Source organism: Streptomyces sp. NPDC052701 (assembly GCF_040678355.1).
GTDB lineage: Bacteria > Actinomycetota > Actinomycetes > Streptomycetales > Streptomycetaceae > Streptomyces.
Genome location: NZ_JBFATO010000002.1, coordinates 181,565 through 238,704 on the forward strand (window position 1 = coordinate 181,565; position 57,140 = coordinate 238,704).

Consider the following 57,140-nt stretch of genomic DNA (forward strand, 5'->3'; position numbering starts at 1 on the left):
TGGCCGGGTCGGCGACGAACGGGTTCGCGAACTTCACGTCCTCGGCCCAGCCGTACAGCGTCCGCGCGGAGGTCGCCGTCCGGCGCACCGCCCAGTCGAGACCGCCCTGGCCGTTGAGCCACTCCAGCTGCTCGTTGAGCAGGAACAGGGTGGCCAGGCCCGGGGTGTTGTACGTCTGGTTCTTGCGGGAGTTGTCGATCGCCGTGGGCAGCGAGAAGAACTCCGGGACGTGGCGGCCGCTCGCGTGGATCCGCTCGGCGCGCTCGATCGCGGCCGGGGAGAAGACGCCGATCCACAGGCCGCCGTCGGAGGCGAAGGACTTCTGCGGGGCGAAGTAGTAGACGTCCGTCTCGGCGATGTCGACGGGCAGGCCGCCCGCGCCGGAGGTGGCGTCGACCAGCACCAGCGCGCCCTCGTCGGCACCGGCCACGCGTTTGATGGGCATGGCGACGCCGGTGGAGGTCTCGTTGTGGGTGAAGGCGTAGACGTCCACGCCCGCCCGGGCGGCCGGCTCGGGGTGCGTGCCCGGGTCGGCGGAGATGACGTCCGGCTCGGCCAGCCACGGGGCGAGCTTGGCCGCCTTGGCGAACTTGGAGGAGAACTCGCCGAAGCTGAGGTGCTGCGACCTGTTCTCGATCAGGCCGTGGGTCGCGATGTCCCAGAACGCGGTGGAGCCGCCGTTGCCGAGGATCACCTCGTAGCCGTCGGGGAGCTGGAACAGCTCGCGGACGCCCTCGCGCACCCGGCCGACCAGGTTCTTGACGGGGGCCTGGCGGTGGGAGGTGCCCAGCAGGGACGTGCCGGTCGCGGCCAGCGCGTCCAGCGCTTCCGTCCGCACCTTGGAGGGGCCCGCGCCGAAACGACCGTCGGCGGGCTTGATGTCAGCGGGAATCTGGATCTCAGCCACGGGGGGAGCGTAGCCGTTCCGGGAAACCGGGGCGAAACGTCGTCCGTCGGGTGAGACGGTGTCGCGGCGGGCGCCTCCCGCCCGGCCGCGGGGGAGACCGGGGGCGGCCGCGACGGTGGCCCCGCCGGCGCGCGCGGGCATGCTGGACGCATGACGGATCTGGAGGAGGCGCTGCGGCGGGCGGTGCGGGGCGAGGTGGGGTTCGACGTCACCGCACGGGCGCTGGTCACCATGGACGCCTCCAACTACCGGCGGGTGCCGCTGGGCGTCGTGGCGCCGCGCGACGCCGACGACGTGGCGGCCGTCCTCGAGGTGTGCCGGGCCCGCGGGGTGCCGGTCGTGGCGCGCGGGGGCGGGACCTCGACCGCGGGCCAGGCGACCGGCACCGGCGTGGTGCTGGACTTCACGCGGCACATGAACCGGGTGCTGTCCCTGGACCCCGGGACGCGCACGGCCGTCGTCCAGCCGGGGCTGGTCCTCGACCGGCTGCAGGAGGCCGCCGCCCCGCACGGGCTGCGCTTCGGGCCCGACCCCTCCACCCACGGCCGGTGCACGCTCGGCGGCATGATCGGCAACAACGCGTGCGGCTCGCACTCGGTGGCCTGGGGGACCACCGCGGACAGCGTGCGGGAGCTGTCGGTGGTCACCGCGCGCGGGGAGCGGCTGCGGCCCGGGCGGGACTGGGCGGGGGCGCCGCGGGGCCTGCGGGAACTGGTCGAGGGCGAGCTGGCCCGGCTGCGCACCGGCTTCCCCGACCTGCCCCGCCGTATCTCCGGGTACGCCGTGGACGCCCTGCTGCCCGAGAAGGGCGCCGACGTGGCCCGCTCCTTCTGCGGTTCGGAGGGCACGCTGGGGGTGCTGACGGAGGCGGTCGTACGGCTGGTGCGGGCGCCGCGCGCGCGTGCGCTGGCGGTGCTGGCGTACGCCGACGAGAGCGCCGCCGCCGAGGCCGCGGCCGGGCTGCTGGAGCACCGGCCGCTGACGGTGGAGGGCATGGCGGCCGACCTGGTGCCGTCCTCGGCGGGACTGCCGCGGGGCGGGGCCTGGCTGTTCGTGGAGACGGGCGGGGAGTCCGCCGGAGAGGCACGCGCACGGGCGGAGGCCATCGTGCGGGCGGCCGACGCGGCGGACCGCCTGGTGGTGACGGACGAGGGGGAGCAGCGGGCGCTGTGGCGGATCCGGGAGGACGCGAGCGGTACGGCCACCCGGACGCCGGACGGCAGCGAGGCCTGGCCGGGCTGGGAGGACTGCGCGGTGCCGCCCGCCCGGCTCGGCGCCTACCTGCGGGAGTTCCGGGCGCTGCTGGCCGCGCACGGGCTGCGCGGCACGCCGTACGGGCACTTCGGGGACGGCTGCGTCCACGTCCGCATCGACTTCGACCTGCTGACGGAGCGGGGCGTCGCCCGCTTCCGGCGCTTCTCGCAGGAGGTCGCCGAACTGGTGGTGGCGCACGGCGGATCGCTGTCCGGGGAGCACGGGGACGGGCAGGCGCGGGCCGAGCTGCTGCCGGCGATGTACGGCGCCGGGACGGTCGCCCTGTTCGAGCGGGTGAAGGGCGTCTGGGACCCGGACGACCTGCTCAACCCCGGCATGCTGGTGCGCCCGGCCCCGCTCGACGCGAACCTGCGCTTCGCGGTGCTGCCCCGCGAGCGGGTCGAGGTGGCCTTCGGCTACCCGTCGGACGGCGGCGACTTCTCGGCGGCGGTACGGCGCTGCGTGGGCGTCGCCAAGTGCCGTACGACGTCGGTGTCCGGCCCCGCCGTCATGTGCCCGTCCTTCCGGGTGACCGGCGCGGAGGAGCACTCCACGCGCGGGCGGGCCCGCCTGCTGCACGAGATGCTGGCGGGCGAGCTGGTGGCCGACGGCTGGCGCTCCCCGCAGGTGCGGGACGCGCTCGACCTGTGCCTGGGCTGCAAGGGCTGCCGGTCGGACTGCCCGGTCGGGGTCGACATGGCCACGTACAAGGCGGAGTTCCTGCACCACCACTACGCCGGGCGCCGCCGTCCGGCCGCCCACCACGCGATGGGCCGGCTGCCGCTGTGGCTGGGGTGGGTGGCGCGGACGCGCACGGCGGGCGCGGTCAACGCGCTCGCCTCCGTCGGGCCGGTGGCGCGTGCCGTGAAGCGGCTGGTCGGCATCGCGGCGGAGCGGGAGATCCCGCGGCTGGCGGGGGAGACGTTCACGCGGTGGTGGGGCGGGCGCCGGTCCGGGGCCGCCACCGGTGACGGCCGGCCCGGCGACGGCGGCCTGGTCGTCCTGTGGCCCGACACCTTCACCGAGCACTTCTCGCCCTCCGTGGGACGGGCGGCCGTCCGGGTCCTGGAGGCGGCCGGCCTGCGCGTGGCGCTGCCGCCGGGCCTGCGCATGCCCGGGCGCCCGGTCGGCGACGGCAGGTCACGGGCGGCGTTCGCGCTCCTCGCCGCCCGCCCGGGCCGGGTGTGCTGCGGGCTGACGTACGTCTCGACGGGCCAGCTGGACCGCGCCCGCGCGGTGCTGCGCCGCACGCTCGACCTGATGGAGCCGGTCCTGGCCACCGGCGCGCCGGTCGTGGTCCTGGAGCCGAGCTGTGCCGCGGCCCTGCGCGCGGACGTCCCCGGGCTGCTGCACGACGACCCGCGCGCGGCCCGCCTCGCCGCCCGGGTCCTGACCTTCGCGGAGACGCTGGAACGCCACGCTCCCGGCTGGCGGCCGCCCCGCGTGGACCGTCCGGTGGCCGGCCAGACCCACTGCCACCAGCACGCCGTCCTCGGCGACGCCCCCGACCGCCGGCTGCGCGCCGCCGCGGGCCTCACCGGTGAACCGAGCGGCGGCTGCTGCGGCCTGGCGGGCCACTTCGGCTTCGAGAAGGGCCACTACGAGGTGTCGGTGGCCTGCGCGCAGGAGCACCTGCTCCCCGCGGTCCGCGACGCCCCGGACGGGAGCGTGATCCTGGCGGACGGCTTCTCCTGCCGGACCCAGCTGGAGCAGCTGGCCGGGGTGCGGGGCAGGCACCTGGCGGAGGTGCTGGCGGACGGGCTGCCGGACGGACGGGACGAGCGGCGGGGGTGACGGGAGCGGGCGTACGCGCGGGGCGGACGTCCGGACGCCGGGGAGCGGGCCGCGGGCCGGGTGCTTCCCGGCCGCCCGGGCGGCGGGCGCGCGGGTGCCGGAACTGTTCGGGCCACCGGACGGGCGGGGGCGAGTGTTCGGGCGGCGGGACGGGGCGAAAGGTGCCTAATCTGGCGAAAACCCCCGCCTCAAGGAGTCCCGCGCATGGCCTGTCGCGTCCAGCCCCTCACCCGTGACGAGCACCTGGCGTTCGTCGCGGACCGCCCCTCGGCCAGCCCCCTGCAGCTCCCGTCCTGGGGCGAGGTGAAACCCGACTGGCGGGCGGAGAGCCTGGGCTGGCGTGACGAGGACGGGCGGCTGGTCGGCGCGGGCCTGGTCCTGCTGCGCCCGCTGCCCGGGCTGAAGCGGTACCTCGCCTACCTCCCGGAGGGCCCGCTGATCGACTGGTACGCCCCCGACCCCGCGGCCTGGCTCGACCCGATGCTCGCGCACCTGAGGCGGCGGGGCGCCTTCTCGGTCCGGATGGGGCCGCCCGTCGAGGTGCGCCGCTGGAGTGCCGAGGCGGTCAAGGCGGCGATCGCGGACCCGGCCGCGCGCCGGCTGGGCGACGTGCGGGCGACGTCGTACGACGAGCGCGCCGCCGCTCTCGCCGGCCGGCTGCGCCGCATGGGCTGGCGGCGGACCGGACCCGGCGGCGAGGGCGGCTTCGCCGCCGGGCAGCCGCGGTACGTCGTCCGGGTGCCGTTGGCCGGACGGTCGCTGGAGGACGTCCGCGCGGGGCTGAACCAGCAGTGGCGGCGCAACGTCAGGAAGGCGGAGCAGGCCGGCGTGAAGGTGGTCCGCGGCGACTTCGAGGACCTGCCGGTCTTCTACGAGCTGTACGCCGAGACGGCCCGGCGGGACCGTTTCGTCCCGCGCCCGCTGCCCTACTTCCAGCGCATGTGGACCGCGCTCGGCGCCGAGCACCCCGACCGCGTGCGGCTCTACCTCGCCCACCACGACGGCGAGGTCCTCGCCGCGGCCGTCATGCTGACCGTCGGCGTCCACGTCTGGTACTCCTACGGCGCCTCCTCCGGCCGCCGGCGCGAGGTCCGGCCCGGCAACGCCCTGCAGTGGCGCATGCTGTGCGACGCCCACGCGCTCGGCGCCGCCGTCTACGACCTGCGGGGCGTCACCGGCACACTGGAGGAGTCGGACCCCCTGCTCGGCCTGCTGCGGTTCAAGGTCGGCACGGGCGGCGAGACCGTCGAGTACCTCGGCGAGTGGGAGTTCCCGCTCAACCGGCTGCTGCACAAGGCGCTGGGGATGTACCTGGCGCGCCGGTGACGGCGGCGGCCCCGTCCGCCGCGAGGGCGGGCGCGCGAGGAGCGGGCGCGCCAGGAGCGGGTGCCCGGAAGGAGGATGCGCGAAGGACAGGAACATAAAGGGTTTACGCCCCTGTCGCAGTCCATTAGCCTGGACCGGGTAGTGCATTGCGATGAACGGAAGAACCCGAGCCTAGTTCCCTGGAAGGCCCCGTGACCACCCCCACCCCCGCCACCCCGTCCGCCCCGCCCGCCGCCACGGCCGGCCCGGAGCCCGGGCAGGCGCCCGTACCGGACGGTGCCGCGCGCCGGCGGGGTTCCCTGGGCCCCGTCGGCCTGGTCCTCGCCGGGGGCGTCTCGGTCCAGTTCGGCGGAGCCCTGGCCGTCGGCCTGATGCCGCGGGCCGGCGCCCTGGGCGTGGTCACGCTGCGGCTGCTGGTGGCCGCGGTCGTCCTGCTGGTGCTCTGCCGGCCCCGGCTGCGCGGGCACTCGCGCGGCGACTGGGGCACGGTGATCGTCTTCGGTGTCGCCATGGCCGCCATGAACGGCCTGTTCTACCAGGCCATCGCCCGCATCCCGCTGGGCCCGGCGGTCACCCTCGAAGTCCTCGGCCCGCTGGCGCTGTCGGTCCTGGCGTCCCGCCGCGCGATCAACCTCCTGTGGGCCGCGCTCGCCCTCGCGGGCGTGTTCCTCCTCGGCGGCGGAGGCTTCGACAGCCTCGACCCCGCGGGTGCGGCCTTCGCCCTGGGCGCCGGCGCCATGTGGGCGGCGTACATCGTCTTCAGCGCCCGTACGGGCCGCCGCTTCCCGCAGGCCGACGGGCTCGCCCTCGCCATGGCCGTCGCGGCGCTGCTGTTCCTTCCCCTGGGCGTCCTCGAGTCGGGCACGCGGCTCGTGGACCCGACGACGCTCGCCCTCGGCGCCGCGGTCGCACTGCTCTCCTCCGTCCTGCCCTACACCCTCGAACTCCTCGCCCTGCGCCGCCTGCCCGCCCCCACCTTCGCCGTCATGATGAGCCTCGAACCCGCCCTCGCGGCGACGGCCGGCTTCCTCGTCCTGGACCAGGCCCTGTCCGCCCCCGAGGCCGCCGCGATCGCCCTGGTCGTCGCGGCCAGCATGGGAGCGGTGCGGACGCAGGCGGGGCGGGGGAGGACCGTGGCGGACGACCGGTCCGGGTGACACCCGTCCCGGCCCGGCCACGCCGGCCGGCCGGTCCCGTGGTGTGGAACGCCTGATCGCGGATACCAGCAGGTCATGGGAGCGACTGCCGGATTGCGCCGAGCCGATCACCGTCTGGCCCGGTGGGTGGCCTGCCGCGTCCCTCCCACGGCCGGCCGGGTGCTGTCGGCCGTCGAGGAGGCCGCGGAGAGCACGAAACTGTGGTGCGGCGCCGCCGTGGTGATGGCCGCGGCCGGCGGATGGCGCGGCCGGACGGCCGCCGCCACGGGCCTGACGGCGCTGGCCGTGGCACAGCTCGTCTCCAACGGCCTGGGCAAACAGCTCATCGACCGGCCCCGGCCGCCCGAGGAGTGGTTCCCGCACGACGAGGTCGACGACCGGCCGGATTCCTCCTCCATGCCCTCCGGACACACCGCGGCCGCGGTCGCCTTCACCGCCGCGGTCGCCCCCTCGTGGCCGCTGGCCGGTGTCCTGTGCGCCGTACCGGCCGCCATGGTGGCCGTCGAGCGCGTGCAGAGCGGCGCCCACTACCCCTCCGACGTGGCCGTCGGCCTCACCGTCGGCCTGGCCGGCGCCTGGCTCACCCGCCGCGCCCCGCGCCTGCTGCTGCAGTGGTACCGGCCGTAGCGGCGCGGCGATCCCGGTGCGGCACCACCTGCCGGCCCTGAACCACGCCGATCGGGGTACTCGCGCTCAGCACGACGGCCGTGGACCGCCACGGCACGCCCGGGGCCGTGGACCACCACGGCACCCGACACGGACGGAACGGACGGGAGGTGATCGTCGTGTCGAGTATGCAGCCGCCATCCACCGCGTCGGAGCACAGCGCACGCCACGCCGGCCAGGAGCCGGTGAGCGAGCTGGTCCAGCGGGCTTCGCAGCAGCTGACCGAGCTGGTGCGCGGCGAGCTGAGGCTGGCGCAGGCGGAGATGAAGGAGAAGGGCAAGCGGTACGGCAAGGGCGGGGGCCTGTTCGGCGGCGCGGGAGTGGTCGGCTTCCTGATGCTGCAGGCGCTGGTCGCCACCGCCATCGCGGCACTCGCGGTGCCGCTGCCGGTGTGGGCCGCGGCGCTGATCGTCACCGCCGTCCTGGGGGTGATCGCCGCGGTCCTGGCGCTGACCGGGAAGAAGCAGGTCAGCCAGGCCGCGCCGCCGATGCCGGAGCAGACGATCGAGAACGTGAAGGCCGACGTGGCCCAGATCAAGGGGAGCGCACACCGATGAGCAAGCCGACCCACGAGGAGAAGAGCGCCTCCAGCCCGGAGGAGCTGCGGGAGCAGGTCGAGCAGACCCGCCAGGAGCTCGGGCAGACGGTGGAGGCCCTCGCGGGCAAGGCCGACGTCAAGGCCCAGGCCCAGGAGAAGGCGGCCGAGGTGAAGGAACAGGCCGCCGTGAAGGCCCGGGAACTGAAGGAACAGGCCGCGGCCAAGGCCGGGGAGCTGAAGGGACAGGCCACGGTCAAGGCCGGGGAGCTGAAGGGACAGGCCACGGTCAAGGCCGGGGAGCTGAAGGGACAGGCCACGGTCAAGGCCGGGGAGCTGAAGGAGCAGACCGCGGTCAAGGCCGACGAGTTGAGGACCAAGGTCACCGAAGTCGCGTCGCGGGTGCAGGACAAGCTGCCCGACCCGGTCAGGGACAAGGCCGCCCAGGCCGCCGGCCAGGCCCGCGCCAAGGCGGCGCAGGCCGGCCACCTGTGGGAGGAGAAGGCGCCCGAACCCGTGCGGCGCGGGGCGGCCCAGGGGGCACGGGCCGCCCGGGAGAACCGCGGTCTGCTGCTGGCGGCCGCCGGCGTCGCCGCCGTGGTGTGGCTGGTGTGCCGCCGCGGCAAGGAGTGACCTGATGGGGACGGTGAGGACGGTGGGACGATGAGGGCGTCGAAGAGCGTCCACGGGCCGGCCGGAAGGGCTCCGGGAGCCGCCGGCGGGCCCGCCGCCCGTCGCCCGATCGGGACCCGGCCCGGCTGAGCACGCGCGAGGGGTGCCGGTACGACACGGACCGGCACCCCTCGTCCGTCTCCCGCGCCGGCCCGCCCGCGCGCCACCCGCCATCCCCGCGCGGCACCTCGCGGCCGGCCGGCCGCGAGGCCGCCCGGATCCGGCGCGCCCGCCCGTGCCTGCCGTGCCCTCCCAGATCCGCCGCCCCGCCCGTCCGCGCCCGCCCGTCCGCGCCCGTGCGCGACGAATCCATGCAAGCACGCTTGATTGTTTCCTCCTCCGCTGCCATGCTCCTCAGCACGCCGCACCGCACCGCACCGTCTCGCACCGCACGCCGCCGTGCCCCGAGGGGAGCGCCCCGTGTCCGATCCGACGGCCGTCATCGACGATCTGCGTGAGGAGAGCGAGGAGCTCGACCGGCTCGTGGCCGCTGCGGAGCCCGGCCGGTGGGCGCTCGCGACCCCCGCGCCGCGGTGGACCGTGGCCCACCAGATCGCCCACCTCGCCTGGACCGACCGCTCGGCTCTGCTGGCCGTGACCGACGCGGACGCCTTCCGGGCCCTGGCCGAAGAGGCCCTCGCCGCACCCGGGTCGTTCGTCGACGACGGCGCCGAGGAGGGCGCCCGGCTGCCGCCCGCCGAGCTGCTGGCACGGTGGCGGGACGGCCGTACGGCCCTGGAGAAGGCGCTGCGGGCCGCCCCGCCCGGGGCGCGCTTCCCCTGGTACGGCCCGCCCATGTCGGCCGCCTCCATGGCAACGGCCCGTCTCATGGAGACCTGGGCCCACGGCCTGGACGTGGCGGACGCACTGGGCGTGGTGCGCACACCCACCGACCGGCTGCGTCATGTGGCCCGGCTCGGGGTGCGCACCCGCGACTTCGCCCACACCGTCCACGGACTCCCGGCGCCCGCCGAGCCGTTCCGCGTCGAACTCACCGCGCCCTCCGGCGAGGTGTGGACGTACGGGCCCCGGGACGCCCCGCAACGCGTCACCGGCCCCGCCCTCGACTTCTGCCTCCTGGTCACCCAGCGGATCCACCGCGCCGACACCGCCCTGCGCGCCCACGGCCCGGACGCCGGCCGCTGGCTCGACATCGCCCAGGCCTTCGCGGGCCCGCCCGGCGGCGGGCGCCCGCGGACGGGAACGGCCCGGTGAGCGCGGCGGACGGGAACGGCCCGGTGAGCGCGGCGCGCACCGCGCCCCTGCGCGTCGGCAACGCCTCCGGCTTCTACGGCGACCGCTTCGACGCCATGCGCGAGATGCTCACCGGCGGTGAACTCGACGTCCTCACCGGCGACTACCTCGCCGAGCTGACCATGCTCATCCTGGGCCGGGACCGCCTCGAGGACCCCTTCGCCGGGTACGCCCGCACCTTCCTGCGCCAGGTGGAGGAGTGCCTGGGGCTCGCGCACGAGCGGGGCGTCCGGATCGTCACCAACGCCGGCGGGCTCAACCCCGCCGGACTCGCCGACGCCGTACGGGAGCTGGCGGACCGGCTAGGCGTTCCCGCGCGGGTCGCGCACGTCGAGGGCGACGACCTCACCGCCGCCCACCCCGGCAGCCTCGCCGCCCACGCCTACCTCGGCGGCTTCGGCATCGCGGCCTGTCTGCGCGCGGGCGCCGACGTCGTGGTCACCGGGCGGGTCACCGACGCGGCCCTGGTCACCGGGCCCGCCGCCGCCCACTTCGGCTGGACGCCGCGGGACCACGACCGGCTCGCGGGCGCGGTCGTCGCCGGGCACGTGCTGGAGTGCGGCGCGCAGGCCACCGGCGGCAACTACGCCTTCTTCGGCGAGGGCGACGTGCGCCGCCCCGGCTTCCCGCTCGCCGAGATCCACGAGGACGGCAGCAGCGTCATCACCAAACACCCCGGCACCGGCGGCTTCGTCGACGTCGGCACGGTCACCGCCCAGCTGCTGTACGAGACGGCCGGCGCCCGGTACGCGGGCCCGGACGTCACCGCCCGCCTGGACACCGTACGGCTCAGCCCGCAGGGGCCCGACCGGGTGCGCGTCGACGGCGTCCGGGGGGAGGCCCCGCCGCCGGCGCTCAAGGTCGGCCTCAACCGGATCGGCGGCTTCCGCAACGAGGTCGTCTTCGTGCTCACCGGACTCGACGTCGAGGACAAGGCCGCCCTGGTGCGGGAGCAGATGGCGGACGCGCTGGCCGGGTCCCCGCCCGCCGAGGCGCGGTGGGAGCTGGTGCGGACCGACCGGCCCGACGCCGACAGCGAGGAGACCGCGAGCGCGCTGCTGCGGCTGGTCGTGCGGGACCCGGAGCAGGAGGCCGTCGGGCGGGCGCTGGGCGGGGCCGCCGTCGAGCTGGCGCTGGCCAGCTACCCCGGCTTCCATGTGCTGGCACCCCCGGGAAAAGGGGCGCCCTATGGGGTCTTCGAGGATGTGTACGTCCCCCAAGGCGCCGTCGACCATGTGGCCGTCCTCCACGACGGTCGTCGTGTCCCCGTGCCGGCACCCCACGACACCGCCGTCCTCGACGCCGTACCGGAACCGCCGCTCCCCGCGCGGCTGCCGCCCGGGCGGACGAGGAGGGCTCCCCTGGGCCTGGTCGCCGGGGCGCGCAGCGGCGACAAGGGCGGGAACGCCAACGTCGGGGTGTGGGCCCGGACCGACGAGGCCTGGCGGTGGCTCGCGCACGAGCTGACGGCCGACCGGTTCCGGCAGCTGCTCCCCGAGAGCCGCGACCTGCCCGTCACCCGGCACGTCCTCCCCAACCTGCGCGCCCTCGACTTCGTCGTCGAGGGCATCCTCGGCGAGGGCGCCGCCGCCCGGCACCGCTTCGACCCGCAGGCCAAGGCGCTCGGCGAGTGGCTGCGCTCCCGCCGCCTGGACATCCCGGAGGTCCTGCTGTGACGGTCATCGACTCCGCCCTGGACACCTCGGGCGCCGAGTACCGGGCCCACCGCGAGGCCATGCTCGCCAAACTCGCCGATCTCGACGCCGAGCACGCCAAGGCCCTCGCGGGCGGCGGCGAGAAGTACGTCGCGCGGCACCGGGGGCGCGGCAAGCTCCTGGCCCGCGAGCGCGTCGAACTCCTCCTCGACCCCGACACGCCCTTCCTGGAGCTGTCGCCGCTGGCCGCCTGGGGCAGCGACCACCCCGTCGGCGCCTCCCTCGTCACCGGCATCGGCGTCGTCGAGGGCGTCGAATGCCTGATCACCGCCAACGATCCGACCGTGCGGGGCGGTGCCAGCAACCCCTGGAGCCTGAAGAAGGTCCTGCGGGCGCACGAGATCGCGTACGCCAACCGCCTCCCGGTCGTCTCCCTCGTCGAGTCCGGCGGCGCCGACCTGCCCTCCCAGAAGGAGATCTTCATCCCCGGGGGCGCCGTCTTCCGGGACCTGACGAGGCTCTCGGCGGCCGGGATCCCGACCGTCGCCGTCGTCTTCGGCAACTCCACCGCCGGAGGCGCCTACGTCCCCGGCATGTCCGACCACGTGATCATGGTCAAGGAGCGGGCGAAGGTGTTCCTCGGCGGGCCCCCGCTGGTGAGGATGGCCACCGGGGAGGAGAGCGACGACGAGTCCCTGGGCGGCGCCGGGATGCACGCGCGGGTGTCCGGCCTCGCCGACCACTTCGCCGTCGACGAGCGGGACGCCCTCCGGCAGGCCCGGCGGATCGTGGCCCGGCTCAACCACCGCAAGGCGTACCCCGACCCGGGGCCCGCCGCGCCCCCCGCCTACGACGAGGACGAACTGCTGGGCATCGTCCCCGGCGACCTCAAGACCCCCTTCGACCCGCGCGAGGTCGTCGCCCGGATCGTCGACGCCTCCGACTTCGACGAGTTCAAGCCGCTGTACGGCGCCGGCCTGGTGACCGGCTGGGCGACGCTGCACGGCTACCCCCTGGGGGTGCTGGCGAACGCCCGGGGGGTCCTGTTCAGCCAGGAGTCGCAGAAGGCCGCCCAGTTCGTCCAGCTCGCCAACCAGCGCGACATCCCGCTGCTGTTCCTGCACAACACCACCGGCTACATGGTCGGCAGGGAGTACGAGCAGGGCGGCATCATCAAGCACGGCGCGATGATGATCAACGCCGTCAGCAACTCCACGGTGCCCCACCTGTCCGTCCTCATGGGCGCGTCCTACGGCGCCGGGCACTACGGCATGTGCGGGCGCGCCTACGACCCGCGCTTCCTGTTCGCCTGGCCGAGCGCCAAGTCGGCCGTCATGGGACCGCGGCAGCTCGCGGGCGTGCTGTCGATCGTCGCCCGGCAGTCGGCCGCCGCGAAGGGGCAGCCCTACGACGAGGAGGCCGACGCCGCCCTGCGCGCCGTGGTGGAGCGGCAGATCGAGTCCGAGTCGCTGGCGACGTTCCTGTCCGGGCGGCTGTACGACGACGGCGTCATCGACCCGCGCGACACCCGCACCGTCCTCGGCCTGTGCCTGTCCGCCGTGCACACCGCGCCCTACCGGGGCGTGCGCGGCGGCTTCGGCGTCTTCCGGATGTGAGGGACCCCCTGTGATCACTTCTGTGCTCGTCGCCAACCGGGGCGAGATCGCCTGCCGCATCGTCCGCACCTGCCGGGAGCTGGGCATCGGCACGGTCGCCGTGCACTCGGACGCCGACGCCGGCGCCCTGCACACGCGCGTGGCCGACGCGACGGTACGGCTGCCGGGGGCGGCGCCCGCCGAGACCTACCTGCGCGGCGAGGCGATCGTGCGGGCGGCCCTCGCGGCCGGCGCCGACGCCGTGCACCCCGGCTACGGCTTCCTCTCCGAGAACGCCGGCTTCGCCCGCGCCGTCCTCGGCGCGGGCCTGGTGTGGATCGGACCGTCCCCGGAGGCGATCGAGGCGATGGCGTCCAAGACGCGCGCCAAGGAGCTGATGGGCCTCGCGCCCCTGCGCGAGGTCACGGAGGCCGACCTGCCGGTGCTGGTGAAGGCGGCGGCGGGCGGCGGCGGGCGCGGCATGCGGGTCGTACGGCGCCTCGACGAGCTGGAGGCCGCCCTGCGGGGCGCGCGCGCCGAGGCCGCGAGCGCCTTCGGGGACGGGACGGTCTTCGTCGAGCCGTACGTGGAAGGGGCACGCCACGTCGAGGTGCAGGTCCTCGCCGACGCGCACGGCACCGTCCGCACACTCGGCACCCGCGACTGCTCCCTGCAGAGGCGCCACCAGAAGGTGATCGAGGAGGCGCCCGCCCCCGGGCTCTCCGAACGCCTCACGAGCGAGCTGCACGCCCTGGCGGTGCGGGCCGCCCGCGCCGTCGGCTACGCCGGCGCCGGCACCGTCGAGTTCCTCGTCGCCGGCGAGCGGGTGCACTTCCTGGAGATGAACACCCGCCTCCAGGTCGAACACCCCGTCACCGAGGCGGTGTTCGGCGTCGACCTGGTGGCCGAGCAGATCCGCATCGCCGAGGGCCAGGCCCTGACCGCCGACCCGCCGGTGGCGCGCGGCCACGCCGTCGAGGCCCGCCTGTACGCCGAGGACCCGGGCCGCGGCTGGGCCCCCCGGACCGGCCGCCTGCACCGCTTCGCCGTGCCCGACGGCGTCCGCCTGGACACCGGCTACACGGACGGCGACGACATCGGCGTGCACTACGACCCCCTCCTCGCCAAGGCCGTCGCCCACGCCCCCACCCGCGCGGAGGCGATCCGCAAGCTCGCGACCGCCCTGGAGCGGGCCGTGATCCACGGCCCCGTCACCAACCGGGACCTGCTCGTGCGCTCCCTGCGCCACCAGGAGTTCACGGCCGCGCGCATGGACACCTCCTTCTACGACCGCCACCTGCCCGAGCTGACCGAGCCGGCCCCCGACCCGTACGCCCCGCTGGCCGCCGCCCTCGCCGACGCCCACGGCCGCTCCCGCTTCGGCGGCTGGCGCAACGTGCCCTCCCAGCCGCAGGTCAAGCGGTACGCCGTGGCCGGCGAGGAGCACGAGGTCCGCTACCGGCACACCCGCACCGGTCCGGTCGCCGACGGCGTACGGGTGGTGCGCGCCGACGCCCGCCTCGTCGTCCTCGACGTGGCCGGCGTCCAGCGCAGGTTCGAGGTGAGCTCCTACGGCGACCAGGTGTACGTGAACACCACCGTCCTCACCGCCCTGCCGCGTTTCCCCGACCCCGCCGTCCAGCGCGCGCCGGGCTCCCTCCTGGCCCCCATGCCGGGCACGGTGGTGCGCATCGCCGACGGCCTGACCGCGGGGGCCGCCGTACGCGCCGGTGAGCCCCTGCTGTGGCTGGAGGCGATGAAGATGCAGCACAGGATCGCGGCGCCCGTCACGGGAACGCTGACCGCCCTGCACGCCGCGCCCGGGCAGCAGGTGGAGCCGGGCACCCTGCTGGCCGTGGTGCGGGAGACCTCCTAGGCGCGACCAGCCACGACGAGCCCGCACGTGGAAGGAGCCCCATGCCCCCCAGCACGGAGTCCAGCACGCAATCCGAGGAACACGGCGCCCTGCGGTCCGCCGTGGCCGCCCTCGGCGAACGCTACGGCCGCGCCTACCTCACGCGCGTGGTCGACGAGGGCCGCCACCCCGACGAACTCTGGTCCGAGGCGGCCGGGCTCGGCTACCTCGGCGTCAATCTCCCCCAGGAGTACGGCGGCGGAGGCGCCGGCATCACCGAACTCTCCATCGTCCTGGAGGAACTCGGCGCCGCGGGCTGCCCGCTGCTCATGCTCGTCGTCTCCCCGGCCATCTGCGGCACCGTCATCGCCCGCTTCGGCACCGAGGAGCAGAAACGCCAGTGGCTCCCCGCCCTGGCGGACGGCACCCGCACCATGGCCTTCGGCATCACCGAACCCGACGCCGGCTCCAACAGCCACCGCATCACCACCACCGCCCGCAAGGACGGCACCGACTGGCTGCTCACCGGCCGCAAGGTGTTCGTCTCCGGCGTCGACCGCGCCGACGCCACCCTCGTCGTCGGCCGCACCGAGGACGCCCGCACCGGCCGCCTCAAGCCCTGCCTGTTCATCGTCCCGCGCGACGCCGACGGCTTTCGGCGCCACCCCATCGACATGGAGCTCACGGCCGCCGAGAAACAGTTCGAACTGGTCCTGGACGACGTGCGGCTGCCCGCCGGCGCGCTCGTCGGCGACGAGGACGCCGGCCTGCTCCAGCTGTTCGCCGGACTCAACCCCGAGCGCGTCATGACGGCCGCGTTCGCGATCGGCATGGGCAGGTACGCGCTGTCCAGGGCCGTCGCGTACGCGCGCGAACGCACCGTCTGGGACGCCCCCATCGGCGCCCACCAGGCCATCGCCCACCCCCTCGCCCAGGCCCACATCGAACTCGAACTCGCCCGCCTGATGACGCAGAAGGCGGCCCGCCTGTACGACGCCGGCGACGACGCGGGCGCCGGAGAGGCCGCCAACATGGCCAAGTACGCGGCCGGGGAGGCCTGCGTGAAGGCGGTCGACCAGGCGGTGCACACCCTCGGCGGCAACGGCCTCACCCGCGAGTTCGGCCTCGCCTCGCTGATCACGGCCGCGCGGGTGTCCCGTATCGCCCCCGTGAGCCGGGAGATGATCCTCAACTACGTCTCCCACCAGACCCTCGGCCTGCCCAAGTCGTACTGACACCCGCCGGCTCCCCCGGCGCGGGAGGAGGAATCGTGTTCCGCAGCGAGTACGCGGACGTCCCACCCGTCGGACCCCCCGTCCACGAGGCCGTCCGGGGCCGGGCCGCCGGGTACGGCGGGACGCCCGCCCCGGCCGGCGGCACCGAAGGCACCGCCCTCGCCCACGGGCGGGCGGACCGGTTCCACCGGCGGACCGCCGCCGCCCCCGCCGAAGCCGGGGCGCGCGGGGGCGACGCCGGACACGCCGACGCCGGCGGCGGCGGGATCCCGCACGCGCACGCCGTGCGCCGGGCCCCGGCCCCGGACCCGGCCCTGGCCCCGGCCGAAGGGAAGGTCATGGGGTACGTCGCCGGACGCGTCGCCCCCCGCGGGCGGATCCGCCGCGCCACCACCGGAGGCGGCGCCCCGCGCGCCGCCTCCGGCAGGATCCCGCGCCGCCGGCTGCGGGAGGGCACGTGACACTCGTCGGCCGCACGCGCGCGCGGGGCGTCGAGACGCTCAGCCTCGACGCGCCGCACCACCGCAACGCCCTGTCCGCCGCGCTCGTCGGGGAACTGGCGGACGCGCTGGCCGACTGCGCCGGGGACGGCGGCGTCCGCGCGGTCGTCCTCACCCACACCGGCACCGCCTTCAGCGCCGGCGCCGACCTGCGCGACCCGCCGGCCCCCGAGGCGCTGGCCGCCCTGCTCCGGCAGATCGTCGCGCTCGGCAAACCGGTCGTGGCCCGGGTCACCGGGCACGTCCGCGCCGGCGGCCTCGGCCTGCTCGCCGCGTGCGACATCGCCGCCGCGTCGCACGACGCCACCTTCGCCTTCACCGAGGTCCGCATCGGCGTGGCCCCCGCGGTGATCTCCCTGCCGCTGCTCCCGCGCGCCGACCCGCGCGCCCTCGCCCGCTACTGCCTCACCGGCGAGCGCTTCGGCGCCGCCGAAGCGGCCCGCATCGGCCTGCTGACGGCGGCCGGCGACGACGTCGACACCGTGCTCGAACCCGTCCTCGACGGCCTGCGCCGAGCCGCCCCGCACGCCCTGGCCGAGACGAAACGGCTGCTCACGGCTAAGGTGCTGCAGACCTTCGACCTGGAGGCGGGCGACCTGACCGGACTGTCCGCCCGGCTGTTCGCCTCCGCCGACGCCCGCGAGGGAATGACGGCCTTCCTCGAACGACGGGATCCCGCATGGGTGCTGTGAACACGGCCGACCGCGTCGACCGACTCCCCAAGCAGGACCGCAGCCGGGCCACCCGGCAGCGGCTCCTGGAAGCCGCCGTGGCCTGCCTCGCCGAGCACGGCTGGGCGGGCTCCACGGTCTCCGTCGTCGCCGAACGCGCCGGCGTCTCCCGCGGCGCCGCCCAGCACCACTTCCCGACCCGCGAGGACCTGTTCACGGCCGCCGTCGAGTACGTCGCCGAGGAACGCTCCACGGCGCTCAGGGCCCTGTTCCCCGAGGGCCCGGCGGGCGACCGGCGCGCCGTCGTCGCGGCGCTCGTCGACCTCTACACCGGCCCCCTGTTCCGCGCCGCCCTCCACCTGTGGGTCGCCGCCTCCTCCGAGGACCAGCTGCGCCCCCGCGTCACCGAGCTGGAGGCCCGCGTCGGCCGCGAGACCCACCGCATCGCGGTGGACCTGCTCGGCGCCGACGAGTCCCGCCCCGGCGTCCGGGAGACCGTCCAGGGCCTGCTGGACATGGCCCGCGGCCTGGGCCTGGCCAACCTCCTCACCGACGACGGGCCGCGCCGCGAGCGGGTGGTGGGGCAGTGGGCGGCGCTGCTGGACGCGGCGCTCGGCTGACCGCCGGGGCGGACCCGGCGCTCCTCACGGGCTGAGCCGCTCCACCCGCCAGCTCCCGTCCTCCCGCGCCACGTACCGCAACCGGTCGTGCAGCCGGTTCTCCCGGCCCTGCCAGAACTCCACCGTCCGCGGGGCGACCCGGAAACCGCCCCAGTGCGGCGGCACCGGCACCTGCTCGCCCTGCGGGTAGCGCGCCGCCAGCTCGGCGTACGCGGTGTCGACGTCCGCGCGCGTGGCGATCACCGACGACTGGGCGCTGGCCCACGCGCCGAGCTGGGAGCCGTGCGGGCGGGTGCGGAAGTACGCGGCGGTCTCGTCCCGCCCGGTGCGCCGCGCGACCCCGGAGACGATCACCTGCCGGGCCATCGGGTGCCACGGGAACAGCAGCGAGACGTGGGGGTTCTCCGCCAGGTCGCGGGCCTTGCGGGAGTCGTAGTTGGTGTAGAACACGAACCCCTGCTCGTCGAAGTGCTTCAGCAGCACCGTGCGGGAGCTGGGCCGGCCGCCGGCGTCGGCCGTGGAGACCACCATGGCGTTCGGCTCGAACATCCCGCCCTCCGTCGCGGCCTGCCTGAACCAGCGCGCGAACTGTTCCACGGGGGTGGCGGCCAGGTCGGTCTCGGAGAGCCCCTCGGTCCGGTACTGCTTGCGCATCGAGGCCAGGTCGAAGGGGACGGGGTCGCGGTCGGTCACGCGGTCATCTTGCCGCATCGACGGTGGTCTTCGTCACTGCGTGGCACTGAGTGCCGCGACCCCTCCCCAACGGTGGCACCCGGGGATATCGTGCTGATGCCGTCGCGGTGGGGTGACCGCCCTCCGCACGGGGCATCACAGGGGGACCGGACCGTCCAGGACCGCGAGTCGCCGGCAACGACCGTGGATCCACCGGGCGGCACCGCCCGCGTCCGCGGACCGGCCCAGGGCCGTCCACCGGCCGCCCGTCCGGTCGTCCGGTCGTCCACGGGGCCGTCCCGCCCACAACACCATCTGCCGCACACCTCACGAGGAGCCGCCTGATGTCCGACTTCGTACCCGGGCTCGAAGGAGTCATCGCGTTCGAGACGGAGATCGCCGAACCCGACAAGGAGGGCGGCGCCCTGCGGTACCGGGGCGTCGACATCGAGGACCTCGTCGGGCACGTCTCCTTCGGCAACGTCTGGGGCCTGCTCGTCGACGGCGCCTTCAACCCCGGCCTGCCGCCCGCCGAGCCCTTCCCGATCCCCGTGCACTCCGGCGACATCCGCGTCGACGTCCAGTCCGCGCTGGCCATGCTGGCGCCCGTCTGGGGCCTGAAACCCCTCCTGGACATCGACGCCGAGCAGGCCCGCGAGGACCTGGCCCGGGCCGCCGTCATGGCGCTGTCCTACGTCGCCCAGTCGGCCCGCGGCCAGGGCCTGCCCATGGTCCCGCAGCGCGAGATAGACAAGGCCCGGTCCGTCGTCGAACGCTTCATGATCCGCTGGCGCGGCGAGCCGGACCCCAAGCACGTCGCGGCGGTCGACGCGTACTGGACGTCGGCGGCCGAGCACGGCATGAACGCCTCCACCTTCACGGCGAGGGTCATCGCCTCCACGGGCGCGGACGTGGCCGCGGCCCTGTCCGGCGCGGTGGGAGCCATGTCCGGCCCCCTGCACGGCGGCGCCCCCTCCCGCGTCCTGCACATGATCGAGGAGATCGAGCGCACGGGGGACGCCGAGGCCTACGTGAAGAGGACGCTGGACAAGGGCGAACGCCTCATGGGCTTCGGCCACCGCGTCTACCGCGCCGAGGACCCCCGCGCCCGCGTCCTGCGCCGCACCGCCCGCGAACTCGGCGCCCCCCGCTTCGAGGTCGCCGAGGCCCTGGAGAAGGCGGCCCTGGCCGAGCTCCACGCCCGCCGCCCCGACCGCGTCCTGGCCACGAACGTCGAGTTCTGGGCGGCGATCGTCCTCGACTTCGCCGAGGTCCCCGCCCACATGTTCACCTCGATGTTCACCTGCGCCCGCACGGCCGGCTGGTCCGCCCACATCCTGGAGCAGAAGCGCACCGGCCGCCTGGTCCGCCCCTCGGCCCGCTACGTCGGCCCGGGCCCCCGCGACCCGCGCGAGATCGAGGGCTACGAGGACATCGCCCACTGACCCCCGGGGACACGGCCGCGGCCGTCACCCGGGGCGACACGGCTCCGCGTGGCGGCCGCCCGTCCTCGCCGGCCGGCCGGACGACTAGACGCCTGGACGGCTGCCGCGGCCGGGCGGGAACGCAGACGACCCGCGAGTCTGGTCCTCCGGTGGAGGAGCCGGCCGGACGTACCGGCGACTCGCGGGTCGGGTGACTGCCTGGGATTGGGCCGGCTGCACGCATCCGTCGCGTGCGGGTCCGGCACCGCACTGGTGTGGTGACGGGCCGCTAGCCCGCAGCCACCTCACGCGTCCGGTTTCCATACATCTGCCGAACCACCTCCCTTCTCGTGTACCAGGAACCTTAAGAACCGGTCGGCCTCCGGGCAACCGGTTTTCCGGGATGCGGACCGGGCGGACCGGCCGGCGCCGCGGGCGGGGTGTCCCGGCGTAAAGGGGGTATTGCCCCAGTACGACGATTCCTTCAATCTTGTGGGAACTCGATGTGCGCTGCGTCACGTTCAAGTTGAATGATTGCAAGGAGCGAACCGCCGTGCCGTACGTGCGGACGCGGCCTGCAGGGGGTCCAGGTGAGTGCTTCCCGGCGTAGTGGGACCACCGACGAGCTGGGGCCGGACGAGCCCGGGCGGGACGGCTCGGACGGTTCCGATCTGCTCGCCGCGCTGCTGGACGGGATGGACGCGGCCCTGTGCGCGTTCGACGCGGACGGGGTCGTGACCCACTGGAACCGCGAGGCGGAGCGGATCCTCGGGTGGAGCGCGGCCGAGGCCGTGGGGCGGCACGGGCTGGCCGGGTGGGCCGTGCGCAGCGCGGACGCCGAGGAGGTCGAGGCGCGGCTGATGTCCGCCATGCACGCCCCGGGGCGGCAGGTCCACGAGTTCGCGCTGCTGACCAAGGACGGCGGGCGGGTGCTGGTGCGGACCCAGTCGGCCGCCGTGCGCGGGCCGGACGGGAAGCCCGCGGGCGTGTACTGCGCGTTCAGCGAGGTGCACGTGCAGATCGACCTGGAGCGGTCGATCGCGCTGAGCGAGGCCCTGTTCGAGGACGCGAGCTGGGGTGTCGTCCTCGTCGACGCCGACCTGCGGCCGGCGGTGGTGAACGGGTACGCGGCCCGGGCGCTGGGCACCGGGCGCACGTCGGTCCTCGGGCGGCCGCTGGGCGAGCTGCTGTCACAGGGCGTGGAGGAGCTGGAGAGCGCGCTCACGCACGTGCTGGCGGAGGGGGCGCCGCCCGCGCCCGCCGAGATGTGGGTGGGCGTGCGCACGCCGGAGGGCGAGAAGCGGCGGTGCTGGCGCAGCGGCTTCCTGCGGCTGGCGTCCCCGCTGGCGGAGGAGCCGGTGCCGCTCGGGGTCGGCTGGCTGTTCCAGGACGTGACCGAGGCCAAGCAGGGCGAGCAGGAGGCGTCGCTGCTGCGGTTTCGCGCGCAGCAGCTGCACCGGGCGGCGCGGGCCGCCGCCGAGTGCGAGGACCCGGCGGAGGCGGCCACCGTCCACCTGGACTTCGCGCTCGCCGGGTTCGCCGACCACGCGCTGATCGACCGGGTGGCCGGCGGCGCGCTGAGCGACGTGGAGACCCTGGGGCCGGTCCGGCTGGTCCGGATCGCCGCCACGCCGTCCGGGGCGCCGGGACCCAGCCGGATCGCCGGCCGGGCGGGGCTGCCCGTGCGCTACGACACGGGGCATCCGGCGCTGCAGTGCGTGGAGCGGGCCGGGTCGGTGCGGGCCAGTGCCGGGGCCGCGCCGGCGCAGGAGGCGCGCGCGTGGGCGCTGGCCCGGCAGTGGCCGGCGGACACGGTGCACGCGCTGTGCGCGGTGCTGCGCAGCCGGGGGCGGACGCTGGGCGTCGTGACGTTCCTGCGGGGTGCGGGGCGCAGCGCGTTCGAGCGGTCCGACGCGATGTACGCGGAGGACGTGGCGGTGCGGATCGCGATGGCGCTGGACCTGGCGGGCTCGGCGGGCCCGGCGGGGGAGGGCTGACCGCCGCCCGGACCGGCGGGCCGCCCCGGATCCGCCGGCCGGACGTACCGGCCGGCCGGCGGGCTCCGAACCGCCGGCCCCGGAGGCGCCGGCCCCGGAACCGTCGCGCTCAGAACCGGTAGAAGATCCGGTCCCGGTACTTCTCCATGACGCGGCGGTTCCACTCGTGGCCGCCGTCGACGTTCCCGGAGCGCAGGAGCGGGGGCTCGATGCCCCGGTCGGCGAGGGTGGCGGCGGTGGTGGCCATGACGGCCTGGAGGAGGGCCGCGGTGACCACCGTCGAGGCGGGGGCGAAGGGCGCGGAGACGTTGTCGAGCGTGAGCTCCGCGTCACCGACGGCGATCTTCGAGTCGAGGACGAGGTCGCAGTGGTCCTTCAGGAACGTCCCCGAGACGTGCCGGGACTCCGTCTGCGAGGCGTACGCCACCGACGTCACGCCGATCACCCGCACGCCCAGGGCGCGGGCGTTCACGGCCATCTCCACGGGCAGGGCGTTGCGGCCCGAGAGGGAGATGATCACCAGGGCGTCGCCCTCGCGCAGCGGGGAGCTGTCCAGGACGGCGCCGGCCAGGCCGTCGACGCGTTCCAGGGCGGAGCCGAGGGGGGCCGGCATGACGTCGACGCCCACGACGCCGGGGACGGCGAGCAGGTTCATCAGGGCGAGACCGCCGGCGCGGTAGACGACGTCCTGCGCGGCGAGGGAGGAGTGGCCGGCGCCGAAGGCGAAGAGGCGGCCGCCGGAGGCGACGGTGTCGGCGAGGAGCGTCCCGGCGGCGGCGATGGAGTCGGCCTCCTCGTCGCGGAGCCGTTGCAGCAGGCCGATCGCGGCGTCGAGGAACTGGCCGGCCGGCCGGCGGTCGCTCATGCGGGATCCCTTCGGGGGGTGGGTGTGCCGCGGATCACGGTGCGGTCTGGACCACTGCGGTGTCAATACGGCCGCGCCCGCGGCCCGTCCGCACCCCGGCACCCCGGCAACTCCCCGTTCCCACGCCGCGGCACGGTTGTCGGCCCCATGCGTCAGAATTGAGTTCAGGGCCAGCGCACGCGCCGGTGAGGCGGCCAGCCTCCCGGCAGAGCTAATCGAGGGGCACGTATGTCCGGACTGATCGACACCACGGAGATGTATCTCCGCACCATCCTCGAGCTGGAGGAAGAGGGTGTGGTCCCGATGCGCGCCCGGATCGCCGAACGGCTCGACCAGAGCGGGCCGACGGTCAGCCAGACGGTGGCGCGGATGGAGCGCGACGGCCTGGTCTCGGTCGCCAGCGACCGGCACCTGGAGCTCACCGAGGAGGGCCGCCGCCTGGCCACGCGCGTGATGCGCAAGCACCGGCTCGCGGAGTGCCTGCTCGTCGACGTGATCGGCCTGGAGTGGGAACAGGTGCACGCCGAGGCCTGCCGCTGGGAGCACGTGATGAGCGAGGCCGTGGAGCGCCGCGTCCTGGAGCTGCTGCGGCACCCGACCGAGTCGCCGTACGGCAACCCGATCCCGGGTCTGGAGGAGCTCGGCGAGAAGGACGGCCCCGAGCCGTTCCTCGACGAGGGCATGGTGTCGCTGGCCGAGCTGGACCCGGGTCTGGAGGGCAAGACCGTGGTCGTCCGGCGCATCGGCGAGCCCATCCAGACCGACGCGCAGCTGATGTACACGCTGCGCCGCGCGGGCGTGCAGCCCGGTTCGGTGGTGAGCGTGACCGAGTCGGCGGGCGGGGTGCTGGTCGGCAGCGGCGGCGAGGCGGCGGAGCTGGAGTCGGACGTCGCCTCCCACGTCTTCGTCGCCAAGCCGTGATCCGGCGCCGGATCACCGGGCCACCGGCCCGTCCGGCCGCCCCTTCCCAGGCCTCCGCCTGACCCGGCCTCCGGCCGGTCCGGCCCCGGCCCCGTCCGCCCGGCCCCGGCCCCGTCCGCCCCGCCCCGGCCTCCGCCGGGGACGAGACGGGGTGCGACGAGGGCGCGATCCCGTCGAATCCGAGATTCAGTACGCCGAACCGCAGCGCGCGCCCGCTGCGCGTGCGAGGCTGTCGCATGAGGCATATGACCTGAGGAGCTCTTGGCCGGGTCCTGACAGCGATGTCACCCGGCCGGGGAGGGGCGGGAGGATGTGCCGTGAAGACGTGGAGGGCCCCGGCGCCGTGTGGCGCCGGGGCCTGTCCTCCCCTGTGTTGACCTGGAGCCCCGAGCTCTCAAGGTCATCCCCCTCGGACCGGTTTCCCCGAGCGGTCCGCCTCCCGCTGAAGATCTCCCCTGAGCGGCGGCGATCAATCCTCGAGAGGTGTCACTCGAACGAGGGGTGTTGTCCGCCCAGACCCCATTCTCGAATGCGTATTCGATAGTCTCGGGTGACGGGTGCGGCGGTATCTGCGCTCCAGGGATGTGGCGGCAGCCGCACCGGACGCACCAGGCACACCGGCGGCACACGGCGACACACGACGACACGACAACAGCAGGCACGGCCAGCACGGCAGGTGGAACACGGTTCACAGGACCGGCCGACTCGAGCGGGAGCGCGCTGGTCCGAGCGGAGCTTGGGGGTGCCAGGACCAATGGTGCGACGCATCGACGTGACCGGGGCGGGCGGCGTACGTCTCGCCGCATGGGAGTTCGGCGACCCGCCCAAGACCGACCCGGCGGCGGATCCGGCGGAACGCGCACCGGGCGTGCTGTTACTGCACGGACTGATGGGCCGCGCCTCGCACTGGGCCTCCACCGCCCGCTGGCTCTCCGAGCGCCATCGCGCCGTCGCCCTGGACCAGCGCGGCCACGGCCGGAGCGAGAAACCCCCGGAGGGCTCCTTCACCCGGGACGCCTACGTCGAGGACGCCGAGGCCGCCGTCGAGCAGCTCGGCCTCGCCCCGGTCGTCCTCATCGGCCACGCGATGGGCGCGCTGACCGCCTGGCAGCTCGCCGCCAAACGCCCCGACCTGGTCCGCGGCGTGATCATCTGCGACATGCGGGCCTCGGCGCTCGGCGCCGCCTCGCAGCGCGAGTGGGCCGAGTGGTTCACGTCCTGGCCGGTCCCGTTCGCCACGCTCGCCGACGTCCGCAAGTGGTTCGGCGAGGACGACCCCTGGGTGGAGCGGCCGAACCCGGCGCGCGGCGAGTTCTACGCCGAGGTGATGGCCGAGTCCCCGGACGGCTGGCGGCCCGTGTTCGAACCGGAGCAGATGCTCCGCTCCCGTGAGACGTGGGTGTACGACGCGCACTGGGAGGAGCTGGCCCAGGTCAGGTGCCCCGCCCTGGTCGTCCGCGGCCTGGACGGCGAGCTGGGCCGCGCCGAGGCCCAGGAGATGGTCCGCGTGCTGCCCCGGGGCCAGTACGCGGAGGTCGCCGAGGCCGGCCACCTGGTGCACTACGACCAGCCGGAGGCCTGGCGGGCCGCGGTCGAACCGTTCCTGGTCTCGCTCGGCGAGGGCTGACGGCGGGCGGCCGGCGGCGGCCGTCCGCCCTCGCCGGTCGCCGGCCCGCCGCTCCTCGCCGGCGGCTCACCCCTTGCTGACCGCCGTCAGGATCTCCGGCAGCCGCCGGGCCGTCCGCGGCGCGGCCAGCCGCAGGCCCAGCACCGACAGCACCGCCCCGTACGCCGTGCCCACCGGCAGCAGGACCCAGCTCCACGCCTCGCCGTCCGCGCTGACGTTCGCCCAGACCGCCAGCGCGATGACGGGCGCGCACAGCAGCGCGGCGGAGACCATCCCGCCGAGGATCGAGATCCAGGCGAGCCCCGCCTGCCCGGGGGCGACGTTCTTGTGGCCCTCCTGCGGGATGGAGTAGGGGAAGCGGGCCGAGGTCCACGCCCCGGTCGCGAGCATCGCGCCGAGCAGCGCGAAGGACAGCCCGAGCGCCTCCGGCAGCGCGGGCCAGTCGCCGAGCATGGCGGTCGTCACGACCGTCACGAGCGTGGCGTACGGCAGCGTGATCAGCAGCAGGGCCAGCGCCCGGGCGCGCAGTTCGACGTAGGCGTCCCGGGCCGAGGAGATGGTCATCGCGACCATCCAGAACGCGGAGGTGTCCTGGCCGAACTGGTTGTACATCTGGATGCCGAGCATCCCGGCGGCGAAGCAGGCGAAGTACACCGACCCGGTGCCCTGCCAGGCGTTGAACACCGGCACGAGCAGGCCGATGGCCAGCGACGTCACCCAGGCCGCCTTGGTCTTGGGGTCACGCCACACGTAGCGCAGGCTGCGCTCCATGACCGTGCCGGTGCGGCCCGCCGGCAGCAGCCGCGAGAGCCCGGTCGAGGTCCGCTCGCGGGCGGCCGTCCGCGCGGCCGGGAGCGTCGACCCGTCGGGCGCGGTCATCAGCCGCGTCAGGTGCCGCGACCACACGCCCAGCAGCGCCACCAGAGCGGCCGCGCTCACGGCGAGCCGGGCGGCGGCGATCCCGTACGACCCCTCGCTCACCGCGTGCACGGCACCGACCGCCGACGCCGGCGGCACCCACTGCAGCACGCCGGCCGCCGGGTCGAGCTGCGCCAGCCCCGACGAACCCAGCCGTTGCGCCGCGAAGTTGACCACCTGCGCCCCGATCGCGACGACCAGCCCGCTCAGCACCGCCAGGTCCCGCCCCTTGCGGCTGGTGAGCAGCCGTACGTTGGCGGCGGCGACGGCCCGCGCCAGGGCCACGCACACCAGCAGCGCCAGGGGGACGGCGACGGCCCCGGCCGCGAACGCCGCCCCGCCGTGCGCGACCGCGATCACCGAACCGGCCAGCAGGCACAGGGTGAACAGCGGCCCGATGCCGACCAGCGAGGCCACCAGCAGCGCCCGCACCAGCGGACGGGGCCGCAGCGGCAGCATCACCAGCCGCGTCGGATCGAGCGTCTCGTCGCCGCCGGGGAAGAACAGCGGCATCACCGCCCAGCCCAGTCCCAGCACCGCCACGAGCAGCACGACCAGGGACTCGACGTGCGCGGTCCCGCGCAGCGCGATCAGGCCGACGAGCTGGAGGGCGGCGAACAGCAGGGCGACGGCGGCGGAGGCGGCGTAGGCGGCCCGCCGCCCGCCGGACTGCCGCAGCCCGTTGCGCAGCAGCGACAGCTTCAGCCGGACGACGACCGGGGTGATCGTGGGCGCGCTCACCGGTTCCCGCCGCCCAGCCAGTCCAGGTCGGCCCCGGCGTCGCGGCCCTGGGCGCCGACCAGTTCGAGGAACGCCCGCTGGAGCGAGGGCGCGTCCCCGCGCACCTCGGCGAGCGTCCCGTGCGCGCGGATGCGCCCGGCCGCCATCACGGCGACCCAGTCGCACAGCGACTCGACGAGCTCCATGACGTGGGAGGAGAACACGACCGTGGCGCCCGACGCCGTGTACCGCTCCAGGACGCCCCGGATGGTCTGGGCGGACACCGGGTCGACGCCCTCGAACGGCTCGTCGAGGAAGAGGACTTCGGGATTGTGCAGGAGGGCGGCCGCGAGGCCGATCTTCTTGCGCATGCCGGTCGAGTAGTCGACGACGAGCTTGTGCTGCGCCCCGGCCAGGTCGAGGACGTCGAGGAGCTGGGTGGCCCGCTTGTCGACCTCGGCGCCGGGCAGCCCGCGCAACCGGCCCGAGTAGGCCAGCAGTTCCCGCCCCGACAGCCGCTCGAACAGCCGCAGCCCCTCCGGCAGCACCCCGATCCGGGCCTTGACCCCGGCCGGGTCCCGCCACACGTCGTGCCCGGCGATCTCGACGCTCCCCTGATCGGGCCGCAGCAGCCCGGTCACCATCGACAGCGTGGTGGTCTTCCCGGCCCCGTTCGGCCCGACCAGCCCGATGAACCTGCCCGCGGGCAGCTCCAGGTCGATCCCGGCGACAGCGACCTGCTGCCCGAACCGCTTCCAGAGGTTCCGTACGCGTACGGCGCTAGCACCCACCTGATCTCCCTCCGTCACGGGAAACCCTACGGGGGGACAACGCCCTCGGGGGGCGCGGGAATTGCGCGATCCATCCGCACGGCCCGCACCCGCCGGCCCACCGGCCCGCCGGCGCCCGGCGGACGGGAGGGCGAACGGCTACCGGTCCCGCCCGCACGCGTAGACCAGCGGCGGGATCAGCTCCTCCGCGTCCGGCAGCCACCGGTTCGCCGGCGTCGGCCGGCGGGCCCACTGCACGGCCCCCCGCGACCCGAACCGCGTGGGCGGCGCGGCCACGTACGCCCCCTCACCCAGCACGGCCAGGTCCAGCGAGGAGACGGACCAGCCGAGCCTGCGCACCAGCTCCGGCAGCTTCACCGAGGCACCGGGCAGCACGAAGAACTCCACGCGCCGGTCCGGCCTCAGCGTCACCGGCCCCAGCGTCAGCCCCATCCGCTCCATGCGCGCCAGCGCGAGGAACCCGGCCGTCTCCGGCACCGAGATCGCGTCGAACGTACGGCCGGTGGGCAACAGGACCGACGCCGTCGGCCGCGCCTGCCACATCCGGCGGACGACGGTCGCGCTGCCGGTGGCCTGGGTCTGCCAGTCCGGACGGGCCGGGTGCGCGCCGGGCGCGGGGCACGCCGCGTCACCGCAGGAGCAGCGCTGCGTCCCGTCGGCGGCTTCCAGCCAGGTGCCCGGGAACACGTCCCAGTGCCGCTCCTCGGCGTAGCGGACGGCGGTGTCCAGCAGCGATTCCCCGCGCTGCTTCGGGATCTGAGCGGCTTCGGTACCCGGGATCGTCTCTTCCACGATGAACACAACTACGGCTGTCACCAGGGGTTACGCACACGCGCATGCGCGGGGGAGGAGCACCGGTTCCGCGTCCGGGCGCATGGGTGCATGGGCAGGGGCGCGCAGGAGGAACCACAGCCGGAGCTGGGTAGCCACGAGAGGGGCGACACCCGTCTTACCCCGGTAATCCTCACATGCCTCGCATTACCGGCATGTCGGTGGGGCATCGATCTTCACGGCCGGATCGTTTCGCTGGGACGCGGAGGGGTCCGGTCACGGAAGACACGTCAACTCGGTGCGTGGGCAGGCACCGCAGCCACAGGGGGTAGTGCCATGGCCGCAAGGCCTCTCGTCGCGCGGCAGCCGAACGAACGGCTGCAGGCGCTCATCCAGGAAGCCGGATGCTCCAACGCCGGGCTCGCCCGGCGGGTCAACATGTGCGGCGCCGAACACGGGCTCGACCTGCGCTACGACAAGACCTCGGTGGCGCGCTGGCTGCGCGGCCAGCAGCCACGGGGGCGGGCGCCGGCGATCATCGCGGAGGCGCTCGGCCGCAAGCTCGGCCGTACGGTCACGATCGACGAGATCGGCATGGCCAACGGCAAGAACCTCGCCTCGGGCGTCGGCCTCCAGTTCTCACCGACCGTGCTGGGGGCCATCGAGCAGGTGTGTGAGCTGTGGCGCAGTGACGTGGGCCGCCGGGACTTCCTGTCCGGCTCCTCCGTCGCCGCCTCCGCGCTCGTCGAGCCGAGCCGCGACTGGCTGATCTCCGCGCCGGACGCGCAGGTGGCGCGCTCGGCCGGGCCGCGCGTGGGGCACTCCGACGTCGCGGCCGTCCGGGACATGACCCAGGCGCTCGTGGACCTCGACCACCAGTACGGCAGCGGGCACGTGCGCCCGGTCGTCGTGCACTACCTCAACAGCGTCGTCTCCGGCCTGCTGGCCGGGTCGTACCGGGAGGCGGTGGGGCGCGAACTCTTCGCGGCCGTGGCGCGGTTGACGGAGCTCGCCGGGTACATGGCCGTCGACACCGGACAACCGGGGCTGGCCCAGCGGTACTACATCCAGGCGCTGCGCCTGGCGCAGGCGGCGGGGGACCGGGGGTACGGCGGGTACGTCCTCGCCGCGTCCATGAGCCACCTGGCCGCGCAGCTCGGGAACCCGCGCGAGATCGCGCAGTTGGCGCGGGCGGCGCAGGAGGGGGCGCGGGGGCGGGTGACCCCGCGCGCGGAGGCGATGTTCCACGCGGCGGAGGCGCGCGGACACGCCCTGCTGGGCGACGCGCGCGCCGCCCAGGCGGCGGCCGGACGCGCGGTGAGCGCCCTGGAGGCCGCCGACGCGGACTCCGGGGACGACCCGGCGTGGATCGCGCACTTCGACGAGGCCTACCTCGCCGACGAGTTGGCGCACTGCCACCGCGACCTCGGGCACGCCGAGGCGGCGGCGCGGCACGCGCGGGAGTCCCTGGCCGGGCACCCCGAGACACGGGCCAGGCGGCGGGCCATCGGCTATGTGCTGCTGGCCACGGCGCTGGTGCAGCAGCGGGAGATCGAACAGGCCTGCAGCACGGGCATGAAGGCCGTGGAGCTGCTCGACGGCCTGCGCTCCGACCGGGGCGCCGAGTACCTGGAGGACTTCCAGCAGCGGCTGGAGCCGTACCGGGACGAGCCGGTGGTGCGGGAGTTCGGGGCGCGGCTGGGTCTTCAGGCGGCGGCCTGAACCACCCTTCGGCGGCCGGACCGCGCACGGTCCGGCCGCCGGCGCGTGAACACGAGGGAAACGCCCGGTCGACGTGCGGGAGGTGGTGCGGGCGGCGCGCGAGGACGGGAGCGCCGCGGCGCCCACCGGGCGGGAGGTGACGCCCCGTGCTGCGTGGCACCGGGCTCCGGGGACCCGGTAGCGTGAGCCGACGATTCACAAGGTCCCCCATTAGTAGGAGTCCCGGTGACGCAGAGTGGACAGGGCGAGGAGCCCTCGGCGCGCCCCGCGCGCGAAGGCATCGTGCTGCCCTCCGACGGTGGTGAGCCCCTGTTGCCGGGCATGACGGACGGACCGGCCGGCGGATCCGGGGGCTGGGCCCCCGGCCCGCAGCCGGCCGGCCAGGCCCCGGCGGGCGGTCAGACCTGGGACCGGCCGTGGGGCCCGGACCAGCAGCAGACCCCGGCGCCGGGCCAGGGCTGGCAGTCCCCGCCGCCCCAGCAGTGGGACGGGCAGGCCGGATGGGGCTCGCAGGAGCAGGCCGGCGCCCTCCCGCCCCAGCCGGGCCCCGGCCCGCTGCCGCCCGAGGGCGCCCCGCGCCAGGCCCACGGCGGCCACCCGTCGCCGCAGCAGGCCGCGCCGGGCGGGGCCGACGCGTACGGCGCCGCGGGCACGCCGCTGCCGCCCGAGGGCGCCGGCGCCTACCGCCCCGCCCCCGCGGGCGGCCCCCTGCCGCCGGCCGGTGCCACCGGGTACGGGGCCGGTCCCCTGCCGACGCCGTCCGACGAGGGCGCGACCCAGTACCTCCCGCCGGTCACGGACGGGGCCGCGGGCGCCCACGGCGGCCAGGAGGCGGCCACGCAGTACCTGCCGCCCGTCACCGCGGCCCCCGACGAAGGCGCGACGCAGTACATACCCCCGGTGGGAGCGGGCGCGCTGCCGCCCGAGACGCCCGCCGAGGCGGACCCCGAGGCGACGCGGTTCCTGGGACGGGTGCCCGGGGGAGGGACCGGCGCACACCCGGACGCCGAGGCCACGCAGTACATCGCGCCGGTGACCGGCCAGGCCGCCGGGGCGCCGTACGGCGCGCGGCCCGGCGGCGGGGACCGGCAGCCGCCCGCCGAGTTCGACAACCTCTTCCGCGGCGAGCCGGGTGGCGAGGGCCGGGCCGCCGCCACGCAGCAGCTCCCCCGCGTCGAGCCGGGGCAGCCCCCGCACCACGGCCGGCAGCCCTCCTACGCGCCGCCCGGCCGGGGCGACGGCGGCGGCCGGGGCGGCCGCGGCGGCCGTACCCGGTCGCGGGTGCCGGTGATCGCGGCCGTGGGCATCGGCATCGCCGTCCTCGGCGTCGGCGCCGGCGCGCTGCTCGGCAGCGGCGAGGGCGACGACGCCGACGCCGAGGACGGCGGCCGGACCGTCTCCGCCACGGCCCCCGCGACCGGCGGGTCGGCCTCGCCGTCCGCCGACCCGGCCCGGCAGCAGGCGGTGGAGCTGGACAAGCTGCTGGCCGACAGCGGCGACAGCCGGACCACCGTGATCAACGCGGTGGCCGACGTGAGGGCCTGCAGGAACCTGGCCCAGGCGGCCGAGGACCTGCGGGACGCGGCCGGCCAGCGCAACCGGCTGGTCACCAGCCTGTCCGGCCTGCAGGTGGACGAGCTGCCCGACCACGCGGCGCTGACCAGCGCCCTCACCAAGGCGTGGCAGGCCTCGGAGTCGGCCGACAACCACTACGCGGCGTGGGCCGACCAGGTCGCCGCCAAGAAGGGCAACCTCTGCAAGAAGGGCCAGGCCCGCGCCACCGGCCAGACCCAGGCCGGGAACCGGGCCAGCGGCACCGCGAGCGCCGAGAAGGCCAGGGCCGCCCGGTTGTGGAACGCGATCGCGAAGCGGTACGGGCTCACCCAGCGGCAGCCGACCCAGCTGTGAGACGCGGGGGCGTGCGCCGGGCGCGGTCCGCACCCGGCGCACGCCCCCGGCGTCACGTCACCCCACGTCGTGCCGGCGTCTCACGACACGTCCGCGGCCTGCAGCGTCCGCGTCACGTCCACGAAGCCCCTGCGGGCCGAGACCAGCCGCCCCTGCCGCACCACCTGCAGGGTGACGTTGGCGTTGACCAGGCGCGGGAAGCCGACGGTGGCGAGCTTGTCCTGGAACGACCAGCGCAGGTCCGGCGTGAGACCGCCCGTGGTGGCCTCGAAGCCGTCGTCGAGGGCCCGCCGTACCGTGCCCGCGGTCACCTCGCCGCCGCCGAGCGACTCGACGACCTTCCGGAACACCGTGTAGGCGATCCACGTCGTCTGCACCCCGGCGTCCGCGGGGTCGATGCGGTTGTCGCCGAAGGCCTCCTGCCCGATCACCTTCTTCATCTCGTCCCAGCGCGGGTCGCCCGCCACCGGGTACCAGCCGGTGATGTACGAGCCCTCGTACGGCCCCGACGCCCCGCCGGTCGCGTCGATCGCCGTCTGGTCCACGCTGCCGAGCACGGTGGCCGTGCGCACCGGGGGGAACTCCTCGCGGGCGCGCCGGAAGGAGTCCATGAAGGTGCCCGTGCGGTCCCCGAGCGCGGGCACCACGCACCCCCTCTTCACCGGGTCCGTGGTCGTCGCCCGCAGCGCCCGCCGCGCCTGGCCCTCGTACTCGGTGGCGTCCTCCGCCGCCCGCTGGTCGTCGGCCGCCGCGTGCCCGCCCGACTCCAGGCCGGAGTCGAGCAGCGCGGGCAGCTCGTCGCCGGCGATGGTGTCGGGCCGGACCAGCGTGACCGGGCCGCAGCCGCGGGCGAGCGCGCTGCCCAGGCCCGCCAGCAGCGCGGGCTGCCCGCCGTTGACGGGGTAGGACAGCGGGCTGGTGAACTCCTCGTTGGTGATGCCGTAGCCGCCGATGTACGGGATGCCCTCGCCCTCCAGCGGCGGGAAGAACGCGTCGGCGTACTGGCTGTAGGATCCGACGACCGCGACGACCCGCTCCTTGGCGGCGCGGCGCGCGCACTTCGCGGCGGTCACGCGGTCGTTGCGGTCGTTGCAGGTCAGCACGTTGAGCTGCCGGCCGTTGAGGCCGCCCCGGGAGTTGATCCAGCGGGCGTAGGCGCGCGCGAAGGCGGGCATGCCCGGCTTGTTGGTCGCCTTGGTGTCCTGCGGCGCCCACGTCATGACGGTGATCGGGCCGTCCCCGGAGCCCTCCGTGACGCCGGGGACGACCCCGCAGCCGGTGACGAGCGACGCACATGCCACCAGCGCGCCCGCGGTGAGGGCGCCGGTTCTGAGGTGACGGGTGAGGGGGTGGAGGAGGCGGGGGAGGAAGGTGCTGCGGGTACGTCGCCTGCCGGTCATGCGCACACACGATTCCGTCACACGGCTAACCCGGAAGTGACCTGCGGTCAATGGCCGGTGACACAGAGGTGAATTGCGGGGGCCGCTGGGGCTCCCGAGGAGGGGAACGTACGATCGATGACCGTGCAAGGTGCGGAGAACTCTTCACGTCGTGGCCGTCGCTCATCCACCATGGGCGGCATGCCCTTGAACGACATGCCGTGGTGGCGCTGGCGCAGCAATGTGCGCTCCGCGCTGCACATGCTCTCCGACCCCGTGTTCCAGCGGGACGTCTGGCTGGCCGGCGTGGACGGCTACGGCGACGTGACCGACGCGGTGTACCGGCTGGTCGAGGACACCTGGCTCGACAACTGGTCCGCCGAGAAGTACGTCGGCACGATCTTCCGCGACTCGCAGGAGGCGGCCCTGGTCGACACCGCCGTCCTGCGCGTGCTGCGGATCATGCACCAGGTGGGTCCGGACGCCCCGGTGGCCACCTACCTCGAACACCCCGCGTGGCCGGACGCGGTGCGGGCGGCCCGTGACGCGCACGTACGCCTGGCGGCCAGTGACGGGGAGGACCCGGACGCCCCGCCGCGCAGCCTGGAGGTCCTGCGGATACTGACGCGCTCCGCCTAGCGGGAGCCGACGGGAGCCGACGGGAGCCGGCGGGAGCCCGCGGGAACGCGGTCCGGGTGGCGGACGGCAGCCCGGTGGGCCGCCCGGATATGCGACCCTGTCCAGCATGAACGAGCAGTCCACCCGAGCCGCGGCCCCGGCCGACCAGTACGTCCTCACCCTGTCCTGCCCCGACAAGCAGGGCATCGTGCACGCCGTGTCGAGCTACCTGTTCATGACCGGCTGCAACATCGAGGACAGCCAGCAGTTCGGGGACCACGACACGGGCCTGTTCTTCATGCGCGTCCACTTCTCCGCCGACGCCCCGGTGACGGTGGACAAGCTGCGGGCCAGCTTCGCGGCCATCGGCGACTCCTTCCAGATGGACTGGCAGATCAACCGGGCCGACGAGAAGATGCGCATCGTCCTCATGGTCAGCAGGTTCGGGCACTGCCTGAACGACCTGCTGTTCCGGGCGCGGACCGGGGCGCTGCCCGTGGAGATCGCCGCGGTGGTCTCCAACCACACCGACTTCGCCGAGCTCGTGGCGTCGTACAACATTCCCTTCCACCACATTCCGGTGACGAAGGACAGCAAGCCCGAGGCCGAGGCGCGGCTGCTGCAGATCGTGCGCGAGGAGAACGTCGAACTCGTCGTCCTCGCCCGCTACATGCAGGTGCTCTCGGACGACCTGTGCAAGCAGCTCGCCGGGCGGATCATCAACATCCACCACTCCTTCCTGCCGAGCTTCAAGGGCGCCAAGCCCTACCACCAGGCGCACGCGCGCGGTGTGAAGCTGATCGGCGCGACCGCGCACTACGTCACCGCCGACCTCGACGAGGGCCCGATCATCGAGCAGGAGGTCGAGCGGGTGGGGCACGACGTGTCGCCCGAGGGACTGGTCGCCATCGGGCGGGACGTGGAGTGCCAGGCGCTGGCCCGGGCCGTGAAGTGGCACGCCGAGCGCAGGATCCTGCTGAACGGGCGGCGGACGGTGGTGTTCGCCTAGGTGTGCTGTTCCGGGCGCGGCCCCGTCCGGCGCGGTCCTACATCCGGCTCAGCGACGCGGCCGCCAGCAGCACGTCCCTGATCGCCTCCCGGTCCCCGACCTGCCCGGCCGCCGCCTCCTGCGGGGGCACGTGGCCCGCCGCCAGGCGGCAGAACTCCGCACCGTCCAGGGCGATGTGGGCCACCTCGTGCTCGGCGGAGCCCCTGGCCGCGGGGGAGTCCAGCGGGATCAGCCACTCGCCGCCGCCGGAGCCCTCGATCTCCAGCCGGAGGGTGCGGCCCGGTTCGCCGGCCGCGACGAGGCGGCGCCGCCGGGCGGGCGCGGCCAGCCCGGCGGCGCGGCGCACGTCCAGGACCCGGGGCAGCATGCGGGCGGCGAGGTCGACGATGAGGTTCAGGTGGCGCCCGGAGGGCGGGTCGTACGGGTAGTCCACCGCGTCCGCGATGTCCTCCGCGTGCACCCAGCACTCGAAGGCCCGGTCCAGCATCGCGTCGTGCAGCGGCAGTTCGAAGGTGCCGTAGGAGACCGGCGTCCTCCCCGAGCCGCCGCCGGCGAAGGACGCCGTCCGGACGAGGGTGTGGCTCTGCTCCCGCCACGGCGTCCGTACCGAGCGGGTGGCCGGGAGGCGCGAGGCGCGCCAGTACGCCTCGGTGCGGGCCGCCGGGGTCGCGGCCCCGGCGGTGACGTCGCCCAGCGGATCGTCGAGACCGAGCGCGGTGGCGACCAGCCCGTCGACCGACAGCAGGTGGGCGATGACCCCGGCGACGGTGGTCCGGCGGTCGGCCGCCTCGTCGGACTCGTACCAGCGCAGCCGTACGGGCGCGTGCCACTCGGCGTCCCCGAAGTCCTGCAGCAGCGCGTCCAGGCGGGCGGTCTCCGCGTCGTACGCGGCGGCCCAGTCCGGCACGGGGACGCGCGGCGGGCGGCGTGCCAGGCAGGAGCCCAGGACACGGGAGCGCAGCGCCGGGTCCAGATCGAGGCTCTCGGAGCGCTGCAGCAGGCCGACCGCCTCGCGCAGCCGCCTCGCCTCGTCCGCGCAGGCGCCGCACGCGCCGAGGTGCTCCTCGACGGCCGCCGCCTCCCGGGCCGAGCAGGCGGCCAGCGCCCAGGCGCCCAGCAGGGACTTCAGCACGCGGTGCCCGAGCACGGGCGGCGCCGCGTCGGCGCGCCCGGCCGGGGCGGGCGGCGGCGGCCCGCCGTCCCCGGACGCGTCGTACGCCTCGAACCGCTCCGCCGGGCCGTTCACACCGCACCTCCCTGTCCGGGCGGAGCCCCCGGCGTCTCGGTGTCGTGGGCGGTGGACAGCAGCTGGAGGCCGAGGCGGAGCCGACGGCGGGCCTCGTCCTCGGTGATGCCCAGGTCGGCGGCGGTCTGGCGGTAGTCGCGGCGCTGGAAGTAGGCCCGCTCCAGGGCCGAGCGCAGCGGGACCGGCATGGACTGGACGATGTAGTCGGCGCGGGCGGCGACCGAGGCGTGGCGGACCCTGTGCTCCAGTTCCTCCGTGGTGCCGGGGCCGCCGCGGGCGAGGGCGGCGGCCCCGTCGGCGCGCAGCCGCTGCACGGCCAGCCGGTGCGTCAGCGCGGCGACCCAGGTGCGCAGGGGGCCCTCTTCGGGGTCGTAGGCGTCCGGGTGCTCCCAGACGTGCGCGAAGACCTCCCGGGTGATGCCGTCGGCGGCGCGCTCGTCGCCGAGCACCCGGTGGGCGAGGCCGTGCACGAGGGAGGCGAACCGGTCGTAGAGCTCACCGAGGGCGGCCGCCTCCCCGCGTGCGAGCCGCTGCTGCATCCTGCGGTCCCAACGGGGCGGTACGTCCTTTTTCGCCATGCGGCCCCCTCGTCCCCCGCCTGTCTCCCGTGTCCGTGCCATCTCCAGCCTGCGCCCGCCGTCTCGTCGAATGTAGTCGGCACGTCCGACGACGCACGCCCCTTTGTGGCGATGTGCGCCCCTCGGCGAGCCGCAGGTGGTAAAGGGGGTCGGGCACGCCGGGACATTCCGGTGGAGCCTGCCCGCCGATCCTGCGGTCACGCTTGATCGAACAGGATCGAAGCCGACTGGAACAAGCCTTTTCCGCAAGGGATCCGTTTTCCCGTCCGCGTTTCGGGGAAACGCCCGCTGGGCAGCGGCGCTGCAAGGAAGCGTAGGGACTGCTTCCGTCCGGCGAGCGAAGGGCGTGGTGGTGACCCTCCAGGTGAGCGACGACGAGCAGGGCCGCTGGACGGTGCTCCGGGTGTCGGGCGAACTGGACCTGGTGACGTCGCCGGTGCTGCGGCAGCGGGTGCACGACGTCGTGGCCGACGGCCGCCACCGTCTCGTCCTGGACCTCTCGCAGGTCCGGTTCTGCGACTCCAGCGGTGTCGGCGTCCTGGTCGCCGCCCGTCGCCTGCTGCGCTCCTGCCAGGGCGGTCTGCGCCTGATCCTGCCCGCCCAGGGAGCCGTCGAGGGCAGCCACGTCAACCGGGTCCTCGGCGCGCTCGGCGTCCGCCGCCTCTTCGACGTCCACCCGGACCTGCCCTCGGCCGTGGACGAGGAGTCGCGCCCCCTGCCGGCGTGAGACCGGCGTGTGACGCGGGCCACCCGCCCGTGACACGCCGTTGTCGCGGAATTCCCCCGGTCTTGGCACAAGCGCAGTTTTCGCGCTCCCGGACGGCTCCCCCGTCGTACGCTCCGAGCGAGACACACCCCACCGACGTAAGGCGGCCCGAAACAGACATGGTCAGCAGCGAGTACGAGCGCAGGATCGCCGCCCGGTTCGCCACCTTCGACCAGGACGGCAACGGCTACATCGACCGCGAGGACTTCAGCGGGGCGGCCAAGGCCCTGCTCGCCGAGTTCGGCACCGCGGCCCGGTCCGACAAGGGGCAGGCCCTGTACGGCGGCGCCGAGGCGTTCTGGCAGGGCATGGCGGGAATAGCGGATCGCGACGGCGACCAGCGCATCACCCGCCAGGAGTTCGTCGACGGCGCGGTCAAGCGCCTGCGCGACACCCCGGACCGGTTCGCCGAGATCGCCCGCCCCTTCCTGCACGCGGCCCTCGACGTCGCGGACACCGACGGCGACGGCGCGGCCGCCGTCACGGACGTCGCCCGCGCGCTGACCGCGCTCGGCGCGCCCGAGGACGTCGCGCGGACGGCCGCCGCCGCCCTGGACGCGGACGGCGACGGGAAGGTGGGCGAGGCGGAGGTGGTGTCCGCCTTCGCCCGCTACTTCACCGTCCCCGAGTAGCGTCCGCGCCGCCCGTGCTTCCCGCCCGCGGGTGCGGCGCCACCGTCCGCGGCGCCAACGGCCCGGACCTGGCCGGGTGTTCGGCCACCGCGCGCGTCCGCTCCCGCGCCCGGTGTCCGGCCGGTCCTCGGACTTCCCGTCCGCCGGGGCCTGGTGGCGTCCCCGGCGGGCCGCGGCGGGAGCCGGACCGGGCCGCGCAACACGCCCGGACGGCTGAGCAGTTACGGCGGCCGGCCGGGGGCCCTGTGAGCGCCGGCGCATCCGCGCGGGGACGGCCGGCGCCCGTGGACGCGGTCCGTGCCGCGGCGCGGCCGGCCGCCGGTCCGGGCCGGCACCGCCCCGGCCCGGCCGCTCGCCGGCGAGGGCGCGGTGCGCGGCGCCCGCGACCGTCTCGGGGTGCCCGGCGGCACGGGCCTCACCTGCGCATCCGGCGCCCGCCGGCTCCCGGAGCGGTCCCGGGGGACGGGCTCGCCGTACAGATTTCCTCACGGAGAGTGAGGAGTTGATCGTGGCGTTCCGGCGGCGGAAACGCCGGGATCGGCCCGCCGGCTGCGACGTCACGGAACCCGCCCCGGCGGATGTCGCGGATCGTGGCACCCGGTGATCACGGAGCGTTGGCATCGGCTCGTGTCCCACGGGTGACTCGTCACGGCCCGGAGTCGGCGGCCCGCTCCGGTACCTTGTGTGGGATGCGAGTGGTTCTGAGCACGCCCCGCGCCGGAGTTGCTCCGGGGGCGATTCCTCGATCGCCGGTGCGCCCTGCTGCTCGCAGGGCGATACGGCCGTGGGCCGCCGCCTGTTCGACTCGCTGCGGCGGGCGTCGCACAGTATGCCGCACAGGTACTCCTTCGCGCTGGAATATGCCCGAAGCGCTTGTTGGGGTGACTGTACGTCAACCATGCTGTCGCACAAGGAATTCACGGTCCGTGAACCGTGCCCCGGCCGTTGTCCCGGCCCTACAGAGAATGGCTACGATCGTGGCCCTCGTGAGGCGCGAGCCTAAGTGTCCGCCGGTTCGGATGGTGTGAGCGGTGCAGGTGCTTCAAGTGCAGCTGGAGATCCGGCCCGACCCCGCGGAGGTGGGTCGGGCCCGGCGGTGGACCCGCTCGCGTCTGGCCGGGTCCGGGATACAGGCCGACGAACCGCTCGCCGAGACGCTGATCCTGCTGGTCTCCGAACTGGTCACCAACGCCGTGGTGCACACCGGCTGCCCCGCCGTGCTGCGGCTGTCCCTGCCGGGCGCGGCGGTGGAGGGGGCCACCGTCCGCCTGGAGGTCGCCGACCGCAGCGGCCGGGCCCCGGTGCCGCGGTGCGCGGACGGTGACGCCACCGGCGGCCGCGGCCTCGCCCTCGTCGACGGCCTCGCCGACCGCTGGGGCTGGAGCGCCGAGGGCGCCGGCAAGCGCATCTGGTGCGAACTGGACCGGTGCGCGCGGCCGCGCGAGAGGATCGCGGCGTGCGGGGGCGGCGCGCCGGTGTACGGCGGCGGCCCGGTGGGCCTCGAAGGGCTGGCGTACGAGGCCGTGTAGCGCGGCGCGGTGGTGCGGTGCGGCGGGTGCACGGGGGCACGGGGGCACGGAGACCGGCCGCGGGTGCCGGGACGTGCGGGGGTGCGCCGGGACGTGCTTCCGTGCGCGCCCGCAGCGATCGGGACGCAAGGGATGAATCGCCGAACGGGTGTTGACGCCCTGTGACCGCCTGATCACGCTTGAGGTCAGCGATTCGCCGTGAGGGGACGGCGAGGGCCGACGACGGGAGCCCTCGGCGAGTGCGGGTCGCGTGGCGGCGTCGGCTCCCCCGGGTCCGGGGGGCCGGGGCGGGAACGCCGGAGCCGGGTGGCGGCGCGCGCGGGCGCAGTGGGGGAGCCGCGCCGCCGGCCGCCCCGCCGACGCCGGGCCCCGGAGCGGGCCTCCTTCTTCTCCACAGGATGTGGACAACTTTTCGAGACACGACCGCCCGGCGGAAGACCCGGGCGCGGGGCGGACGGCGCGCGCGTACCGGCCCCCGGCCTGCGCACGGGCCCCGACGGCGGTTTTCCACAGGCCGGCGGGGCGGGTCGTCCACAAGCCCGGAAAGCGGCTGGGGCGTCGCCGGCCCCGCCTCCTGCCGTCATCGCGCGACCTGCCGCGACGCCGCATCCGAACAAGTCCTGATCTGGTCCGCGACCGCCGCGGCCGCCCGCCGCCCGTGGCCACGGGCTCCTTGGGGCCGGTCCTCCTGGCGCGCGAACGCCCGGGCGGCTTCAGGCCCGGGCGGTGGTGCCCCCGGTCCGGACGGCGTGGCTTCCGCCGGCGCCGGCGCTCCCCGGATCCCCGGTGTCCCCGCGCCCGGCACCCGCCCCCGCGGACCTTCCGGCCCGGAAGGTCCGGCGATACGCGGTCGGGGTGACGCCGAGCGCCGCCTGTAGGTGCCGGCGCATCGACTGGGCCGTGCCGAAGCCCGCGTCGCGGGCCACCCGGTCGACGGACAGGCCGGTGGTCTCCAGCAGGTGCCGGGCCCGTTCCACGCGCTGCTGGGTGAGCCACTGCCCCGGGCTGACGCCGACCTCCTCGCGGAAGCGGCGGGTGAAGGTCCGCACGGACATGGACTCCTGCGCGGCCATGTCCCGCAGCTGGACCGGCTCGTGGAGGTGGCCGAGCGCCCAGGCGCGGGCGGCGGTCGTGGACGCCTGCTGCGGATCGGGCACCGGCCGCTGGATGTACTGGGCCTGCCCGCCGTCGCGGTGCGGCGGCACGACCGTGCGGCGCGCCACGTCGTTGGCGACGGCGGCGCCGTGGTCGCGGCGCACGATGTGCAGGCACAGGTCGATGCCCGCGGCGACGCCCGCGGAGGTCAGCACGTCGCCGTCGTCGATGAACAGCACGTCCGGGTCGACCCTGACGCGCGGGAAGAGCCGCTGGAGGCGTTCGGCGTCGGCCCAGTGGGTGGTGGCGGGGCGGCCGTCGAGGCGGCCGGCGGCGGCCAGGACGTAGACGCCGGTGCAGATGGAGGCGAGCCGGGTGCCGGGCCGGACGTGCGCGAGCGCGGCGGCCAGTTCGTCGGTCAGCACGCCCTGCTCGAAGACCGGGCCGAGTTCGTAGGAGGCCGGGACGATCACGGTGTCGGCGGTGGCCAGGGCCTCCGGGCCGTTGCCGACGTGGATGGCGAAGTCGGCGTCGGTCCGGACCGGGCCGGGCGGCCGGACGGAGCAGGTGACCACCTCGTACAGGTGCCGGCCCCGGGCGTCCTTGGGGCGGCCGAAGATCCGGTGCGGGATGCCCAGTTCGAAGGGGAGCAGCCCGTCCAGGGCGAGGACGACGACGCGGTGCGGACGGAAGGGGGGCCCGTCGGCCGCATCCGGCCCGCCTGGTCCAGGGGTCATGGCCCGATCCTAGCGAATGCTGTCTTCCGGGCCACTCGATGCGGCCGGCCGCGGGCCGGAAGCTCTAGGGCGTGACCCAGACAAGTGACGCCACGACAGCCGGCCGGAAGCCGGAGCCCTCCCGCCCGCGCCCGCGGCGCAGCCGCACGACCTCGCTGCACCGCGCCTGGTTCGTCGCCGCCGTCACCTTCGTGACGATCATCGGCGCCGCCGCCTTCCGCTCCCTGCCCGGGCTGCTCATCGACCCGCTGCACCGGGAGTTCGGCTGGTCGCGCGGCACCATCGGCGCCGCGGTCTCCGTCAACCTCGCGCTGTACGGGCTGACGGCCCCGTTCGCGGCGGCGCTGATGGACCGCTTCGGCATCCGCCGGGTGGTCGCCGGCGCGCTGACCGTGATCGCGATCGGCTCGGGCGCCACGGTGTGGATGACCTCGGCCTGGCAGCTGATGCTCTGCTGGGGCCTGCTCGTCGGCCTCGGCTCCGGCTCCATGGCGCTGGCGTTCGCCGCGACGGTCACCGACCGCTGGTTCACCGAGCGGCGCGGCCTGGTCAGCGGCATCCTCACCGCCGCCTCGGCCTCCGGGCAGCTGGTCTTCCTCCCCCTGCTGTCCTGGATCGTCGAGAGGCACGACTGGCGCCCGGCCGCCGTCACGGTCGCCCTCGCCGCCCTCGCGGTCGTGCCGTTCGTCTGGCTCCTGCTCCACGACCACCCCGCGGACCTGGGTCAGAAGCCCTACGGCGCGCGGGAGTTCGTGCCGAAGCCCGCGCCGGTGCCGGGCGCCGCGCGCCGCGCGGTGGGCGTGCTGTTCTCGGCCGTGCGCACCGGCCCGTTCTGGCTGCTGGCCGGCACCTTCGCGATCTGCGGCGCCTCGACCAACGGCCTGATCCAGACCCACTTCGTGCCCGCCGCCCACGACCACGACATCCCCCTGACCGCCGCCGCCTCCCTGCTCGCCGTCATCGGCGTGTTCGACGTGGTCGGCACCATCGCCTCCGGCTGGTTCACCGACCGCTTCGAACCGCGCCGCCTGCTCGCGGTCTACTACGCGCTGCGCGGCGTCTCGCTGCTCTTCCTGCCGATGCTGCTGCCGCTCGGCGTCCACCTGCCGATGGTGTTCTTCATCGTCTTCTACGGCCTGGACTGGGTCGCCACCGTGCCGCCCACCCTGGCCCTGTGCCGGGAGCAGTACGGCGAGGACAGCGCGATCGTCTTCGGCTGGGTGCTGGCCTCCCACCAGGTCGGCGCCGCCCTCGTCGCCTTCCTCGGCGGCGTCGCCCGCGACGCCTTCGGCTCGTACGACGTCGTCTGGTACGCCTCCGGGGCCCTGTGCGCGGCGGCCGCGCTCATGGCGCTGGTGATCCGGCGCCGGCCGTCGGGGCCGCTGTCGCCGGCCGTGTCCTGAACGCGTCCTGAACGCGTCCGCTTCCGGCGTCCCGCGGGCGCCGCGGGGGCGGCCCCGCTCGCGCGGGGGCGGCCGGGCCCGCGCGGGCGCTCACCGCGGCAGCCGGGACACCGCCCCCGTGTCGTCCCGGGCGATGGCCTTCGCGATCTTCCGTGCGTCGACGGCCAGTTCGCGGAGCATGCCGCTGATGGGGTTGGTGAAGCCGGTGAAGTACAGGCCGGGCGCGTCCCGCGGGGTGCGGGCGCCGCGCACCACCGGTCTGCCGCGCTCGTCGAGCACGCCGAGGTGCCCGACGAGCCCTTCCAGGGTGCGGACGTAACCGGTGGCGGCGACGACGGCGTCCGGTTCGACGCGGCTGCCGTCGGCGAGGGCGACCTTGCCGTCCTCGAAGCCCTCCACGGCGGCCACGACCTCGACCCTGCCCCTGCGCACCGCGTCGATCAGGCCGACGTCCTGGACCGGGACGGCACCTTGGGCGGCCCGGCTGAGCAGGCCGGTGCCGGGGCGGGGCAGGCCGTGGGCCGACAGGTCCGGCACGCTGAGCCGGGCCAGCGGCCGGGCCAGCCGGTCGACGAGCCGGGCCGGCAGGTGCCGTACCAGCACGCCCGAGTACTGGGCGGCCCAGCCCGCGGTGGAGCGGCGCACGATGTGCGGGGCGGTGCGCACCGACAGCCGCACCCGGCGGGCGCCGCCCTCCGCCAGGTCGACGGCGATCTCGGCGCCGGTGTTGCCGGCGCCCACGACGAGGACGTCACGGCCGGCGAAGGGCTCGGCGTTGTGGTAGGCGCAGGCGTGCAGGAACTCGCCGCGGTAGGTGGCGCGGCCGGGCCAGTCCGGGACGCGCGGGGTGTGGTTGTGGCCGGTGGCGACGACGACCGCGGCGCCGGTCAGCTCCCGGCCCCCGGTGGCGCGCAGCAGCCAGCCGGTGCCGTCGGGCGTGCGCTCGACGCGGGAGACCTCCACGCCGGTGACGATCTCCAGCCGGTGGTGCTCGGCGTACTTCTCCAGGTAGCGCACCACGTCGTCCCGGGACACCCACCGTCCGAACCGGCGGGGCATGGGCAGCCCGGGCAGGCTCGACAGGCGCCGGGTGGTGTGCAGGCGCAGCCGGTCGTAGTGGCGCCGCCAGGACGCCCCGACGCGGTCGGACTTCTCCAGGACGACGGCCCGGATGCCCCGGGCGCGCAGTGCGTACGCGACGGAGAGCCCGCCGGGGCCGCCGCCGACGACGTAGACGGGGCGGTCGGCGGGATGCGGCACCGCCGGTGGTGCGGACGCTGTGGAGTCGGCCATGGGCGCGAGCGTAGCCACGCACCCGCTTGATGGGTCTCGGTCAAGACCGGAATCGGTTGCGGATTGATCACGGCTGTGGGCGGATCGGTCACGAGCGGGGGAGGAGAGGTGGGGTCCGGCCGGGTCGCCGGGCGCCGCGGATTCGCCTGCGGGGGCACCCTGCGCGGGGCGGTGCGGCCGTCCGGAGGGTGTGACGCGGATCACCCCACAGGATCGATCGGTCCGCGCCGCTCCTCCGGTCGTACGGGTGACACCGCAGAAAGGAACCCCGCCATGACCGCACCCGTGAAGGGCCCCGCCTCCTACTTCCCCTCCATCGAGAAGAAGTACGGCCGCCCGGTCGCGGAGTGGAAGGACCTCATCCGCTCCTCGCCCCTGACGAAGCACATGGAGCTCGTGACCTGGCTCAAGACCGAGCACGGCCTCGGCCACGGCCACGCCAACGCGCTGGTGGCCCACACCCTCGCCGAGGACAGCGGCGCGTGACGTCCCGGGGGACCGCTCACGGCCACAGCAGGTCCCGGGCCCAGCCCTCCTCCTCGCGCCGGTAGCGCAGCCGCAGGTGCCGCCGGTCCGCGTCGCCCTGGAAGAACTCCGCCTCCTGCGGCCGGAGCCGGTAGAGGGTCCAGGACGGGGCGGGGGTCTCGGGCTCGCGGCGGGCCCGTTCCCAGGCCGCCTCGGAGGCCCGCGCCAGCTCGTCCACCGACGCCAGGACCTCGCTCTGGCGTCCGGTCAGCGCGGCGGCCAGGGCGCCGGTGGAGCGGGCGTGCAGATCGGCCTGCGCCTCCTCGGCCGGGGCGACGGCGACCGGGCCGCGCAGGCGCACCTGGCGGCCCAGGACGGGCCAGTAGAAGCAGAGCGCGGCGTACGGGCGGGCGGCGAGGTGGCGGCCCTTGCGGCTGCCGGTGTGGCTCGCGAAGGACCAGCCGTGCGCGTCCGCGCCGTGCAGCACCACGATCCTCACGTCGGGCAGGCCCTCGTCGTCGGAGGTCGCCAGCGACATGGTGTGCGGCTCGGGCTGCCCGGCCGCCACCGCCTCCGCGAACCACCGCGCGAACAGGGGCAGCGGGTCGGCGGGCGCGGCGGCCGGGTCGAAGGGCGGCAGCTCGGTGACCTCCGGGTCCCACACCCGCAGGGACCGCAGCAGCTGATGAAGATCCGTTTTCACTCCACGATTGTCACGCGGGCCCGGCTCCCTCGGGGCCGTAGTCGGAGACCGCGCCGAGGTCGGAGGAGACCCAGCGCTCGGGCCGCATGCGGACGACCACCTGCTCGCCGTGGTTCTCCAGGGAGTACTCCACGTAGGAGTCGACCACCTCGGCGGGCAGGTAGCGGGCCGAGATCTCCCGGAGCTGCTCGGCGGTGGCGGGGGCCGTCCCGACGACCGGCCCCTCCACCGACACGTACCGGATGGTGGGCTCCTGCCGGTCGGCCATCAGGGAGAACCGGCCCGCCGCCTGGATCAGCCGGTACTTGCGGGAGTCCCGCCCGGTCATGATCCAGGCGTCGCCGCCGGGCTCGTACTGGTACCAGATCGGCACGGTGAGCGGGGCCCGGCCCGGGCCCGCGTCCACCGCCAGCGCGGCGATGTGGGGTTCGGCCAGGAACTTCTCGCGCTCTTCGCGGCTCAGGGCCATGTCGCTGTCCTCCGGGCTCGGGCTTCGTCGGCCTTCCTCCCTGTGCCAACACCCCTGACGGGTGTGGATGTTCCCCCTCCGCCGGTCCGGGCGGCCCGGGCGTCCGGGCTCGTCCGCGGGCGGGCCCCTACAGGGTCGCCAGGCGCTGGACGAGGAGCAGGGCCCCGATGCCGAGCATCGCCGCGCCCGAGGTGCGCACCACCGCCCGGGCCGCGGCCGGACGCGCCCCGAGGACGGCGCGCGCCGCGCCGCCGACCGTGAGGTAGACGGCGGCGCAGCACCCCATGTGCAGCAGTCCCAGCACGCCGGTCTGCGCCGGCACGGGCAGGTGCGCGGTGCCGCCGGTCACCAGGAACTGCGGCAGGACGGAGAGGTAGAGCAGCAGCCCCTTGGGGTTCAGGCCGCTGATCGCGGCCCCGCGCAGGAAGGCGCGGGCGCCGCTCGCCGCGACGGCCGCCCCGTCCGCGCCCGGGGTGCCCGGCCGGCGCAGCACGCCCCAGCCGAGCCGCACCAGGTACGCCGCCCCCGCCACCGTCAGCACGGTGAGCAGCACGGGCGACCCGGCCACCAGCACCGCCAGCCCGGCCGCCGCCAGCACCGTGTGCAGGGCGTATCCGGTCACCAGGCCTCCGACCGCCGGGAGGACCGACCGGCCGCGCAGCCCGGCCGAGATCGTGTACGCCCAGTCCGCACCCGGTACGCACACCAGCAGCAGGTCCACGGCGAGGAAGGAGAGGAGTGTTGCGGAGTCCATGGCGGGGACATTAGGCGGATCCGGCCCGAAAGTGTTCCCGAAGTTTCTCCGCTTTCTCGCACACCGGGGCAGAATCTTCCCCATAGACGACGTGGACCGGAAGATTCTTGCGGAGCTCCAGCAGGACGGGCGACTGACCGTGACCGAGCTGGCCGCGCGGGTGCGGCTGAGCGTCTCGCCCTGCCACCGGCGGCTGCGCGAGCTGGAGCGGTCGGGGGCGATCAGCGGCTACCGGGCGGTGGTGGACCCGTCCGCCGTCGGGCTGGCCTTCGAGGCGCTGGTCTTCGTCTCCATGCGGCAGGAGGACCGGGACACGGTCGTCGGGTTCGAGCGGGCGGTGGGCGAGGTCGCGGAGGTGGTGGAGGCGCAGCGGCTGTTCGGGGAGCCGGACTACCTGCTCCGGGTGGTGGCCGCCGACCTCGCGGCCTACCAGCGGCTCTACGACGAACGGCTCGCCACCCTGCCGGGGGTGCAGCGGCTGACGTCCACGCTGGTGATGAAGCACGTGGTCAAGGACCGCCCGCTGCCCGCCTAGCGGGCGCCGGGGAAACGCGACAGGCGGCGGTCCACCCGGGTGGACCACCGCCTGCCAGACAGGACTTGAGCGCGGGACGCGCCGGACCGGGCTACCGGGTCGGCTTCTTCCCGGTGATGCCCAGATGCACCAACAGTGCGAGGTTCGGCTTGAGTTCGGCCTGCTTGACGCCCCAGGTGGAGAAGCCCTTCTGGTGCGAGGCCGCGGCCGCGAGCATCGTCACGACCGAACCGGCCACCGCCGCCGGGTTCACGTCCTTGTCGACCTTGCCCTTGGAGCGCAGCTCGGTCACGGTGTCCGCGAGGGAGCCGTTCACCGAGTTGAGGATCTTCATGCGGAGCTTGTAGAAGCGCTTGTCGCCCTCGGCGGCACCGAGGTCGACCACGCGCAGGATCGCCTCGTTGGCGCGCCAGAACTCCAGGAAGCCGTCCACGAGTTCCTGCGCGGTCTGCCAGCCCGCCCTGCCGGTCCATGACCGTCCCTGCAGCAGCTGCGTCAGCCCGGCGCTCTCGGCGGCCGTCTGCTCGGCTATCTCCAGGACGGCGCCCTCGACGTCCGGGAAGTACTGGTAGAAGGTCGCGGGCGAGGTGCCTGCCTTCCGGGCGACGTCGATGACCTTGACGTCCCGGTACGGAGAGGAACTGAGCATCTCGCTGAGGCAGTCCAGCAGCTTCTGCCGGGTCGCCTGCCCGCGCCGGCCGGCCACCCGGCCGTCGACGGTACGCACTTGTCCTGTCATGCAGTCAGCTTACCGACGCGTGATGGGGACGCGATTCGGCCGCCTGCAAATGGGGTGCGTGGGGATGCGGAGGCTGATGTGCCTGGTCTGCGGGCTGCGCGCGGCGCGGTTACTTTGACGGCATGGCCGAAAACAGCGCATCGATGTACGGAGAGGGCGTCCCCTGCTGGCTGGACGCGCAGCTGCCCGACGTCGAGGCGGGCAAGCGGTTCTACGGCGCGCTCTTCGGGTGGACCTTCGAGGCGCGGACCGGCTTCGCCGTCTGGGCGCTGAAGGACGGCGAGCCCGTCGCCGCGCTCGTACCCAAGACGGACGGCCGGCTGCCCACCACCTGGACGGTGTACTTCGCGACCCCGGACGCCGCGGCGCTGGCCGGCCGCGTCCGCGCGGCCGGCGGGCAGGTCGTCTCCGCGCCCCTGCCGGTCGACGGACTGGGCGTCACCGCCCTGGTCGCCGACCCCCAGGGCGCCGTCTTCGCGCTCTGGCAGCCGGGCGGCCACCCCGGCTTCGGCAGGCGCCGCGAGCCGGGCACCTTCGCCTGGGCCGAGCTGTACACCCGCGACACCGGGGCGGCCGACGACTTCTACGGCGGCCTCTTCCGCGACGCCCTGTCCGGGGCGGGCGCCGGGCCCGACTTCGGCCGCGCCCCGGTCTCCGACGTCTTCCCGCCCGAGATGCCGCCCCACTTCCTCGTCCACTTCGCCGTGCGGGACGTCCCGGCCGCGCTGGAGGAGGTGACCCGGCTCGGCGGGCGCGTCCAGGCGCCGCCCTTCGGGACGAGTTACGGCACGGTCGCCGTCGTCACCGACGACCAGGGGGCGTCGTTCGCCCTGCTGCGCCGCTGAGCTGCCGCTTCTCGGCCCTTTTTCCTCCGTATATGGTGCTGGACACCCTTTTTCTCACCGGGTTCGCAACCAGCGCTCCGGACAGGAAGAATCGGGGTGCGTGCCGCCATGGCGGTGCGGTGGTGAGACGCTGCACGGGGTCGCGTACAGATGTGACCGGCGCGGCTCGTACGGGGAGGTGGCAGGCAAGTGGTGGATCAGCTGACGCAGCACGATCCGCGGCGGATCGGGCCGTTCGAGGTGCTGGGACGGCTGGGTGCCGGCGGCATGGGGCTGGTCTATCTCGCGCGCTCGGCGTCCGGCCGGCGCGTGGCGATCAAGACGGTCCGCACCGAGCTGGCCGAGGACCAGCTCTTCCGGGTCCGCTTCACCCGCGAGGTGGAGGCGGCCCGGGCGGTCTCCGGCTTCTACACGGCGGCCGTCGTCGACGCCGACCCGCGCGCCGCCGTGCCGTGGCTGGCCACCGCGTACGTCCCCGCGCCCTCCCTCGAGGAGATAGTGAACGAGTGCGGGCCGCTGCCGGCCCAGGCGGTGCGCTGGCTGGCGGCGGGCGTCGCCGAGGCCCTCCAGTCGATCCACGGCGCCGGGCTGGTCCACCGCGACCTGAAGCCCTCCAACGTCCTCGTCGTCGAGGACGGCCCCCGGGTGATCGACTTCGGCATCGCCTCCGGCGTCTCCAACACGCGTCTGACGATGACGAACGTCGCCGTCGGCACGCCCGCCTACATGTCGCCCGAGCAGGCCAAGGACTCGCGCAGCGTCACCGGCGCCAGCGACGTGTTCTCGCTGGGCTCCACCCTCGTCTTCGCGGCCACCGGACACGCCCCCTTCCACGGCGCCAACCCCGTCGAGACGGTCTTCATGCTGCTGCGCGAGGGCCCGGACCTCGACGGCCTCCCGGACGAGCTGCGCCCGCTGATCGAGTCCTGCATGCAGATGGACCCCGCGGCCCGGCCCACCCCCGCCGACCTCCAGGCCCAGCTCGCCCCGCACCTGTTCGGCTCCGGCTCCGACGACAGCGGCACGGCGTCCGCGTGGCTGCCCGAGCGGGCGGTCGGCCTGATCGAGGCGCGTCGCAACGGACGCCCGCCGGTCAAGCAGACGCCCGCCGCCCGGCCCGCCGCCCCGGCCGTCCCGCCGCCGCCCCCGCACGACCCGGTCGTCCCGGCCCCGCCGCCGGGACCCGCTCCGGTGCCCGCTCCGGTGTCCGTGCCGGCCGGCGCGCCCGACACCGGCCCCGTGCGGCTGGCCGGCGCCCCGGTGCCCATCGGCCCCGGGCCGCGCGTCGCCCGGGTCCGCGCCGCCGCCGTCCAGGCGCCCCCGCCGGAGGCCGCCCTGGCCGCCTCCTGGTCCAAGCCGCGCCCCGGCGTCAACGGCGCCGACCCCGCCGTCCCCGCGCCCCCGGCCCCGCCCGCGCCGCCCGAGCAGGCGAGCGGCTGGCGGCCCTGGCGCTTCCGCATGTCCAACGACCTCTGGGGCACCCCCTCCGTCGCCGGCGACCTGGTGTACGTCACCTCCTTCGAGGTGCACGCCCTGGACGTCGCCACCGGCCGACGCCGCTTCAAGACCCGGGACGTCGCCTGGTCGATGGCGGTCGCCGACGGCCGCGTCCACGCCTCCGACGGGCCCACCCTCTTCGCCCTGGACGCCCGCGAGGGCACCGACCTGTGGCGCCTGCAGACGGACGCCTGGGTGTACTCGCTCAAGGCCGACCGCGGCACGGTCGTCACCGGCACCCGCGGCGGCGGCGTGCAGGGCTGGGAGGCCGCGAACGGCCGGAAACTGTGGGAGGTCACCGGCTGCCAGAGCGACTTCGAGTCCCCGGAGGCGGGCCCGGCCCTCCACGACGGCACGGTGTACGTCTGGCAGGACGCCCGGCTCAGGGCCCTGGACGCCCGCACGGGCGACGAGCGCTGGTCGTACCCGATCGGCGACGCGGCCTCCTGCGGCGGCGTACCGGTCCGGCTCGTCCAGGCCCCGGACGGCTACGTGTACGTCTCCGCCGGCACCCGCGTCCTCGCCCTGGACGTGGCGGGCGGGCACGTGAAGTGGCACTTCGAGGCCCCGGCGGTCTTCCTGTCCCCGCCCGCCTTCGTGCCGGGCCCGGCCGTGACCGGCGGCGGCGTCTACCTCGCCGACTACCTCGGCACGGTGTACGCCCTCGACGCCGCCGACGGCCGCGACCGCTGGCGCATCGCGACGGAGGCCCGGGCCTCGGTCGAGCCCGTCCTGGTGGCCGCGGGCCACGTCCACGTCGGCAGCGGCAAGGGCCTGTACACGCTCGACGCCGTCACCGGCACCCCCAAGTGGCGCTTCCAGGCGGGCGGCGACATCGTGGGAGCCCCGGCGGTGGCGGAGGGCCGTATCCACTTCGGCTCCACGGACCACCTCCTCTACACCCTGAAGGCCGACGACGGCCGGCTGCGCTGGAAGCTGGCCACGGGCGGCGAGATCACCGGCTCCCCGGTCGTCCGGGACGGGGTCGTGTACGCCTGCAGCAAGGACCGCTGCGTGTACGCCCTGGACGCGGAGCTGGGCACGGGCACGGCGCGCACGGCCTGAGGCCGCCGGCCCGCGGCGGCCCGCGGCGGTCCGGGGCGGCCGTCGCGCGCGGGGGAGCGGCCCGCTCTCCCCGCGCCGCGGACGCCGGAGGAACACCCCGGAGGGCAGCGGCGAAAGAAAAAAGAGGGGGAACACACGTCGGCCGCGGTGGCTCCCCCTCCGCGCCACCGCGGCCGACGTGCGTTCCCCCGTGGACCCGACGGGCGTCAGGCCTTCTCGCTGGAGATGTGGGTGTCGAGAGGCTTGACGTCACCCGCCTTCTCCTTGCTGGAGATGTGCGTGTCCTGAGGCGTGGTGTCCCCGTCCTCGCCTCCGGAGATGTGCGTGTCCTGGGGCTTGGTCTCGTCGCTCATGTCCTGACTCTCCCTGTGTGGCGTACGTCCGTTCACGGGACGCCCGTCCGGCAGCTCCCCCGTCGGCTGCCGGACGGGCGTCCTGGGGCCGTACACCGTATCCGTACGGCCCCTCGCCCAAGCCGTCTGCCCCCCGACGCGACGGGTTGGTGGACAAGAGAATGGCCCGCGGCGATAAACGAACGATGAACGGCGCGACGCCGCAGGTCAGACGGGTACGGGATGGAGCAGTGCGCGGACCTCGGCCGCCTCGGCGGACCCCAGCGTCTCGTAGATGGCCAGGGCCTCGCGCCAGCAGGCGTGCGCGCGGTCGGGCTGGCCGAGCCCGAGCAGCGCCTTGCCCAGCACGGTCAGGATCGTGCCGCGCCGCCACTCGCCGCCGATGCCCCGCAGCGCGATGGCCTGTTCGGCGTGGGCGGCGGCCAGGGGGGCGCGGCCGGCCGCGAGGTGGACCTCGGCGATGCGGAAGTGCGTGACCCCCTCCCACAGGGGCTGGCGGTTCTCCCTGAAGACGGCGAGGGCCGCGGTGAGCTGCTCCAACGCTTCGCCGTAGCGCCCGGCGGCGGTGAGGGCGAGCCCGAGGGCGTACCGGCCGTTGGCCAGCCGCAGGGCCGAGCCGAGGCCGTCGTAGATGGCGATGCCCTGTGCCACGAGCAAGATGGCCGTGTCCGTCTTGCCCAGGGCGAGGTGGACCCGCGAGAGGTTGCACAGGGCGCTGGCCTCGCCGGGGGCGTTCGCGTCCGCGCGGAAGTTGTCCAGGGCGACGCTCAGGTGGGTCTCCGCCTCCCGGAGCCGGTTGCGGTAGAAGGCGATCACCCCGCGTTCGAGGGGCGCGTTGCAGTTGGTCCACGGGTCCTGCGGGGTGGCGAGGGCCATCGCCTTGCCGGCCTCGAAGTCCGCCTCCTCGAACCGTCCCGCGTTCACCAGGACCTGGGCCAGGGCGGTGCGCGCCTGCGCCTCGACGCGCGCGTCACCGAGCTCGTGGGCCGCCGCGCACAGGGCCGCGGCGGCCCGCTCGTAGGCGAGGGCGCCCGCTCCGGACTCGGACAGGTCCTTCGCCGACAGCAGCAGACCGGCGGCGCGGCGCAGCGTCGGCGCGCGCAACGACTGCTGCACGCAGGCCAGCAGGCACTCCGCCTCCGTGAACAGCCAGTCCAGGGCCGCTTCGCGGGAGGTGAAGGACAGCCCCTCGTGGGTGGTGGCGGCGAGGTGGTCCACCAGCCGGTCCCCGGGCCGCTCGATCGCGTAGACCCGCGCCGCCGTCGCCAGGTAGAAGTCCAGCAGCCGCGACAGCGCCGGCTCCCGCTCGCCGCAGGGCGGTTCGTCCCGTTCCGCGCACGCGCGCGCGTAGAGCCGGACCAGGTCGTGGAAGCGGTAGCGGCCGGGCGCCGCCGACTCCAGCAGGGAGGTGTCCACCAGGGACTCCAGCAGGTCCTCCGTCTCCTCCGCCGGCAGGTCCAGGACCGCCGCCGCGGCGGACAGGGAGATGTCGGGGCCGTCCGCCAGGCCCAGCAGCCGGAAGGCGCGCGCCTGGGCCGGTTCGAGCTGGCCGTAGCCCAGTTCGAAGGTGGCCTTGACCGCCAGGTCGCCGGCCTGCAGCTCGTCCAGCCGGCGGCGCTCGTCGGCCAGTTTCGCCGCCAGGACCGAGACGGTCCAGGTGCGGCGCGCCGCCAGGCGGGAGGCGGCGATGCGGATCGCCAGCGGCAGGAAGCCGCAGGCCGCGACCACGTCGAGCGCCGCGTCCCGTTCCGAGCCCACCCGCTCCTCGCCGACGATCCTGGTGAACAGCGCCAGCGCCTCGTCCGGCGCCATCACGTCCAGGTCGACGAGGTGGGCGCCCGCCAGGTCCACCATGCGCACCCGGGAGGTGACCAGCGCCGCGCAGCCGTCCGCGCCGGGCAGCAACGGCCGTACCTGGGCCGCGTCGCGGGCGTTGTCCAGCAGGACCAGCACCCTGCGGCCGTCCAGGACCGACCGGTACAGCGCCGCCCGCTCCTCCAGGGAGTCGGGGATCGCCGAGTCCGCCGTGCCCAGGGCCCGCAGGAAGGCGCCCAGGACCGTCTCGGGCTCCGCCGCCCGGGGGCCCGCGCCCTGCAGGTCCACGTACAACTGCCCGTCCGGGAAGGCCGGACGGGCCTGGTGGGCGACGTGCACCGCCAGGGTCGTCTTGCCGACGCCGCCGATGCCGGCCAGTGCCGACACGGCCATCACCCGGCCCTCGGCCCCCGACGCCAGGATCTCGCTCAGCTCCCGTACGAAGCAGGCCCGGCCGGTGAAGTCCGGTACGGTCGCGGGCAGTTGCGCCGGGCGCACCGGGACCGCGGCGGGTTCCGGCGCCGGGGACGACGGCTCGGCCAGGGCCGGGTCCGCCCGCAGGATGCGCTGCTGGAGTTCCCGCAGGTCCGGGCGGGGGTCCACGCCCAGCTCCTCCGCCAGCAGCCGCCGCGTGTCCGCGTACACCGCGAGGGCCTCCGCCTGGCGGCCGCTGCGGTACAGGGCCAGCATCAGCAGTTCGCGCAGCCGTTCGCGCAGCGGGTGCGCCGCCGTGAGCGCGGTCAGTTCGGAGACGGCCTCCGCGTGGCAGCCCTGCTCCAGGTCCATGTCGAGGCGGGACTCCAGCAGCTGCAGCCGCCACTCCTCCAGGCGCACGCGCTGCGCCTCCGCGTACGGGCCCGGCACGCCCGCCAGCGCCTCCCCGTCCCACAGGGCCAGGGCGCGCCCGAGCACCTCGCGGGCGTGGCACAGGTCCCCGGCCGACCGGGCCTTGTCCGCCTCGGCCGCCAGGTCCTGGGCGACCGTCAGGTCCAGGGCGCCCTCGCCCAGGCCCCGCAGCGCGTAGCCGCCCGACTCGCTGACCAGGACGCCCGCGTCCAGCACCTTGCGCAGCCGGGACGCGTACGTCCGCAGTGCCGCCAGGGCTTGCGAGGGCGGTTCCTCGCCCCACAGGGCGTCGATCAGCTCCGCCGCCGTGGCGGTGCGGCCCTCGCGCAGCAGCAGGGCCGCCAGCAGGGCGCGCTGCTGGGGGGAGCCGGTGGGCAGTGGCTCCTCGTCGCGCCAGGCGCGCACCGGTCCGAGCACACCGAAGCGCAGCGCCGGCGGCTCGGCCGGAGCCGGTGCGCCGGGACGCCGCCGCCCCGGTACGCGCCGCGGTACACCGTCCATGCAGTCCCCCTAGGCCTCCTGAGCAACCACGCCAGTTTGCCTTGTTCACGGCATGTGCGTCAGCCGTGCGAGACGCCGATCACAGCCCGGCGCACGGGGAGGGCACAAGGTCCACACCGGCCCCGCACAATTGCGCACGACGGCGGCCCGGGGCCGGCGCGGCGGCCCCCGCCGCGTCCGCGACGGCCCCTGCTTCAATGGTCACCACGCGGCGTGACGAGAGCGGGTGGCTGCGATGCGTGTGGTGACCTGGAACCTGTGGTGGCGCTTCGGCCCCTGGGAGGCACGGCAGAAGGCGATCCTGGCCGCCCTGCGCGAGCTGCGCCCCGACGTCGTCGGCCTGCAGGAGGTGTGGGCCGCCGACGGCGAGAACCTCGCCGAGTGGCTGGCCGGGGAACTCGGCCTGTACTGGGACTGGGCCCCCTCGCACGCCCCCGAGCGCTGGCGGCGCCGCATAGGCGACCCGGCGGTCGACATCGGCAACGCGGTGCTCAGCAGATGGCCGGTGGTGGACCGGGACGTCCTGCCGCTGCCCGCCCCCGAGGACCTCGACGACGGGCGGCTCGCCCTGTACGCGCGACTGGCCGGCCCCCGTCACGAGGTGCCCTTCTTCACCACGCACCTGACCTCCGCCCCGCACGCCTCCGCGGTGCGCTGCGGGCAGGTCGCCGCCCTCGCGGGGTTCGTCGCCGGGCACCGGGGCGGGACCGACTTCCCGCCCGTGGTCACCGGCGACTTCAACGCCTGGCCCGGCTCCGACGAGATACGGCTGCTCGGCGGCCGCCGGACCGCGCCCGCCGTCCCCGGGCAGGTGCTGGTCGACGCCTGGGAGTACGCGGACCCGGCGGCCCCCTCCGCCACCTGGGACGCGGCCAACCCGTACGTGACGGCGGGCCGCAACCCGAGCGTGCGCATCGACTACGTCCACGTCGGCCCGCCCGGCCCCGGCGGGCTCGGGCGCGTCAGGTCCGCGCGGCGGGCGGGGGACGGCCCGGTGGACGGGGTGTGGCCGTCGGACCACACGGCGGTCGTGGCCGACCTGGCGGGCCCGGCGGACTGACCCCTCCGCCCCCGCCTCCCGGGAGGACTCACCCGCGCCCCAGGAAGACCGGATTGGTGAACGCCGCCAGCGCCCCCGGCAGCGGCCCGGCGGCCGTCTCGTGCCGCAGCTCGGCCCGTACGTAGGCCGCGTGGGACGGCGTCGTGCGCCACTCGACCACGCCCGCGCCGGACACCGGCAGGGGCGCGCCGGTGTGCAGCACGCCCTGGTCGGTGACGAAGCGGACCGTGCAGCGCGGGGCGCCGGTGACCTCCAGGCGGACGGTGACGGGCGCGTCCCGGTCCACCGCCAGCCGCTCCCCGATGCCCGCGTGGGCACCGCGCCCGCCGGTGGCCCGGAACGACAGCGCGACCCTGGAGGACTCGGCCACGTACGAACGCCCGGCCCGGATGCCCTCCTGGATCGCCTCCCGGGTCAGGTCGTCGGCCAGCACCACCGTCTGGGGGTGCCCGACGGCGTCCGGGTCGCGGTGGGCGTCGCTGCTGCCCATCGCCGGGATCCAGTCCCGGCCCTCGCGCACCGACGCGACCAGCATGCCGTCCCAGTCGGCGAGCGCGACCTCGTCGTCGGGCGTGTAGGGGCCGTTCCACACCTCCACCGCGTCCGCCTCCCCGAACCCGAACTTCCAGGCGCAGCCGATGCAGGTGGCGTGCGGGTGGGCGGGGACGACGAGCCCTCCGGCGCGCCGGATCCGCCGGGCGAACCGGCCGAAGCGGTTGTCGCGGGCCCGGTAGCGCCAGTCGACGAACGTGCCCGGGTCGGTGCCGAGGGCCACCACGTGGCCGTTGCGGGTGGTGACCTCCTCGCCCAGCAGGACCAGCAGGTCCTCGCCGGCCACGTCCGCCCAGTGGGCGTGCGAGGCGTGGGTGTTGTGCTCCGAGGTGTTGATGAAGTCCAGGCCCGCCGCCCGCGCCAGCGCCCCGATCTCGGCGGGGGTGCGGCGGCCGTCGGAGTACCAGGAGTGCAGGTGGCAGTCGCCCCGGTACCAGGCGCGGCCCCGGCCCCTCGCCCGCTCCGGCGGGTACACCGGCTCGGCGGCCTCGCCCGGCTCCCCGTACGTCAGCGTGACCGTGATCTCGTAGGCCAGGCCCTGCGGGGCGACCGTGTACGGCCCGAGCGCGATGTGCCAGGTGCCCTCGCGCACCGGGCCCGGGAGGTAGCCCGGCGTGGCGTCGT

Annotated in this window: 48 protein-coding genes and 1 pseudogene (2 of these 49 running past the window's edge); 31 read left to right on the plus strand and 18 right to left on the minus strand. The window is 75.3% G+C overall.

Going from position 1 to position 57,140, the window contains the following annotated elements; all coding sequences use genetic code 11:
* Positions 1–907, minus strand: partial view of a phosphoserine transaminase gene (gene serC / locus AB0L29_RS03930; protein WP_365823024.1) — the 5' portion only. It extends 212 nt beyond the left edge of the window; 907 of the gene's 1,119 nt are visible here — the first part of the coding sequence; its start codon is at positions 905–907; its stop codon lies off the left edge, out of view.
* Positions 908–1,057: 150 nt separating this feature from the next.
* Between serC and AB0L29_RS03935 the strand changes: the two genes are divergently transcribed.
* The 14 genes and pseudogenes from AB0L29_RS03935 to AB0L29_RS04000 all read left to right on the plus strand — a co-directional run bounded on the left by AB0L29_RS03935 (position 1,058) and on the right by AB0L29_RS04000 (position 17,696).
* Positions 1,058–3,955: an FAD-binding and (Fe-S)-binding domain-containing protein gene (locus AB0L29_RS03935; RefSeq protein ID WP_365823026.1), complete on the plus strand. Its 2,898-nt coding sequence runs from the start codon at positions 1,058–1,060 to the stop codon at positions 3,953–3,955.
* 204 nt (positions 3,956–4,159) lie between these two features.
* Positions 4,160–5,281, plus strand: coding sequence for a peptidoglycan bridge formation glycyltransferase FemA/FemB family protein (locus AB0L29_RS03940; protein ID WP_365823028.1), 1,122 nt, complete (start codon positions 4,160–4,162; stop codon positions 5,279–5,281).
* Between the two features lie 191 nt (positions 5,282–5,472).
* The gene (locus AB0L29_RS03945; RefSeq protein WP_365823030.1) at positions 5,473–6,438 is read left to right on the plus strand and encodes an EamA family transporter; all 966 of its coding nucleotides are present in this window, start codon (positions 5,473–5,475) and stop codon (positions 6,436–6,438) included.
* A 75-nt stretch (positions 6,439–6,513) separates the two neighbouring features.
* Positions 6,514–7,065: a phosphatase PAP2 family protein gene (locus tag AB0L29_RS03950; RefSeq protein ID WP_365823032.1), complete on the plus strand. Its 552-nt coding sequence runs from the start codon at positions 6,514–6,516 to the stop codon at positions 7,063–7,065.
* Positions 7,066–7,232: 167 nt separating this feature from the next.
* On the plus strand, positions 7,233–7,661 hold the full coding sequence (locus AB0L29_RS03955) for a phage holin family protein (RefSeq protein ID WP_365823425.1): 429 nt from the start codon (positions 7,233–7,235) through the stop codon (positions 7,659–7,661).
* A complete protein-coding gene (locus AB0L29_RS03960) occupies positions 7,658–8,272 on the plus strand; it encodes a DUF3618 domain-containing protein (RefSeq protein WP_365823033.1) in 615 nt (204 codons plus the stop codon). Before AB0L29_RS03955 ends, AB0L29_RS03960 begins: the two co-directional genes overlap by 4 nt.
* A gap of 459 nt (positions 8,273–8,731) precedes the next feature.
* A complete protein-coding gene (locus AB0L29_RS03965) occupies positions 8,732–9,526 on the plus strand; it encodes a TIGR03084 family metal-binding protein (protein WP_365823035.1) in 795 nt (264 codons plus the stop codon).
* Positions 9,523–11,241, plus strand: a complete 1,719-nt coding sequence (locus tag AB0L29_RS03970; RefSeq protein ID WP_365823037.1) for an acyclic terpene utilization AtuA family protein — start codon at positions 9,523–9,525, stop codon at positions 11,239–11,241. Before AB0L29_RS03965 ends, AB0L29_RS03970 begins: the two co-directional genes overlap by 4 nt.
* Positions 11,238–12,836, plus strand: a complete 1,599-nt coding sequence (locus AB0L29_RS03975) for a carboxyl transferase domain-containing protein (protein WP_365823039.1) — start codon at positions 11,238–11,240, stop codon at positions 12,834–12,836. Before AB0L29_RS03970 ends, AB0L29_RS03975 begins: the two co-directional genes overlap by 4 nt.
* Before the next feature lie 10 nt (positions 12,837–12,846).
* Entirely contained in the window at positions 12,847–14,691 is a 1,845-nt protein-coding gene (locus AB0L29_RS03980) for a biotin carboxylase N-terminal domain-containing protein (protein ID WP_365823041.1), read from the plus strand.
* A 41-nt stretch (positions 14,692–14,732) separates the two neighbouring features.
* A complete protein-coding gene (locus tag AB0L29_RS03985; protein WP_365823043.1) occupies positions 14,733–15,905 on the plus strand; it encodes an acyl-CoA dehydrogenase family protein in 1,173 nt (390 codons plus the stop codon).
* A 35-nt stretch (positions 15,906–15,940) separates the two neighbouring features.
* Positions 15,941–16,141: pseudogene (locus tag AB0L29_RS03990) on the plus strand (4-coumarate--CoA ligase family protein); the annotation flags it as partial.
* Positions 16,142–16,362: 221 nt separating this feature from the next.
* Positions 16,363–17,097, plus strand: a complete 735-nt coding sequence (locus tag AB0L29_RS03995) for an enoyl-CoA hydratase family protein (protein WP_365823045.1) — start codon at positions 16,363–16,365, stop codon at positions 17,095–17,097.
* The gene (locus AB0L29_RS04000) at positions 17,085–17,696 is read left to right on the plus strand and encodes a TetR/AcrR family transcriptional regulator (RefSeq protein WP_365823047.1); all 612 of its coding nucleotides are present in this window, start codon (positions 17,085–17,087) and stop codon (positions 17,694–17,696) included. Before AB0L29_RS03995 ends, AB0L29_RS04000 begins: the two co-directional genes overlap by 13 nt.
* Positions 17,697–17,720: 24 nt before the next feature.
* Here AB0L29_RS04000 and pdxH read toward each other — a convergent pair whose 3' ends face one another.
* Positions 17,721–18,407, minus strand: coding sequence for a pyridoxamine 5'-phosphate oxidase (gene pdxH, locus AB0L29_RS04005; RefSeq protein WP_365823049.1), 687 nt, complete (start codon positions 18,405–18,407; stop codon positions 17,721–17,723).
* 305 nt (positions 18,408–18,712) lie between these two features.
* Here pdxH and AB0L29_RS04010 point away from each other — a divergent pair, with 305 nt between their 5' ends.
* Both AB0L29_RS04010 and AB0L29_RS04015 read left to right on the plus strand, forming a co-directional pair.
* A complete protein-coding gene (locus tag AB0L29_RS04010) occupies positions 18,713–19,813 on the plus strand; it encodes a citrate synthase 2 (protein WP_365823051.1) in 1,101 nt (366 codons plus the stop codon).
* A gap of 509 nt (positions 19,814–20,322) precedes the next feature.
* A complete protein-coding gene (locus AB0L29_RS04015) occupies positions 20,323–21,789 on the plus strand; it encodes a PAS domain-containing protein (protein ID WP_365823053.1) in 1,467 nt (488 codons plus the stop codon).
* A 109-nt stretch (positions 21,790–21,898) separates the two neighbouring features.
* Here the strand turns inward: AB0L29_RS04015 and AB0L29_RS04020 are convergent, their stop codons facing one another.
* Complete coding sequence (locus tag AB0L29_RS04020) at positions 21,899–22,654, minus strand: SIS domain-containing protein (protein WP_365823055.1); 756 nt, start codon at positions 22,652–22,654, stop codon at positions 21,899–21,901.
* Between the two features lie 228 nt (positions 22,655–22,882).
* Here AB0L29_RS04020 and AB0L29_RS04025 point away from each other — a divergent pair, with 228 nt between their 5' ends.
* Together AB0L29_RS04025 and AB0L29_RS04030 are read left to right on the plus strand one after the other, a co-directional pair.
* Positions 22,883–23,575, plus strand: a complete 693-nt coding sequence (locus tag AB0L29_RS04025; protein WP_365823057.1) for a metal-dependent transcriptional regulator — start codon at positions 22,883–22,885, stop codon at positions 23,573–23,575.
* A gap of 754 nt (positions 23,576–24,329) precedes the next feature.
* Positions 24,330–25,202, plus strand: a complete 873-nt coding sequence (locus AB0L29_RS04030; RefSeq protein ID WP_365823059.1) for an alpha/beta hydrolase — start codon at positions 24,330–24,332, stop codon at positions 25,200–25,202.
* A gap of 66 nt (positions 25,203–25,268) precedes the next feature.
* On the opposite strand, the gene AB0L29_RS04035 is transcribed toward AB0L29_RS04030, so the two are convergent.
* From AB0L29_RS04035 to AB0L29_RS04045, 3 genes are all read right to left on the minus strand, one after another.
* Positions 25,269–26,861, minus strand: coding sequence for a transporter (locus tag AB0L29_RS04035; RefSeq protein WP_365823061.1), 1,593 nt, complete (start codon positions 26,859–26,861; stop codon positions 25,269–25,271).
* Complete coding sequence (locus AB0L29_RS04040) at positions 26,858–27,649, minus strand: ABC transporter ATP-binding protein (protein ID WP_365823063.1); 792 nt, start codon at positions 27,647–27,649, stop codon at positions 26,858–26,860. The genes AB0L29_RS04035 and AB0L29_RS04040 overlap by 4 nt, the downstream gene beginning before the upstream one ends.
* 120 nt (positions 27,650–27,769) lie before the next feature.
* Positions 27,770–28,432 (minus strand): bifunctional DNA primase/polymerase, encoded by a 663-nt coding sequence (locus AB0L29_RS04045; RefSeq protein WP_365823065.1) that lies wholly within the window; start codon positions 28,430–28,432, stop codon positions 27,770–27,772.
* 306 nt (positions 28,433–28,738) lie between these two features.
* Between AB0L29_RS04045 and AB0L29_RS04050 the strand changes: the two genes are divergently transcribed.
* Together AB0L29_RS04050 and AB0L29_RS04055 are read left to right on the plus strand one after the other, a co-directional pair.
* Positions 28,739–30,124 carry a transcriptional regulator gene (locus AB0L29_RS04050; RefSeq protein ID WP_365823067.1) on the plus strand — a complete coding sequence of 462 codons (1,386 nt, stop codon included), beginning with the start codon at positions 28,739–28,741 and terminating at the stop codon, positions 30,122–30,124.
* Positions 30,125–30,349: 225 nt separating this feature from the next.
* On the plus strand, positions 30,350–32,032 hold the full coding sequence (locus AB0L29_RS04055) for a hypothetical protein (protein ID WP_365823069.1): 1,683 nt from the start codon (positions 30,350–30,352) through the stop codon (positions 32,030–32,032).
* Between the two features lie 80 nt (positions 32,033–32,112).
* Here the strand turns inward: AB0L29_RS04055 and AB0L29_RS04060 are convergent, their stop codons facing one another.
* On the minus strand, positions 32,113–33,432 hold the full coding sequence (locus AB0L29_RS04060) for an ABC transporter substrate-binding protein (RefSeq protein ID WP_365823071.1): 1,320 nt from the start codon (positions 33,430–33,432) through the stop codon (positions 32,113–32,115).
* Positions 33,433–33,549: 117 nt separating this feature from the next.
* Here AB0L29_RS04060 and AB0L29_RS04065 point away from each other — a divergent pair, with 117 nt between their 5' ends.
* Together AB0L29_RS04065 and purU are read left to right on the plus strand one after the other, a co-directional pair.
* Positions 33,550–34,050, plus strand: a complete 501-nt coding sequence (locus AB0L29_RS04065) for a hypothetical protein (RefSeq protein ID WP_365823073.1) — start codon at positions 33,550–33,552, stop codon at positions 34,048–34,050.
* 106 nt (positions 34,051–34,156) lie between these two features.
* Positions 34,157–35,038: a formyltetrahydrofolate deformylase gene (purU, locus tag AB0L29_RS04070; protein ID WP_365823075.1), complete on the plus strand. Its 882-nt coding sequence runs from the start codon at positions 34,157–34,159 to the stop codon at positions 35,036–35,038.
* Positions 35,039–35,075: 37 nt separating this feature from the next.
* On the opposite strand, the gene AB0L29_RS04075 is transcribed toward purU, so the two are convergent.
* Both AB0L29_RS04075 and AB0L29_RS04080 read right to left on the minus strand, forming a co-directional pair.
* The gene (locus tag AB0L29_RS04075; protein ID WP_365823077.1) at positions 35,076–36,284 is read right to left on the minus strand and encodes a zf-HC2 domain-containing protein; all 1,209 of its coding nucleotides are present in this window, start codon (positions 36,282–36,284) and stop codon (positions 35,076–35,078) included.
* Positions 36,281–36,862: a sigma-70 family RNA polymerase sigma factor gene (locus tag AB0L29_RS04080; protein WP_365823079.1), complete on the minus strand. Its 582-nt coding sequence runs from the start codon at positions 36,860–36,862 to the stop codon at positions 36,281–36,283. Before AB0L29_RS04080 ends, AB0L29_RS04075 begins: the two co-directional genes overlap by 4 nt.
* A 346-nt stretch (positions 36,863–37,208) precedes the next feature.
* On the opposite strand from AB0L29_RS04080, the gene AB0L29_RS04085 reads away from it, so the two are divergent.
* The 3 genes from AB0L29_RS04085 (at position 37,209) to AB0L29_RS04095 (ending at position 39,789) form a co-directional block, all read left to right on the plus strand.
* Positions 37,209–37,589, plus strand: a complete 381-nt coding sequence (locus AB0L29_RS04085; protein ID WP_365823081.1) for an STAS domain-containing protein — start codon at positions 37,209–37,211, stop codon at positions 37,587–37,589.
* Positions 37,590–37,747: 158 nt separating this feature from the next.
* Positions 37,748–38,260, plus strand: a complete 513-nt coding sequence (locus AB0L29_RS04090; protein WP_365823083.1) for an EF-hand domain-containing protein — start codon at positions 37,748–37,750, stop codon at positions 38,258–38,260.
* A 1,046-nt stretch (positions 38,261–39,306) separates the two neighbouring features.
* Positions 39,307–39,789, plus strand: a complete 483-nt coding sequence (locus AB0L29_RS04095) for an ATP-binding protein (protein ID WP_365823427.1) — start codon at positions 39,307–39,309, stop codon at positions 39,787–39,789.
* Positions 39,790–40,502: 713 nt separating this feature from the next.
* Here the strand turns inward: AB0L29_RS04095 and AB0L29_RS04100 are convergent.
* A complete protein-coding gene (locus tag AB0L29_RS04100; protein ID WP_365823085.1) occupies positions 40,503–41,621 on the minus strand; it encodes a helix-turn-helix domain-containing protein in 1,119 nt (372 codons plus the stop codon).
* Between the two features lie 71 nt (positions 41,622–41,692).
* Between AB0L29_RS04100 and AB0L29_RS04105 the strand changes: the two genes are divergently transcribed.
* On the plus strand, positions 41,693–43,024 hold the full coding sequence (locus AB0L29_RS04105) for an MFS transporter (RefSeq protein WP_365823087.1): 1,332 nt from the start codon (positions 41,693–41,695) through the stop codon (positions 43,022–43,024).
* A gap of 90 nt (positions 43,025–43,114) precedes the next feature.
* On the opposite strand, the gene AB0L29_RS04110 is transcribed toward AB0L29_RS04105, so the two are convergent.
* Positions 43,115–44,317 carry an NAD(P)/FAD-dependent oxidoreductase gene (locus AB0L29_RS04110; RefSeq protein WP_365823089.1) on the minus strand — a complete coding sequence of 401 codons (1,203 nt, stop codon included), beginning with the start codon at positions 44,315–44,317 and terminating at the stop codon, positions 43,115–43,117.
* A gap of 273 nt (positions 44,318–44,590) precedes the next feature.
* On the opposite strand from AB0L29_RS04110, the gene AB0L29_RS04115 reads away from it, so the two are divergent.
* The gene (locus tag AB0L29_RS04115) at positions 44,591–44,803 is read left to right on the plus strand and encodes a DUF4287 domain-containing protein (RefSeq protein ID WP_365823091.1); all 213 of its coding nucleotides are present in this window, start codon (positions 44,591–44,593) and stop codon (positions 44,801–44,803) included.
* A gap of 16 nt (positions 44,804–44,819) precedes the next feature.
* On the opposite strand, the gene AB0L29_RS04120 is transcribed toward AB0L29_RS04115, so the two are convergent.
* The 3 genes from AB0L29_RS04120 to AB0L29_RS04130 all read right to left on the minus strand — a co-directional run bounded on the left by AB0L29_RS04120 (position 44,820) and on the right by AB0L29_RS04130 (position 46,708).
* On the minus strand, positions 44,820–45,485 hold the full coding sequence (locus AB0L29_RS04120; RefSeq protein ID WP_365823093.1) for a pyridoxal 5'-phosphate synthase: 666 nt from the start codon (positions 45,483–45,485) through the stop codon (positions 44,820–44,822).
* Between the two features lie 10 nt (positions 45,486–45,495).
* Entirely contained in the window at positions 45,496–45,954 is a 459-nt protein-coding gene (locus AB0L29_RS04125; protein WP_365823095.1) for a pyridoxamine 5'-phosphate oxidase family protein, read from the minus strand.
* A 127-nt stretch (positions 45,955–46,081) separates the two neighbouring features.
* The gene (locus AB0L29_RS04130; protein WP_365823097.1) at positions 46,082–46,708 is read right to left on the minus strand and encodes a LysE family translocator; all 627 of its coding nucleotides are present in this window, start codon (positions 46,706–46,708) and stop codon (positions 46,082–46,084) included.
* A gap of 82 nt (positions 46,709–46,790) precedes the next feature.
* Here AB0L29_RS04130 and AB0L29_RS04135 point away from each other — a divergent pair, with 82 nt between their 5' ends.
* Positions 46,791–47,243: an Lrp/AsnC family transcriptional regulator gene (locus tag AB0L29_RS04135; protein WP_365823429.1), complete on the plus strand. Its 453-nt coding sequence runs from the start codon at positions 46,791–46,793 to the stop codon at positions 47,241–47,243.
* Positions 47,244–47,334: 91 nt separating this feature from the next.
* Here AB0L29_RS04135 and AB0L29_RS04140 read toward each other — a convergent pair whose 3' ends face one another.
* Positions 47,335–47,982, minus strand: coding sequence for a TetR family transcriptional regulator (locus AB0L29_RS04140; protein ID WP_365823099.1), 648 nt, complete (start codon positions 47,980–47,982; stop codon positions 47,335–47,337).
* A 122-nt stretch (positions 47,983–48,104) separates the two neighbouring features.
* Here AB0L29_RS04140 and AB0L29_RS04145 point away from each other — a divergent pair, with 122 nt between their 5' ends.
* Together AB0L29_RS04145 and AB0L29_RS04150 are read left to right on the plus strand one after the other, a co-directional pair.
* Entirely contained in the window at positions 48,105–48,827 is a 723-nt protein-coding gene (locus AB0L29_RS04145; protein WP_365823101.1) for a VOC family protein, read from the plus strand.
* A gap of 189 nt (positions 48,828–49,016) precedes the next feature.
* A complete protein-coding gene (locus AB0L29_RS04150; RefSeq protein WP_365823103.1) occupies positions 49,017–51,389 on the plus strand; it encodes a serine/threonine-protein kinase in 2,373 nt (790 codons plus the stop codon).
* A gap of 206 nt (positions 51,390–51,595) precedes the next feature.
* Here AB0L29_RS04150 and AB0L29_RS04155 read toward each other — a convergent pair whose 3' ends face one another.
* Complete coding sequence (locus AB0L29_RS04155; protein WP_365823105.1) at positions 51,596–51,742, minus strand: hypothetical protein; 147 nt, start codon at positions 51,740–51,742, stop codon at positions 51,596–51,598.
* 207 nt (positions 51,743–51,949) lie between these two features.
* Positions 51,950–54,904: a BTAD domain-containing putative transcriptional regulator gene (locus AB0L29_RS04160; RefSeq protein ID WP_365823107.1), complete on the minus strand. Its 2,955-nt coding sequence runs from the start codon at positions 54,902–54,904 to the stop codon at positions 51,950–51,952.
* A gap of 235 nt (positions 54,905–55,139) precedes the next feature.
* Between AB0L29_RS04160 and AB0L29_RS04165 the strand changes: the two genes are divergently transcribed.
* On the plus strand, positions 55,140–55,964 hold the full coding sequence (locus AB0L29_RS04165; protein WP_365823431.1) for an endonuclease/exonuclease/phosphatase family protein: 825 nt from the start codon (positions 55,140–55,142) through the stop codon (positions 55,962–55,964).
* Between the two features lie 28 nt (positions 55,965–55,992).
* On the opposite strand, the gene AB0L29_RS04170 is transcribed toward AB0L29_RS04165, so the two are convergent.
* Positions 55,993–57,140, minus strand: the 3' portion of a protein-coding gene (locus AB0L29_RS04170) for a CehA/McbA family metallohydrolase (RefSeq protein ID WP_365823109.1). Its footprint extends 373 nt past the window's final position; only the last 1,148 of its 1,521 coding nucleotides appear in the window; the start codon falls outside the window, past its right edge; its stop codon occupies positions 55,993–55,995.

Coding starts and splice junctions, on each gene's coding strand:
- AB0L29_RS04115 (WP_365823091.1), top strand. CDS start 44,591: ATGACCGCACCCGTGAAGGGCCCCGCCTCCTACTTCCCCTCCATCGAG.
- AB0L29_RS04130 (WP_365823097.1), bottom strand. CDS start 46,708: ATGGACTCCGCAACACTCCTCTCCTTCCTCGCCGTGGACCTGCTGCTG.
- AB0L29_RS04125 (WP_365823095.1), bottom strand. CDS start 45,954: ATGGCCCTGAGCCGCGAAGAGCGCGAGAAGTTCCTGGCCGAACCCCAC.
- AB0L29_RS04015 (WP_365823053.1), top strand. CDS start 20,323: ATGATTGCAAGGAGCGAACCGCCGTGCCGTACGTGCGGACGCGGCCTG.
- AB0L29_RS04155 (WP_365823105.1), bottom strand. CDS start 51,742: ATGAGCGACGAGACCAAGCCCCAGGACACGCACATCTCCGGAGGCGAG.
- AB0L29_RS04050 (WP_365823067.1), top strand. CDS start 28,739: ATGGCCGCAAGGCCTCTCGTCGCGCGGCAGCCGAACGAACGGCTGCAG.
- AB0L29_RS03935 (WP_365823026.1), top strand. CDS start 1,058: ATGACGGATCTGGAGGAGGCGCTGCGGCGGGCGGTGCGGGGCGAGGTG.
- AB0L29_RS04010 (WP_365823051.1), top strand. CDS start 18,713: ATGTCCGACTTCGTACCCGGGCTCGAAGGAGTCATCGCGTTCGAGACG.
- AB0L29_RS04000 (WP_365823047.1), top strand. CDS start 17,085: ATGGGTGCTGTGAACACGGCCGACCGCGTCGACCGACTCCCCAAGCAG.
- AB0L29_RS04165 (WP_365823431.1), top strand. CDS start 55,140: ATGCGTGTGGTGACCTGGAACCTGTGGTGGCGCTTCGGCCCCTGGGAG.
- purU (WP_365823075.1), top strand. CDS start 34,157: ATGAACGAGCAGTCCACCCGAGCCGCGGCCCCGGCCGACCAGTACGTC.
- AB0L29_RS04110 (WP_365823089.1), bottom strand. CDS start 44,317: ATGGCCGACTCCACAGCGTCCGCACCACCGGCGGTGCCGCATCCCGCC.
- AB0L29_RS03985 (WP_365823043.1), top strand. CDS start 14,733: ATGCCCCCCAGCACGGAGTCCAGCACGCAATCCGAGGAACACGGCGCC.
- AB0L29_RS04090 (WP_365823083.1), top strand. CDS start 37,748: ATGGTCAGCAGCGAGTACGAGCGCAGGATCGCCGCCCGGTTCGCCACC.
- AB0L29_RS04100 (WP_365823085.1), bottom strand. CDS start 41,621: ATGACCCCTGGACCAGGCGGGCCGGATGCGGCCGACGGGCCCCCCTTC.
- AB0L29_RS03960 (WP_365823033.1), top strand. CDS start 7,658: ATGAGCAAGCCGACCCACGAGGAGAAGAGCGCCTCCAGCCCGGAGGAG.
- AB0L29_RS04065 (WP_365823073.1), top strand. CDS start 33,550: ATGACCGTGCAAGGTGCGGAGAACTCTTCACGTCGTGGCCGTCGCTCA.
- AB0L29_RS04145 (WP_365823101.1), top strand. CDS start 48,105: ATGGCCGAAAACAGCGCATCGATGTACGGAGAGGGCGTCCCCTGCTGG.
- AB0L29_RS04020 (WP_365823055.1), bottom strand. CDS start 22,654: ATGAGCGACCGCCGGCCGGCCGGCCAGTTCCTCGACGCCGCGATCGGC.
- AB0L29_RS04160 (WP_365823107.1), bottom strand. CDS start 54,904: ATGGACGGTGTACCGCGGCGCGTACCGGGGCGGCGGCGTCCCGGCGCA.
- AB0L29_RS03955 (WP_365823425.1), top strand. CDS start 7,233: ATGCAGCCGCCATCCACCGCGTCGGAGCACAGCGCACGCCACGCCGGC.
- AB0L29_RS04060 (WP_365823071.1), bottom strand. CDS start 33,432: ATGACCGGCAGGCGACGTACCCGCAGCACCTTCCTCCCCCGCCTCCTC.
- AB0L29_RS04140 (WP_365823099.1), bottom strand. CDS start 47,982: ATGACAGGACAAGTGCGTACCGTCGACGGCCGGGTGGCCGGCCGGCGC.
- pdxH (WP_365823049.1), bottom strand. CDS start 18,407: ATGCGGCAAGATGACCGCGTGACCGACCGCGACCCCGTCCCCTTCGAC.
- AB0L29_RS03940 (WP_365823028.1), top strand. CDS start 4,160: ATGGCCTGTCGCGTCCAGCCCCTCACCCGTGACGAGCACCTGGCGTTC.
- AB0L29_RS04030 (WP_365823059.1), top strand. CDS start 24,330: ATGGTGCGACGCATCGACGTGACCGGGGCGGGCGGCGTACGTCTCGCC.
- AB0L29_RS04025 (WP_365823057.1), top strand. CDS start 22,883: ATGTCCGGACTGATCGACACCACGGAGATGTATCTCCGCACCATCCTC.
- AB0L29_RS04080 (WP_365823079.1), bottom strand. CDS start 36,862: ATGGCGAAAAAGGACGTACCGCCCCGTTGGGACCGCAGGATGCAGCAG.
- AB0L29_RS03950 (WP_365823032.1), top strand. CDS start 6,514: ATGGGAGCGACTGCCGGATTGCGCCGAGCCGATCACCGTCTGGCCCGG.